Source organism: Nocardiopsis kunsanensis DSM 44524 (assembly GCF_000340965.1).
GTDB lineage: Bacteria > Actinomycetota > Actinomycetes > Streptosporangiales > Streptosporangiaceae > Nocardiopsis > Nocardiopsis kunsanensis.
Genome location: NZ_ANAY01000007.1, coordinates 1 through 57671, shown reverse-complemented (window position 1 = coordinate 57671; position 57671 = coordinate 1). Strand labels below are relative to the sequence as shown.

The 57671-nt window shown below is 69.9% G+C and carries 44 protein-coding genes and 2 pseudogenes (1 of these 46 running past the window's edge); 25 read left to right on the top strand and 21 right to left on the bottom strand.

What is annotated here, in order from left to right; all coding sequences use genetic code 11:
• The 3 genes from iscB to D456_RS0106200 form a co-directional block, all read right to left on the bottom strand.
• A protein-coding gene (gene iscB, locus D456_RS0106210; RefSeq protein WP_026115621.1) for an RNA-guided endonuclease IscB crosses the window boundary here: on the bottom strand, positions 1–1273 show its 5' portion. Its footprint begins 281 nt before the window's first position; 1273 of the gene's 1554 nt are visible here — the first part of the coding sequence; the start codon lies at positions 1271–1273; its stop codon lies beyond the left edge, outside the window.
• 238 nt (positions 1274–1511) lie between these two features.
• Positions 1512–2624, bottom strand: coding sequence for a PhoH family protein (locus tag D456_RS0106205; protein ID WP_017575298.1), 1113 nt, complete (start codon positions 2622–2624; stop codon positions 1512–1514).
• 149 nt (positions 2625–2773) lie between these two features.
• A complete protein-coding gene (locus D456_RS0106200) occupies positions 2774–3124 on the bottom strand; it encodes a histidine triad nucleotide-binding protein (RefSeq protein WP_017575297.1) in 351 nt (116 codons plus the stop codon).
• 277 nt (positions 3125–3401) lie between these two features.
• On the opposite strand from D456_RS0106200, the gene D456_RS0106195 reads away from it, so the two are divergent.
• Positions 3402–3932, top strand: a complete 531-nt coding sequence (locus D456_RS0106195; protein ID WP_017575296.1) for a SigE family RNA polymerase sigma factor — start codon at positions 3402–3404, stop codon at positions 3930–3932.
• The gene (locus D456_RS0106190; protein WP_017575295.1) at positions 3929–4624 is read left to right on the top strand and encodes a hypothetical protein; all 696 of its coding nucleotides are present in this window, start codon (positions 3929–3931) and stop codon (positions 4622–4624) included. The genes D456_RS0106195 and D456_RS0106190 overlap by 4 nt, the downstream gene beginning before the upstream one ends.
• Before the next feature lie 61 nt (positions 4625–4685).
• Here the strand turns inward: D456_RS0106190 and D456_RS0106185 are convergent, their stop codons facing one another.
• The 3 genes from D456_RS0106185 to hrcA are packed head-to-tail and all read right to left on the bottom strand — an operon-like array spanning position 4686 to position 7595.
• Positions 4686–5432 carry a 16S rRNA (uracil(1498)-N(3))-methyltransferase gene (locus D456_RS0106185; protein WP_017575294.1) on the bottom strand — a complete coding sequence of 249 codons (747 nt, stop codon included), beginning with the start codon at positions 5430–5432 and terminating at the stop codon, positions 4686–4688.
• Entirely contained in the window at positions 5429–6577 is a 1149-nt protein-coding gene (gene dnaJ / locus D456_RS0106180; RefSeq protein WP_017575293.1) for a molecular chaperone DnaJ, read from the bottom strand. The genes D456_RS0106185 and dnaJ overlap by 4 nt, the downstream gene beginning before the upstream one ends.
• A 4-nt stretch (positions 6578–6581) precedes the next feature.
• A complete protein-coding gene (hrcA, locus tag D456_RS0106175; protein ID WP_017575292.1) occupies positions 6582–7595 on the bottom strand; it encodes a heat-inducible transcriptional repressor HrcA in 1014 nt (337 codons plus the stop codon).
• A 173-nt stretch (positions 7596–7768) separates the two neighbouring features.
• Here hrcA and D456_RS0106170 point away from each other — a divergent pair, with 173 nt between their 5' ends.
• Positions 7769–8611 carry a DUF3097 domain-containing protein gene (locus tag D456_RS0106170; RefSeq protein WP_017575291.1) on the top strand — a complete coding sequence of 281 codons (843 nt, stop codon included), beginning with the start codon at positions 7769–7771 and terminating at the stop codon, positions 8609–8611.
• 194 nt (positions 8612–8805) lie between these two features.
• On the opposite strand, the gene D456_RS26820 is transcribed toward D456_RS0106170, so the two are convergent.
• A complete protein-coding gene (locus D456_RS26820) occupies positions 8806–9405 on the bottom strand; it encodes a hypothetical protein (RefSeq protein WP_160166718.1) in 600 nt (199 codons plus the stop codon).
• On the opposite strand from D456_RS26820, the gene D456_RS0106160 reads away from it, so the two are divergent.
• Both D456_RS0106160 and D456_RS23750 read left to right on the top strand, forming a co-directional pair.
• On the top strand, positions 9394–9723 hold the full coding sequence (locus D456_RS0106160) for a DUF4870 domain-containing protein (protein WP_026115619.1): 330 nt from the start codon (positions 9394–9396) through the stop codon (positions 9721–9723). The two genes, D456_RS26820 and D456_RS0106160, sit on opposite strands and share 12 nt — an antisense overlap.
• Positions 9724–9794: 71 nt before the next feature.
• Positions 9795–10490 carry a DUF4870 domain-containing protein gene (locus tag D456_RS23750; RefSeq protein ID WP_040698794.1) on the top strand — a complete coding sequence of 232 codons (696 nt, stop codon included), beginning with the start codon at positions 9795–9797 and terminating at the stop codon, positions 10488–10490.
• 60 nt (positions 10491–10550) lie between these two features.
• On the opposite strand, the gene hemW is transcribed toward D456_RS23750, so the two are convergent.
• The 3 genes from hemW to D456_RS0106140 form a co-directional block, all read right to left on the bottom strand.
• On the bottom strand, positions 10551–11783 hold the full coding sequence (gene hemW / locus D456_RS0106150; protein ID WP_017575287.1) for a radical SAM family heme chaperone HemW: 1233 nt from the start codon (positions 11781–11783) through the stop codon (positions 10551–10553).
• Positions 11784–11959: 176 nt separating this feature from the next.
• The gene (locus D456_RS0106145; RefSeq protein ID WP_017575286.1) at positions 11960–12643 is read right to left on the bottom strand and encodes an MOSC domain-containing protein; all 684 of its coding nucleotides are present in this window, start codon (positions 12641–12643) and stop codon (positions 11960–11962) included.
• Between the two features lie 116 nt (positions 12644–12759).
• Positions 12760–13803 (bottom strand): LacI family DNA-binding transcriptional regulator, encoded by a 1044-nt coding sequence (locus D456_RS0106140; RefSeq protein ID WP_026115618.1) that lies wholly within the window; start codon positions 13801–13803, stop codon positions 12760–12762.
• A 91-nt stretch (positions 13804–13894) separates the two neighbouring features.
• Here D456_RS0106140 and D456_RS0106135 point away from each other — a divergent pair, with 91 nt between their 5' ends.
• The 5 genes from D456_RS0106135 to D456_RS0106115 all read left to right on the top strand — a co-directional run bounded on the left by D456_RS0106135 (position 13895) and on the right by D456_RS0106115 (position 20988).
• A complete protein-coding gene (locus D456_RS0106135; protein WP_017575284.1) occupies positions 13895–15487 on the top strand; it encodes a glycoside hydrolase family 13 protein in 1593 nt (530 codons plus the stop codon).
• A gap of 184 nt (positions 15488–15671) precedes the next feature.
• Complete coding sequence (locus tag D456_RS0106130) at positions 15672–16901, top strand: sugar ABC transporter substrate-binding protein (protein ID WP_026115617.1); 1230 nt, start codon at positions 15672–15674, stop codon at positions 16899–16901.
• A 318-nt stretch (positions 16902–17219) separates the two neighbouring features.
• Positions 17220–18461 carry a sugar ABC transporter substrate-binding protein gene (locus tag D456_RS0106125; protein ID WP_017575282.1) on the top strand — a complete coding sequence of 414 codons (1242 nt, stop codon included), beginning with the start codon at positions 17220–17222 and terminating at the stop codon, positions 18459–18461.
• Positions 18462–18463: 2 nt separating this feature from the next.
• Entirely contained in the window at positions 18464–20083 is a 1620-nt protein-coding gene (locus tag D456_RS0106120) for an ABC transporter permease subunit (protein WP_026115616.1), read from the top strand.
• Positions 20080–20988 (top strand): sugar ABC transporter permease, encoded by a 909-nt coding sequence (locus D456_RS0106115; RefSeq protein WP_017575280.1) that lies wholly within the window; start codon positions 20080–20082, stop codon positions 20986–20988. The genes D456_RS0106120 and D456_RS0106115 overlap by 4 nt, the downstream gene beginning before the upstream one ends.
• Before the next feature lie 106 nt (positions 20989–21094).
• Here the strand turns inward: D456_RS0106115 and lepA are convergent, their stop codons facing one another.
• Positions 21095–22945, bottom strand: coding sequence for a translation elongation factor 4 (gene lepA / locus D456_RS0106110; protein ID WP_026115615.1), 1851 nt, complete (start codon positions 22943–22945; stop codon positions 21095–21097).
• A 245-nt stretch (positions 22946–23190) separates the two neighbouring features.
• Here lepA and D456_RS0106105 point away from each other — a divergent pair, with 245 nt between their 5' ends.
• From D456_RS0106105 to holA, 5 genes are all read left to right on the top strand, one after another.
• Entirely contained in the window at positions 23191–24168 is a 978-nt protein-coding gene (locus D456_RS0106105; RefSeq protein WP_017575278.1) for a hypothetical protein, read from the top strand.
• Positions 24169–24507: 339 nt separating this feature from the next.
• Complete coding sequence (gene rpsT, locus D456_RS0106100; protein WP_017575277.1) at positions 24508–24777, top strand: 30S ribosomal protein S20; 270 nt, start codon at positions 24508–24510, stop codon at positions 24775–24777.
• A gap of 726 nt (positions 24778–25503) precedes the next feature.
• Positions 25504–26907, top strand: a complete 1404-nt coding sequence (locus tag D456_RS0106095) for a ComEA family DNA-binding protein (protein WP_017575276.1) — start codon at positions 25504–25506, stop codon at positions 26905–26907.
• A 138-nt stretch (positions 26908–27045) separates the two neighbouring features.
• The gene (locus tag D456_RS0106090; protein WP_017575275.1) at positions 27046–29415 is read left to right on the top strand and encodes a ComEC/Rec2 family competence protein; all 2370 of its coding nucleotides are present in this window, start codon (positions 27046–27048) and stop codon (positions 29413–29415) included.
• Positions 29416–29546: 131 nt separating this feature from the next.
• Positions 29547–30515 (top strand): DNA polymerase III subunit delta, encoded by a 969-nt coding sequence (holA, locus tag D456_RS0106085; RefSeq protein WP_017575274.1) that lies wholly within the window; start codon positions 29547–29549, stop codon positions 30513–30515.
• Positions 30516–30602: 87 nt separating this feature from the next.
• Here the strand turns inward: holA and D456_RS0106080 are convergent, their stop codons facing one another.
• Complete coding sequence (locus D456_RS0106080; RefSeq protein ID WP_017575273.1) at positions 30603–31811, bottom strand: amidohydrolase family protein; 1209 nt, start codon at positions 31809–31811, stop codon at positions 30603–30605.
• Between the two features lie 341 nt (positions 31812–32152).
• Positions 32153–33688, bottom strand: coding sequence for a GTPase HflX (gene hflX / locus D456_RS0106075; RefSeq protein WP_017575272.1), 1536 nt, complete (start codon positions 33686–33688; stop codon positions 32153–32155).
• A gap of 338 nt (positions 33689–34026) precedes the next feature.
• On the opposite strand from hflX, the gene aceB reads away from it, so the two are divergent.
• The 4 genes from aceB to D456_RS0106055 all read left to right on the top strand — a co-directional run bounded on the left by aceB (position 34027) and on the right by D456_RS0106055 (position 39924).
• Positions 34027–35631 carry a malate synthase A gene (aceB, locus tag D456_RS0106070; protein WP_017575271.1) on the top strand — a complete coding sequence of 535 codons (1605 nt, stop codon included), beginning with the start codon at positions 34027–34029 and terminating at the stop codon, positions 35629–35631.
• A 231-nt stretch (positions 35632–35862) separates the two neighbouring features.
• On the top strand, positions 35863–37347 hold the full coding sequence (locus D456_RS0106065; RefSeq protein ID WP_017575270.1) for an FAD-linked oxidase C-terminal domain-containing protein: 1485 nt from the start codon (positions 35863–35865) through the stop codon (positions 37345–37347).
• A gap of 37 nt (positions 37348–37384) precedes the next feature.
• Positions 37385–38578, top strand: a complete 1194-nt coding sequence (locus tag D456_RS0106060) for an FAD-binding oxidoreductase (RefSeq protein WP_026115612.1) — start codon at positions 37385–37387, stop codon at positions 38576–38578.
• Between the two features lie 26 nt (positions 38579–38604).
• Positions 38605–39924, top strand: a complete 1320-nt coding sequence (locus D456_RS0106055; RefSeq protein WP_017575268.1) for a (Fe-S)-binding protein — start codon at positions 38605–38607, stop codon at positions 39922–39924.
• Between the two features lie 86 nt (positions 39925–40010).
• Here the strand turns inward: D456_RS0106055 and dapF are convergent, their stop codons facing one another.
• On the bottom strand, positions 40011–40826 hold the full coding sequence (gene dapF, locus D456_RS0106050; protein ID WP_017575267.1) for a diaminopimelate epimerase: 816 nt from the start codon (positions 40824–40826) through the stop codon (positions 40011–40013).
• Positions 40827–41088: 262 nt separating this feature from the next.
• Between dapF and miaA the strand changes: the two genes are divergently transcribed.
• From miaA to D456_RS23745, 3 genes and pseudogenes are all read left to right on the top strand, one after another.
• A complete protein-coding gene (miaA, locus tag D456_RS0106045) occupies positions 41089–42093 on the top strand; it encodes a tRNA (adenosine(37)-N6)-dimethylallyltransferase MiaA (RefSeq protein ID WP_017575266.1) in 1005 nt (334 codons plus the stop codon).
• A gap of 250 nt (positions 42094–42343) precedes the next feature.
• Entirely contained in the window at positions 42344–43087 is a 744-nt protein-coding gene (locus D456_RS0106040; protein WP_017575265.1) for a TetR/AcrR family transcriptional regulator, read from the top strand.
• A 13-nt stretch (positions 43088–43100) separates the two neighbouring features.
• A pseudogene (locus tag D456_RS23745) lies at positions 43101–44378 on the top strand (cytochrome P450 family protein).
• Between the two features lie 121 nt (positions 44379–44499).
• Here D456_RS23745 and miaB read toward each other — a convergent pair.
• The 3 genes from miaB to D456_RS0106020 form a co-directional block, all read right to left on the bottom strand.
• Positions 44500–45972, bottom strand: a complete 1473-nt coding sequence (gene miaB, locus D456_RS0106030; protein ID WP_272979951.1) for a tRNA (N6-isopentenyl adenosine(37)-C2)-methylthiotransferase MiaB — start codon at positions 45970–45972, stop codon at positions 44500–44502.
• Positions 45973–46194: 222 nt separating this feature from the next.
• Positions 46195–49218 (bottom strand): TRAP transporter permease, encoded by a 3024-nt coding sequence (locus tag D456_RS0106025; RefSeq protein WP_017575261.1) that lies wholly within the window; start codon positions 49216–49218, stop codon positions 46195–46197.
• A 230-nt stretch (positions 49219–49448) separates the two neighbouring features.
• Positions 49449–50483 carry a TAXI family TRAP transporter solute-binding subunit gene (locus D456_RS0106020; RefSeq protein ID WP_017575260.1) on the bottom strand — a complete coding sequence of 345 codons (1035 nt, stop codon included), beginning with the start codon at positions 50481–50483 and terminating at the stop codon, positions 49449–49451.
• Between the two features lie 305 nt (positions 50484–50788).
• Between D456_RS0106020 and D456_RS0106015 the strand changes: the two genes are divergently transcribed.
• Positions 50789–53002, top strand: a complete 2214-nt coding sequence (locus tag D456_RS0106015) for a S9 family peptidase (protein WP_017575259.1) — start codon at positions 50789–50791, stop codon at positions 53000–53002.
• A 55-nt stretch (positions 53003–53057) separates the two neighbouring features.
• Here the strand turns inward: D456_RS0106015 and D456_RS0106010 are convergent, their stop codons facing one another.
• The 4 genes and pseudogenes from D456_RS0106010 to D456_RS0106000 form a co-directional block, all read right to left on the bottom strand.
• A complete protein-coding gene (locus tag D456_RS0106010) occupies positions 53058–53630 on the bottom strand; it encodes a regulatory protein RecX (RefSeq protein ID WP_017575258.1) in 573 nt (190 codons plus the stop codon).
• Complete coding sequence (recA, locus tag D456_RS28010) at positions 53623–55869, bottom strand: recombinase RecA (protein ID WP_394297272.1); 2247 nt, start codon at positions 55867–55869, stop codon at positions 53623–53625. The genes D456_RS0106010 and recA overlap by 8 nt, the downstream gene beginning before the upstream one ends.
• Positions 55846–56094, bottom strand: a pseudogene (locus D456_RS28005) (recombinase RecA); the annotation flags it as partial. The gene recA and the pseudogene D456_RS28005, both read right to left, overlap by 24 nt.
• A gap of 142 nt (positions 56095–56236) precedes the next feature.
• Positions 56237–56431: a DUF3046 domain-containing protein gene (locus D456_RS0106000; RefSeq protein ID WP_017575256.1), complete on the bottom strand. Its 195-nt coding sequence runs from the start codon at positions 56429–56431 to the stop codon at positions 56237–56239.
• Positions 56432–56469: 38 nt separating this feature from the next.
• Between D456_RS0106000 and D456_RS25500 the strand changes: the two genes are divergently transcribed.
• Together D456_RS25500 and D456_RS0105990 are read left to right on the top strand one after the other, a co-directional pair.
• Entirely contained in the window at positions 56470–56778 is a 309-nt protein-coding gene (locus D456_RS25500) for a hypothetical protein (protein ID WP_193373809.1), read from the top strand.
• Positions 56779–56923: 145 nt separating this feature from the next.
• The gene (locus D456_RS0105990) at positions 56924–57433 is read left to right on the top strand and encodes a GNAT family N-acetyltransferase (RefSeq protein WP_017575254.1); all 510 of its coding nucleotides are present in this window, start codon (positions 56924–56926) and stop codon (positions 57431–57433) included.
• Positions 57434–57671: the final 238 nt, after the last annotated feature.

Below are 57671 nucleotides of genomic sequence, written 5' to 3'. Positions count from 1 at the left end.
GGGCGTAGGAACCCCGACCCGTGCGCCCGGCCACCAACACCCGTCCCACAGTCTCGGTGACCGTGTCGGCCTCGCCGGCCACGAGCGCGTCCAGAGTGTGGGTCTTGGGCAGCTGGTTGCACATGCGGTTCCACTTCGTGCGCCCGCCCGAACCCACACGCGGGGGCGTACGCTCCTGAAGAGTGCGCCACAGGGCCCACCGGGTGGACTGGGCCGCCGTCGCATCCCGTAGCGGAGCCTTCGCCCGGGACAGGATCCTCGCCGCACGATCGGGCGCGAACTCGGCCACCGGTCTGTGACCCTTGGCCTGGTTGCAGGGCACGCACGCCAGTACCAGGTTCGACACCCGATCCGAACCACCTTTGGAGCGGGGGTGGACGCGGTCGAGGTTGAGCGGGGTCTTCGCCGCGCCGCAATACACACAAGCGCGGCCGAATTTGGCCAAGAGACATCCACGGACCTCATAGCCATGCAAGGTGCCCTGCTGGTACTCGATCCCCTCCAACGGTTGACCGGGGGACAGAGCGTGGGTGTCGAAGGCGACCCGTTCCATGTGCACCGCCCGCACCGGAGCCCACCGGGCCGACCGGTCCACCCGACTGGTGGTGGTATCCACCCGGTGACGCAAGCTCGGAGTCAACCACCCGCGGGGTCGGGTGCGGTTGGAAAAGCGCGGCGGGCGGTACCGCAGGTTCGCCGACCGGCGTCGGCGCCGGTAAGCGGCCCGTTGGCCCATGTTCTTGCGGATCCGGGCGTCGCTGTGGTTGAGCTGGATGCTGTAGCGGCCCCGGCGTTGGCCCGCTCGGTGGGTGAACACGGCGATGCCGGTGTGCTGGGAACCGGGGTCGACCCCGACCTGCACACCGCCCACCTTGGACTCTGCAACCGTGCGGTCCCTCAACCGGATAGTGCAGGGGGTGCGCCGGTGCACCACCGCCCTGCCCTTGCCCAGGAGCTTGCGTGCCCGGGCGGGCGCGCAGGGCTGGAGCGGGTTCTGGTTCTTGTCCGGGACAAAAACATACGGTTCGGATCGTTCGGTGTGGGCCTCACGGCCCTGCTCCCCGACCCCGGCGGGGTCGGGGGTGACGCCGGAACCGCCAGGTGAGGCAGGTCCGGTCTCCCCTCGCACATGTTCCGTACCGGGTACCGCGTCACGGTGTTCGGGTCCCGTTTCGTCCCTGATCCCGGGGTTGTCTGCTGGCCCGAATTCCAGAGCCCGGCGCTGAGGAAGCACGCCGGGGTGGGTCTGCTCTCCTGTACGGAACGTAGCCATCGAGGTCACCTCCTTCTCGGTGATGGCTGGTGCTGGTAAAGGCGGGCTCGACCACGCGGGCCGAAAGCCCGGGTCCTCAGACTCGAGCTTCCTTTTCGGTTTTTGACTGCCTTACTCGGACGTGGTCGTGATCGAGTGGCGCTGGCAGAGCGCTGCGCGAGCCGGTGACCGCTGGTGCGGCCACCGGCTCGCGGCGCCGTGTCTCAGGGGAGGCCCCCGTCTGCCCGGGAGACCCTGCCTAGTCTGCCCGGTCCCCGGGCTCGTCCGGCTCGTCGTCGGCGGGCTCGGGGGTGTCGGCCGGGCCACGGCTCGGTGACCGGCCCCGCCCGCGCAGTCCGCCGCGGCCCCGGTTCTCGCCCTGACCCGCGGCCTGTTCGGCGTCGTAGCGTCCGTAGGCGTCGACGATCTGCCCGACCAGCTTGTGCCGGACGACGTCCTCGCTGCCCAGTCGGCAGAACGCGATGTCGTCGATGTCACCCAGGATGCGCTCGATGGTGCGCAGGCCGCTGGTCTGCCCGCCGGGCAGGTCGACCTGGGTGACGTCACCGGTGACCACGATCTTTGATCCGAAACCCAGCCGTGTCAGGAACATCTTCATCTGCTCCGGCGAGGTGTTCTGCGCCTCGTCCAGGATGATGAAGGAGTCGTTAATGGTTCTACCGCGCATGTATGCCAGGGGCGCGACCTCGATCGTCCCGGCCGACATCAGCTTGGGGATGGACTCGGGGTCGAGCATCTCGTGCAGGGCGTCGTAGAGCGGGCGCAGGTACGGGTCGATCTTGTCGTACAGGCTGCCCGGCAGGTACCCGAGGCGTTCACCGGCCTCGACCGCGGGGCGGGTCAGGATGATCCGGTTGACCTCTTTTTCCTGCAGCGCCTTGACCGCCTTGGCCATCGCCAGGTAGGTCTTACCGGTTCCCGCGGGGCCGATCCCGAAGACCACCGTGTTCCGGTCGATGACATCGACGTAACGCTTCTGGTTGACGGTCTTGGGACGGATCGTCTTGCCGCGGTTGGACAGGATGTTGGTGGTCAGCACGTCCACGGGGCGTTCGCTGCCGGCACCGAGCATGTGGATCATGCGCTCGATGGTGTCGGGGGTGACGTGGGTGCCGCTCTTGGCGAGCTCGATCAGCTCCTCGACGAGGCGGACCACGACCGCGGTCTCCTCGGGGGTGCCACTGATCGTGAACTCGTTGCCACGCACGTGGATGTCGCTGTCGAAGGAGCGCTCCAGGGTGCGCAGGAGCTCGTCGCCCGAGCCCAGCAGACTGACCATCGTGTGCTCGTCGGGCACCACGACCTTGACCTGAGTCTCGTGCCGCGGCTGCGTGTCGGTTGTCTCGGCCATGGTGAGGCCTTGCGGCCGCTGTCCCTACCCTTCGGTCCGACCCACCGCGGTTCGGGTGGGTACGTGTGTGCGTGGCCCGGTGTCCTCGATTCTACCAAGGGCACCCGGGCCGATTCGATCCTCCGAGTCCGGCTGTGGACCGCGCCGTTCTACCCGGGGGGCCAGTTGAGGCCACGGCCGCCCAGGACGTGGGCGTGCAGGTGGAAGACGGTCTGTCCCGCGCCGCTTCCGGTGTTGAACACCAGACGGTAACCGGTACCGTCCACACCCTCGGCCTTGGCCACCTCGTGCGCCTCCCGCGTCACCTCGTCGACCAGGCCGGTCCCGGCCGCAGCCGCCGAGGCCGCGTCCGGATGGTGTTCGCGCGGGATCACCAACACATGAGTGGGCGCCTGCGGATTGATGTCGCGGAAAGCAACGGTGCGCTCGCCCTCGCGTACGATCTCCGCGGGCACCTCACCCTGGACGATCTTGCAGAAGAGACAATCGTTCTCGGACATGGGGAACCTCCGTTTCCTCAGGGGTGTTCCGGCCCCATCATGCCGCAGCCCGGCCCGGTTCGCCCCGAGCGGTCCGGTCCCCGGGGTCGTGGGTGTACCGGTTTTCGGCGCGATAGGCTTCTCGTCCGTGCGCATCGGGCCCGTGTTCCCCTGCCCCTTCCACGCGTGTTCGGATGTCAACGGATGCAATCGCACGACGACTTGGGAAAGAAGAGGTATGCCCTTTCGTAAACCCCGCGACAAGGGTGTGCGTCGAACCGATGTGACGACAGAAACCATGGTGGCCGGAGCCACCACGGCCCCGCTCTCGGTGGAGTGGGACGCCGATCACGCGGTGACGGAGCTCTACCGGGAGCACTATCGGCCACTCGTGCGGCTCGCCTCACTCCTTGTGCGCGACCACGCGACCGCGGAAGAGGTCGTACAGGACGCGTTCGTGGCCATGCACGGCGCCTGGCGACGCCTGCGGGACCCGAACAAGGCCCTGTCCTACCTGCGCCAGGCGGTCGTGAACAAGGCCCGGTCGGTCCTGCGCCACAGGGCGGTCGTGGAGAAGCACGCCCCCAAGGCCCTGCCCGATGCCCCCAGCGCCGAGATCGGCGCCATGAACATGCTGGAGCGCGAGGCCGTGATCCGTGCTCTGCGCAAGCTCCCCACCCGTCAGCGCGAAGCGATCGCGCTGCGTTACTACGGCGACCTGTCGGAGGCGCAGATCGCGGACGCTATGGGTATCAGTCGAGGTGCGGTCAAGAGCCACACCTCACGCGGCATCACCGCACTCCGCTCTGTTCTGGAGCAGACGACATGACCAGCCCACACCACAACGAAGACGAGTTCGAGGCGCAGCTGCGTCAGCTCCTCAAGGCCGAGGCCGACTCCGTCCAGCCTTCCGCCGAGGGGCTCGACCTGATCCGGGAGAGAACCGAGAAAGGGCGCGCGGCGGCCTGGTTCGGTCTGCCATGGCTGCGTCCCGCGCTCGCGGTCGCCGGTGCGGCCCTGATCGCCACATCGGTGATCATGTCCAGCCCGCAGGTGCGCGACCAGGTCCTGGACATCGTCCCGGCCGGCGCGGACCGCGACGGCACACCGCCCCTGGGCAGCGACGGAACCGACAACGACGGTGGGGCTGCCGCACCGGACACCTCCACGAGCACCGACGACGGCACCACCCAGCCGGAGAGCGATCCCCCCGGGACGCCCGCACCCGAGCCCTCACCGGAGCAGAGTCCGACCGCCTCCGAGGAGGAGGACTACGAGACCGCGGCGTCCTGCCCTCCCGAGGACGGGCCCAGCTCCGAGCCCACCCGGAGCCCGGACGGGGACCGACCGGACACCGGCGAGTCCGGGCAGGACTGCGAACCCTCCGGCGAGCCCAGCGAGCCGGAGGAGACCGACGAGCCCGCCCCGGACGACGGTGACGAGGACGGGACCGAGGACGGCGAGAGCGGCCAGGAGGACCCCGGGGCCCCCGAGACCGAGGCCCCCGACAGCACCAGCTGAGCCCGTACGGCGGGGCGGGGCGAAGCAGCCTCCCGCCCCGCCCTGGGCACGGGGCCGGTGTTCACCAACGGCCGGTACGCGCCTGCAGGACCGACAACGCGGCCACCCCGGCGGTGGAGGTGCGCAGGACCGAGGGCCCCAGGAGCGCACGTACGGCGCCGACCTCGTCGAAGGCCTCCAGTTCGGTCCGGGAGAAACCACCTTCCGGCCCGACCACGAGCACGATGTGGGCCCCGGTGTCCTCGGGCAGTTCCATGGTGGCCAGGGTCCGGTCCGCGTCCTCGTGCAGGACCACCGCGAGGGTGGCGTCGCCGAGGAGGTCGGCCACGGTTCTCCGGTCGGCCGGATCGGCGACCTCGGGCACCCTCGACCGACGGGCCTGCTTGGCGGCCTCACGGGCGGTGTTGCGCCACTTGTCGAGCGACTTCTGTGTGCGCGGTCCCTTCCACCGGGTCACGCAGCGTTCGGCCGCCCAAGGGACGACGGTCTCCACTCCGGCCTCGGTCATCATCTCCACCGCCAGTTCACCGCGGTCGCCCTTGGGCAGTGCCTGGACGACGGTCAACCGGGGCCGGGGCTCGGGTTCGGTGTGCACCTCGCCGAGACGGCAGTCGATGCTGTCCTTGCCCGCGCCCACGACGGTGGCGCGGGCCCGCAGGCCCGCGCCGTCGGAGAGATCGACGACCTCACCTTCACGGATGCGCCGCACCATGGCCGCGTGACGGCCCTCGGGCCCGGCCACGGTGACCGTGGTGTCCGGGCCCGGGGTGAGGTCGGCGGTACCGACGAGGAAGACCGGCGGTGTCACTTCGCGCCGAAGGCGTCGCGGATCTTGGAGAAGAACCCGCCGTGCCCCGGACTGAACTTGCCGGGTGTCTTGTCCTCACCGCGCAGTTCGGCGAACTTGCGCAGCATGGACTCCTGTTCCTCGTCCAGCTTGCTCGGCGTCTCGACGTCCACGCGGATGCGCAGGTCGCCGCGGCCGCTGCCCTCCAGGCGGGTGACGCCCTTGCCCGGCAGGGTGATGACGTGCCCGGAGTTGGTCCCCGGGCGCAGGTCGATGTTCTCGGTCCCGTCGAGCGTGTCGAAGTCGAAGGAGGCACCGAGCGCTGCGGCCGTCATGGGGACGGTGATGGTGCAGTGCAGGTCGTCGCCGCGCCGTTCGAAGGTGGGGTGCGGCTTCTGGACGATCTCCACGATCACGTCACCGCGCGGTCCGCCGTTGGGACCGACCTCGCCCTCGCCGGCGAGCTGGATGCGCACGCCGTCGTCGACACCGGCGGGGATCTTGACCTTCCGGGTGACCTTCTCGCGCACCCGGCCCTCGCCCGTGCAGTCGGCGCAGGGGTCGGTGATGACCGTTCCCTGGCCGGAGCACTGCGGGCAGGGACGGGAGGTCATGACCTGGCCCAGGAAGGACCGGGTGACCTGCGAGACCTCGCCCTGGCCGTGGCACATCTCGCACGTGGTGCGGTGTGAGCCGGCCGCGGTCCCCTCGCCCTGGCAGGTGTCGCACAGGATCGCTGTGGGGAAGGTGATCTCCTTGGTGACGCCGAAGGCGGTCTCGACCAGGTCGAGCTCGACGCGGATCTTGATGCTGCGGCCGCGGCGCACGCGCTCGCGCGGACCGCGTCCGCCTCCGGGCTGCCCCCCGCCGAAGAACGCGTTCATGATGTCGTCGAACGCGAAACCGCCGGCGCCACCGAAGCCCCCGGCACCGCCGCCGCCACCGGCGGCCGCGAAGGGGTCCTGACCCATGTCGAACATCCGACGCTTGCTCTCGTCGGAGAGGACCTCGTAGGCCTGGGTCACTTCCTTGAAGCGCTCCTGCGTGGCAGGGTCCGGGTTGATGTCTGGGTGCAGCTCTCGGGCGAGCCGTCGGTAAGCCTTCTTGATCTCGTCCTTGGACGCGTCTCGACGCACCCCGAGAGTCTGGTAATAATCTCTGGCCACTGGGTTACTGTCCTGCCAAAATCTGTCCGACATACCGAGCCACCGCGCGGACCGCCCCCATCGTCCCGGGGTAGTCCATACGGGTGGGTCCCACCACACCGATCTTGGCCAGCGACTGGTTTCCCACACCGTAGTCGGCCGACACGACGGAGGTGGATCGAAGACCCTTGTGGAAATTCTCCTCGCCGATACTCACGGTGAGCATCGAGGGATCCTTCTCCTCACCCAACAAACGGATGAGGACCATGTTCTCTTCCAAGGCCTCGAGGACGTCCCTGAAACTGGCGGCGAAGTCGACCGCGGCGAGGTTGGCGGTACCAGCCAGCACGATCTTCTCCTCGTGCCGCTCGACCAGGCTCTCCAGCAGGACGGAGAGAACCGACACCGCGATTCCGCGGTGCTCGGGCGGGACCTGCGCGGGCAGGTCGTCGACCGTCTCCGGGACGTCGCTGAGGTAGCACCCTGCGATGGCTCTGTTGAGCATGGCACGCAGGTCGCTGACCGCATGCTCGCTGACGGCCTCCAGACCGTCGATGACACGTTGTTCGACCCGGCCCGTGTCGGTGATGACGACCATCATGATCCGCTGGCCCCCGAGGGGCACCAGTTCCACGTGCTGGACCGACGAACGTGTCAGCGAAGGATACTGCACGATCGCCACCTGGCGGGTGAGCTGTGCGAGCAGGCGCACGGTGCGGGCGACGATCTCGTCCAGGTCGACGGCACCGCCGAGGAAGGACTCGATCGCGCGGCGTTCCGGCGCGGAGAGCGGTTTGACCGAGGAGAGCCGGTCGACGAAGAGGCGGTAGCCCTTGTCCGTGGGTACCCGGCCGGCACTGGTGTGCGGCTGGGCGATGTACCCGTCCTCCTCCAAGGCCACCATGTCGTTGCGGATGGTCGCTGGTGAGACACCGAGCGGGTGCCGGTCGGCCAGAGCCCTGGACCCGACCGGTTCGTTGGTGTTGACGAAATCCTCGACGACGGCACGCAGGACTGCGAGCTTGCGCTCGTTCAGCAACTCGCCACCTCCTGGCACTCCTTGGTCCACAGTGCCAATTCTATGCCCGATCGCAAACCCGAGCAGTGACTCGGGGGTGAGATTGCCCGGACCCGGTCCTCGCAGGGCTTCTCGGGGCAGGCCGGAGCCTGTGCGGAGAGGGAGGGAACGGCCACCCGTTAGACTGCACCACCGTGGCAAGCGAGGGAACCGGCCGCTACGGCCGTGACGTGCTGGCGGGCGACTGGCGTAGGCCGCGCAAGGGCGCGGTCCGCGAGGTCGAGATGGAACGCGGACTCGTGGTGGAGGACGCCGACGAGGCCTTCTGCGGCGCGGTGGTGTCCTGGGACAAGGCCACGGTCACCCTCGAGGACCGCAAGGGCAGACTCCGGGTCTTCGACCTGGGGCCGGCGGCCTTCCTGCTGGAGGGGCGCCCGGTGACTCTGGTGCGTCCGGCGCCGAAAGCATCGGGCGGGCCGCTGCGCAGCGCCTCGGGGTCGGTGGCGGTCACCGGTGCCCGTGCGCGCGTGGCGCGCGAGAGCCGTATCTACGTCGAGGGCGCGCACGACGCGGAGCTGGTGGAGAAGGTCTGGGGCCACGACCTGCGTGTGGAGGGCGTGGCGGTGGAGTTCCTGGAGGGTGTGGATGCCCTTCCGGAGATCGTCGCGGAGTTCTCCCCCGGTCCGGGCCGACGACTGGGTGTGCTCGTCGACCATCTGGTCCCCGGTTCCAAGGAGAGCCGGATCGCCGAACGGGTCACGGGTGAGGACGTCCTGGTCGCCGGACACCCCTACGTCGACGTGTGGCAGGCCGTGCGGCCCGGCGCGGTCGGTATCGGGGCGTGGCCGCAGGTCCCGAGGGGCCTGCCCTGGAAGGAAGGGGTGGTGGACGCCCTGGGGTGGCAGTGCGGCACAGGCGAGGCCTGGGGGCGGATCCTCGGGTCGGTCCGTACCTATGCTGATCTGGAACCCGCCCTGCTGGGGCGGGTCGAAGAACTCATCGACTTCGTGACGGGACCCCACCCGGAGGAACCATAGGATTTCAGGCAGCGTCACAGGACTGGTGCGCCGTCCGTGTCCTCCGGCCCCGCGGCCCCTCGGTCGTCGGTACTGCCCGGTAGGACCATCAGCGCCCCCAACCAGCGGAGTCAAGGAACAGCATGAGCGAGACCCCGACGAACCCCCCTTCCCCGGACGAGGGTCCCCAGGAGGGGCAGCAGTCCGGCGCGCAGTCACCGTACGCGCCGCAGTCCTCGGGTGAACAGCAGCCGGTCGAGGGCGCGCACCCCGGTCATGCTCCCCAGCAGCCGGCCCCCGGACAGCCCTCGGGAGCTCAGTCCCCGTACGCGCCCGAGCACGGTCAGCCGGACCGGGCTCAGCAGCCGCCCTCCGGCGGACAGCCCGGGTACGGGCCGCCGTCCCAGGGCCGGCCCTCGGGCGGTCTGCCGGGCCACGGCGCCCCGCAGCAGCCCCAGCAGCACGGGTACGGACCGCCCGGACAGCCTCCGCAGCCCGGCCAGCCTCCACAGCCGGGACAGCCCGGCATGCCCCCGCAGCCGGGGTACGGCCAGCAGCCACCGCAGCCCGGCCCCTACGGCGCCCCGCAGCAGCCCCAGAAGCACGGGTACGGACCGCCCGGACAGCCTCCGCAGCCCGGCCAGCCTCCACAGCCGGGACAGCCCGGCATGCCCCCGCAGCCGGGGTACGGCCAGCAGCCTCCACAGCCCGGCCCCTACGGCGGACCCGATCAGGGGATCCACGGTCAGCCCGGCGCCCCGGCCCAGCAGGCTCCGGGCAGCGGCAACGACGTGCTCGTGGGCATGCTGGCGCACCTTTCCGGTTTCATCCTGGCCTGTGTTGGGTGGTTGCCCCCGCTGGCGATCCACCTCGCCAAGCGCAAACAGTCGGCGTTCGTACGCCACCACTCCTCCGAGGCGGCCAACTTCCAGTTCACGTTGCTCATCCCCTACATCATCGCGTTGGCGACCTTCATCTCACTGGGGATCTTCTTCCCGACGCTGTCCTGGATCGGTTCGGCTCTGTTCGCGCTGATCTGGATCGTCGCGATCGTCTTCGGCGTGCTGGCCGCCACCAGCGCGAACAAGGGGCATTGGTACCGCTACCCGCTGAGTATCCGCCTTCTCAAATGACCCTGCCCCCGGTGCCCTGCGCCTGCCCGGGGACACGTTGCACCCACAATCAGGACGACCGAGGTATTCACATGTCCTATCCGCACCCTCCCCCGGGCCACGGTGGTCAGGGATGGCAGCACAACGGCGGCATGCCTCCCCAGGGCGGCACCGGCGGTTACCCGCCACCGCCCGCCCAGGCACCCGGTGGCTACCCGCCCCCGCCCGCCCAGGCACCCGGTGGTTACCCGCCCCCGCACTCGGGGGGACAACAGCCGCAGAGCGGCGGCTACGGTCCGCCGCCCGCGGCCGGCGACCACCCCGGGGGCCAGGGCATGCCTCCTGCCGGCTACCAGCAGGGCAACATGCCGGTCCCCTACGGCCAGGGCCCCGGTATGCCCTCGCCCCACCAGGGCCAGGCGTGGGGTGCTCCCTACGGCCAGGGCGGCGACATGTACGGCTACGGCCATCCGACCCCGCCCGAGTGCGACTCGGCGAAGGTCGCGCACATCGGTGCGATCTTCGGATGGCTCGTCGCGCTCATCATGTACCTGCTGAAGAAGGACGAGTCGCCCTACGTGCGGTACCACACCGCACAAGCGCTCAACTTCCAGCTGCTGATGCTGATCGGCTACTTCATCAGCGGTGTGCTGATGTTCGTGCTCATCGGATACCTGACGTGGATGGCGCTGTTCATCACCTCGATCGTGCTGCAGATCAAGGCCGCCGGCGCGGCAGGGCGCGGTGAGTGGTACCGCTTCCCGTTCAACGTCAACTGGGTCAGCTGAGGGACGGGCAACACACATACCGGAGGGGGCCCGTAGCGGTCCCCTCCGTTCCTGTCCGGGTCAGGTGAGTTCGCGGACGACTGCATCGGCCAGCAGGCGGCCGCGTCGGGTCAGGACAGCACGGCCGCTACGGTACGCGTCGGCCCCGAGCAGGCCCTTGGCGACAGCGTGTTCGGCGGCGGCACGGCCGTGCGCGTCGAGGAGGTCGAGCGGGCAGCCCTCGGCCACACGCAGTTCCAGGAGGATGCGTTCGAAGCGGCGTTCCTCCGCGGTGAGCACTTCCCGTGCGTGGCCGGGGCTCTCTCCGGCGGCCAGACGCTGGGCGTAGGCGGCCGGGTGTTTGACGTTCCACCAGCGGGTGCCGCCGACATGGCTGTGGGCGCCCGGCCCCACCCCCCACCAGTGACCGCCGGTCCAGTACAGGTGGTTGTGCTCGCTGCGCCCGTGCGGGCCACGGGCCCAGTTGGAGACCTCGTAGGAGCGGTACCCGGCTGCGGTGAGGGTGTCGTCGGCCATGAGGTAGCGGTCGGCCATGGTGTCCTCGTCCGGTTCGGAGAGTTCACCGCGGCGGACACGTACGGCCAGGCGGGTGCCTTCCTCGACGATGAGGGAATAGGCCGAGACGTGGTCGGGACCCGCGGCGATCGCTGCTTCCAGGGACGCGGCCCAGTCCTCGTCGGTCTCTCCCGGGGTCCCGTAGATGAGGTCGAGGTTGACGTGGTCGAAGCCGGCCTCACGGGCCCAGGCCACGCACTGCTCGGGCCTGCCGGGGGTGTGCCCCCGTTCCAGGACCTTCAGGACGTGTTCGCGTGCGCTCTGCATGCCGAAGGAGACCCGGGTGAACCCTGCCTCGCGCAAACGGGCGAGATAGTCGGGGTCGACCGTCTCCGGGTTGGCCTCGGTGGTGAGTTCGGCGTCGGGATGCAGGCCGAAGCGGTCGCGGATCCGGGTGACGATGCGTCCGAGGTCCTCGGCCGGCAGGAGTGTGGGTGTTCCCCCGCCCACGAAGACCGTGCTGACCCGGGGACGCTCGCCGGTCAGGATCCGGTCGGCCAGATCGATCTCGGCGAGGGCCTGGTCCGCGTAGGTCTCCCGCGAGGACGTGGCGGTGCCGTCGCGGGAGACGAGCTCCTCGGCGGTGTAGGTGTTGAAGTCGCAGTACCCGCAACGGGTGACGCAGAACGGTACGTGGACGTAGAACCCGAGGGGACGCCGGCCGAGCTCGGCCAGTGCCTCCTCGGGCAGGGCACCGGTGGACGGTACGGCTTCGCCGTCGAGGGCTACGGAAGGCATGTCCCCAGTGTCGCCGACGCGGCGGCGTGCCCCGTCCCACTCCCCGGCCCCACAAGAAACCCGGAGACCGACCCCGACACAGGTCCACGCCCCGAACCGGCCCACCCCACACCCGTCAGCAGGCGCCGAGCACGAGGGCGCCGCACCGAATCGGGTCCCGAGGAGCCCCGGACCGGCTATGTTCGGCCGGGGGTCTTGCTGCTCCCGGACAGGTTCTGGGCGCGGGTGGCGGCGCGTTCGGCCCAGACGCCCCACTCTTCGGGCGCGCCCGGTAGCTCGGCCAGCCTGCGCAGGGTGTCGAGGTCGCCGACGCGGCCGGCACGGAACCCGGCCAGGACGGTGATCCCGTGGTCGGGGCGGTGCTCGACGGTGACCGGGGCTCCGGGGGCGATGTGGCCCTGTTCGAGCACGCGCAGGTAGACACCGGTGCGGCCTTCCTCAATGAAACGGCGCACCCACTGCCGTTCCTGGAGCCATCCCTGGAACACCCCGCACGGGGTCCTGGGCAGGGCCGCCTCGAGCAGGACGGGACCGACCCGCCAGCGCTCACCGACGACACTGGTGAGGAGGTCGATCCCGATGGTGGTGAGGTTCTCGCCGAAACTCCCGTTCCCGAGTGTGCGTCCCAGACGGCTCTCCCACAGGTCCAGGTCCTCACGGGCATAGGCGTAGACGGCCTTGTCGCGGCCACCGTGGTGCTCGGTGTCGGCCTGCTCGTCACCGTCGAGGCCGAGGGGGCCGGCGCGGGCTCCGCCCTCCCTCGGGGTCTTGTCGATGGCGGTGCGTTTCATACGCCCGGCCCAGCCGGCGTCGAACGCGCGGCCGGTCTGTACGGAGAGGATGTGGGCCTCGATGTCCATGCGGGAATCCTAGAGCGGCCCCTGCGGCCCACTGCAAAGGGTTTTACGCGGCGGGCCGCAGCGGGGGATCCTCGGGCGGGCGTACGTTCCGGCACGCGGCACCCGTCCTGGTGCGCTCAGACGGGGCGGGGCACGGCCTCGACCGCGGGACCCGTGCGGGAGGGGGAGGCTGCAGTGGAGCCGCGCACGACGAGCTCGGGGGCGAACATGTACTCCGTGCGAGAAGCGGCGTGGCCGGCGATCTCGTCGCAGAGGGTGCGTACGGAGGCCAGTGCCATGGCGCTGACGGGTTGGCGGACGGTGGTCAGCGGGGGATCGGTGAAAGCGATGAGCTGGGAGTCGTCGTAGCCGACCACGGAGAATTCCTGGGGCACACGCAGCCTGCGCCTGCGGGCCGCACGGATCGCGCCGAGGGCCATCATGTCGGAGCCGCAGACCATGGCGGTCACGCCGCGTTCGATGAGGGAGCTCGCGGCCGCGTCTCCTCCTTCGACCCCGAACAGGGAGAGTTCGACGAGGCCGTCGCCGTCCAGCCCGTGTGCGGCCAGGGCCTGGTGGTAGCCCTCGAGCTTGCGGCGTACGGGGACGTAGCGTTCGGGGCCGCTGGTGAAGCCGATACGGGTGTGTCCCATGGCAACGAGGTGGTCGACGGCCTGGCGGCCGGCCTCGCGGTCGTCACAGGAGACGAACGCCGCGGGCAGGTCCTCGGAGTAGCCGTTGACCAGGACGATGGGCAGGCGCCGGGAGACGAGAGCCTCGTAGCGTTCGCGCGAAGCGGTGGTGTCTGCGTGGCGGCCGGAGACGAAGATGATGCCCGAGACGTTGCGCTCGAGCAACAGTTCGACGTATTCGTCCTCGGTTATACCGCCGGGGGTCTGGGTGCACAGCACAGGGGTGAAGCCGCGCTGAGCCAGGGCGCTCTCGGCGGCCTGGGCGAACATCGGGAAGACGGGGTTGCCGAGTTCGGGCACGACCATGCCGACCAGCCCGGCCGACCTCTGCCGAAGCCGTGCAGGACGTTCGTATCCGAGCACGTCGAGCGCCGTGAGGACGGCCTTCCGTGTCTCGCCGCCGACCCCTGGTTTGTCGTTGAGCACCCGCGAGACGGTCGCCTCGCTGACGCCTGCGTGCCGCGCGATGTCGGCCAATCTTGGACCCATGGGCCCGACTTTAGTCGAGATGACTGTCACACGACAGAAAGTTGACGGTAATCTTGCGCAAGAACTTGCACGGATCTCAGGAAGGACCTCAATGGAGTCGCACTGGTGGCGCGAGGCGGCCATCTACCAGATTTACGTCCGCAGCTTCGCCGACTCAGACGGCGACGGCGAGGGCGACCTCGCCGGCATCCGCCAGAAGCTGCCGTACTTGGCTGAACTGGGGGTCGACGCGGTCTGGTTGACCCCCTTCTACGTCTCCCCTCTGGCCGACGGGGGCTACGACGTCGCCGACTACCGCGACGTCGACCCGCGTTTCGGGACCCTGGAGGACTTCGACGCTCTCCTCGCGGCCGCCCACGAGCTCGGCATCCGCATGATCATCGACGTGGTGCCCAACCACACCTCCTCGGCCCACCGGTGGTTCCGGGAAGCGGTGGCGGCCGAACCGGGCAGCCCCGAGCGGGCGCGGTACCTCTTCCGGGACGGCCGCGGCCCGAACGGGGACGAGCCGCCCAACAACTGGACCTCGATCTTCGGCGGCCCGGCCTGGACGCGGCTCAAGCGGGCCGACGGCACCCCGGAGCAGTGGTACCTGCACCTGTTCGACCCCGAGCAGCCCGACCTGGACTGGACCAACCCCGAGGTCCACGACGAGTTCGAGGACGTCCTGCGGTTCTGGCTGGACCGGGGCGTGGACGGGTTCCGCATCGACGTCGCGCACGGCATGGTCAAGGACCAGGATCTGCCCGACGTGGCAGAGGGCACCGAGGCGGGCATGCTCGACGGCCAGCACGTACTGCCCTACTTCGACCAGGACGGGGTGCACGAGATCTACCGGCGCTGGCGCCGGATCACCGACTCCTACGAGGGCGACCGGGCCCTGGTGGCCGAGGCCTGGGTGGAGGACGTCGACCGGATCGCGCGGTACCTGCGTCCGGACGAGCTGCACCAGGCGTTCAACTTCGAGTACTTGACCGCTCCGTGGGACGCCGCTCGCCTGCGGGAGGTCGTGGACACCTCGTTGGCGGCCAACGGTGCGGTCGGAGCGGCCACGACCTGGGTGCTGTCCAACCACGACGTGGTGCGGCACGTGACCCGTTTCGGCGGGGGCGAGCAGGGCCTGCGCCGGGCGCGTGCGGGCACGCTGTTCATGCTGGCGCTGCCGGGTTCGGCCTACCTGTACCAGGGTGAGGAGCTGGGCCTTCCGGAGGTGACCGACCTTCCGGAGGAGGCGCTGCAGGACCCCACGTGGGAGCGTTCGGGCCGTACCGACCGCGGTCGTGACGGATGCCGGGTGCCACTGCCGTGGGAGGCCGGCAGCGCCCCGTTCGGTTTCGGTCCGGAGGGGAGCGCCCCGTGGCTGCCGATACCCGAGTCCTACGGTCCGCTCTCGCGCGACTCCCAGCGCGGTGTGGAGGGCTCGACGCTGGAGATGTACACGCGTGCTCTGCAGCTGCGGAGCGAGCTGGCGTCTCTGGGCGACGGGACCATGGAGTGGTTGGAGGCCCCCGAGGGGGTCCTGTACTTCGACCGCGGGGCGGGGATCCGCTGTGCGGTGAACATGACCGGGGCGGCGGTGGAGCTGCCGGAGAGCGGTGAGGTCCTGGTGGCCAGTGGCCCGGGTGTCTCCACGGGTGAGCGGCTGACGCTGCCTGGGGAGACGGCCGTCTGGCTGCGCGTCTGACCCGTCCGTGTTCGGTGGGGCCGGGGCCACGGTTCCGGCCCCAGGAACCCTCCCTGTGCGGGGCCGGGACCACTCGGCTCCGCCCCTTCCCCTTCTTGCCCCTGCCCCCCCTTTTCTTTCCCCTACTCATGCGGCGCCCGCGCCCCGCCCCCTCACGGGCACCGCTCGTACCTCAGGAGGCTCCGTGAGGTTCCGATCCCCTTTGTTGGCCGGCGCACTCGCTCTGGCCCTGACCGCTTGCTCCGGCGGCGGAGACGACCCCGAACCCTTCGACGGCACGTTGATCATGTGGGCCGACGAGGACCGGTACCAGGCGATGCGTACCTTCGCCGAGGCCTACGCGCGCCACACCCGTGCCCGGATCGAGGTCGTGGTCGTCGAGCACGAGGAGTTGCGGGACAGTTTCCTCAGTGCCCACGAAGGAGGCCTGGGGCCCGACCTCCTGGCGGGCCCGCACGACTGGACCGGTGAGTTGGTGGAGGCCGGCGCCGTGGTCCCGGTCGGTATCGATCCCCAGGAGGACGCCGATCTGTTCACCCCGGGTGCACTGGAAGCGGTCACCTACGACGGGCAGGTCCACGGCGTCCCCTACGCCACCGAGAACCTGGCGTTGATCCGCAACACCGACCTGGCACCGCAGGAGCCCTCCTCGATCGAGGAGATGGTGGCCACGGGCGAGGGGCTGGTGGAGAGCGGAAACGCCGAACAGGTGCTGAGCGTGCAGCAGGGCCAGGAAGGTGATGCCTACCACCTCCATCCGTTCTTCACCTCGGCCGGCGGCTACCTGTTCGGTGAGGACGCCTCGGGTGACCCCGACCCCTCGGAGCTGGGGGTGGCTTCCCCCGAGTCGGTGTCGGCTTTCGAGAGCCTGGCGGAGCTGGGCGAGGACGGCTCCGGTGTGCTCGAGCGGTCTACCGATGCCGACAACACCGCGGACCTGTTCATCTCGGCTGCGGCGCCGTTCCTGCTCACCGGGCCCTGGAACGTGCCGGCCATCCAGGAGGCGGGTACCCCCTACGAGGTCGGCCCGATCCCGGGTTTCGAGGACGGCGGCCCGTCCCGCTCCCTGGTGGGTGTGCAGACCTTCTTCGTCTCCTCCGGGGCCGCCGACCCGGAGCTGGCCGAGCACCTGGCGAAGACCTTCCTGACCGAGCCGGAACTGTCGGTGATCCTGCACGACGCCGATCCGCGCATGCCCGCGTTGGACGAGGCCCTGGAAACGGTTTCCGAGAAGGACCCGGACCTGGAGGGTTTCGAGCGTGCGGGCGAGAACGGGATACCTATGCCGGCCATCCCGGAGATGGACGCTGTGTGGACACCGTTCGGGCAGGCGGGTGCTGACGTGATCGGCGGAGCGGACCCGTCCACGGTGCTGTCGGAGGCCGAGCAGGCCATCGTGTCCGAGTTCGACTGAGCAGTCGGTGTGCGGCGCGTCCGTGGGGATCCGGGGGCGCGCCTTGCTACCCCGCTCATCCGCTGAGCGATGATGTGACCTCTCGACGGTTCGGTCACAGATTTTCCCGACCGAGTGTCACGCAGGCACTACCCAGGGGTGAACATCACGGAGTTGTTTCCGTCATGTTTCCACATTTTTACCCAAGTACCCTGCAAAGCATTTCAAACACTGCAAATTATTGCTAACGTCACATCACTACGCATGCCCCGACGGTCCCGCTTCACCGGCGAACCGCATGCGCCCCTCTGCAGGACCCCGGAAGGAAGACACATGAGAATGCGAAGCGTCCCGGCTCTGGCCGGTATCGCCGCCCTCAGCCTGATGGCCACCGCGTGCGGCGGTGGGGACGGCAGCGAGGAGGGCGACGGAAGCCAGGAGGGTTCCCTCGTCATCTGGTCCGACCCCGAGCGTTCCGAGGCCATCCAGGCGGCGGCCGAGGAGTTCGCCGAGACCAACGGCATCGAGGTCGACGTCCAGAACGTCTCCTTCGACGACATCCAGGGCGACGTCGTCAACGCCCACCAGGCAGGAAACGCACCGGACCTGTTCCTCGGTGCCCACGACTGGGTCGGCAACCTCATGCGCAACGGGGCCGTGCAGCCGATCGAGCTGCCCTCCGACCGTGCCGAGCAGCTGGACGAGACCGCGGTCGAGGCCATGTCCCTGGACGGACAGCTGCTGGGCGTGCCCTACGCGCAGGAGAACATCTTCCTCATGCGCAACACCGAGATGGCCCCGGACGCCCCCGAGACCTTCGAGGAGCTCGTCGAGACCGGCACCGAGCTCAAGGACGAGGGCGAGGTCGACGAGGTGCTGGCCATGGCCGTCGACCAGGAGGGCGACCCCTTCCGTATGAACCCCTTCATGCGTTCGGCCGGCGGTTACCTCTTCGGGCAGAACGACGAGGGCGAGTGGAACCCCGACGACCTCGGCGTGGGCTCCGACGAGACCATCGAGGCCATGGAGCGGATCGCCGAGTACGGCGAGGAGGGCGAGGGGGTGCTGCGCCGCAGCATCGACGTCGAGAACGACGCGCCCCTCTTCTTCGAGGGTGACACCGCCTTCTTCGTGGCCGGCCCCTGGAACCTGGCCGACGCCAACGCCTCCGACGTCGACTTCGAGATCAGCGCGATCCCCGGCTTCGAGGACGGCGAACCCGCCAGCCCCTACCTGGGCTACCAGTCCTTCTACGTCTCCGAGGGCGGTGCCAACAGCGCGCTGGCAGAGGAGTTCGTGGTCAACCACGTCACCGACCCCGAGTTCGTCCTCGACCTGTACGAGGCCGACCCGCGCACTCCCGTGCAGTCCGAGGCCCTGGAATCGGTCTCCGAGGAGGACCCGAACATCGCCGCGATCGCCGATGCCGCCGAGCACGGCGTCGCCATGCCCAACATCCCCGAGATGGGCGAGACGTGGGAGCCCCTCGGTGTGGCCCAGGCCCAGATCATCAGCGGCGAGGACGCGCGTGAGGCCATGGAGAACGCCCACGAGCAGATCGCCGAGCGGATCGGCCAGTAAGAGTGGCCACCGACAACACCAGGCCCGCGGGCACTCCCAGCGATGGGAGGCCCGCGCGCCCGCCCCTGCCCGGAGGACGTTTCGCCGCACGCGGGTCACTCACCGGCACATTGGTCAAGCTCACCCTCCTCGGGCTGTTCACCGCCCTGGGTATCTGGGCCGTCCTGCCGCTGTACGTGGCGGGCAACTGGTGGGGCATCGCCCTGACCGTGGCCGTGGTCGCCCTCGTCTACTGGGTCTACCTGTCCGGGCGCACGGTCCCGGCCAAGTACCTGGTGCCGGGTGTGGCCCTGCTGATGGCTTTCCAGATCCTCCCGGTCCTGTACACGATGAGTACGTCGCTGACCAACATGAGCGACGGCCACCGCGGTACCAAGGAGCAGGCGATCGCCTCCATCGAGGCCTTCTCCGTGGTGCGCACCGACGACTCCGAGGAGTACACCCTCACCGTCGCCACCACGGGCGACCCCGAGACCGGTGAACTCGTCTTCCTCCTCACCGACGAGGAAGGGCAGGCCTACGCCGGTGACGCCGACGGACTCGAGGAGCTCACCGGCGCCACCGTCGACAGCACGGGCAAGGTCTCCGAGGCCTTCGGCTACACACTGCTGTCACCCAACGAGATCAACGCCCGAAGCGACGAGCTCCAAGAGTTCGCCGTACCCACCGGCGAAGGCAGCGGGATCCGATCCAGCGGACTCAGCAGCGCCTTCGAGGGCACCGCGTTGCGGACCTACGACGCCGACTGCGACTGCGTGGAGGACAACGAGACCGGCACGGTCTACACCGCCGACGACGACCGCGGCGCCTTCTACGACGAGGACGGCGAGCGGCTGGCGCAGGGCTGGCAGGTCGGTGTCGGGTTCGACAACTTCCTGCGGTTCCTGGTCAACCCGACCTTCGCCACGGCCTTCTTCGGGACGCTGGTGTGGAACATCGCCTTCGCCGCATCGGTCACCTTCCTGGTGTTCGTGCTGGGCCTGGCAGTGGCCATGGCCCTGCACACCCCGCGCATGCGGGGCAAGGTCGCCTACCGGATCCTCGTGGTGCTGCCCTACGCCATGAGTTCCCTGGCGATGTACCTGCTGTGGCGGGACATGTTCAACACCGACTTCGGGCTGTTCAACCGCATGCTCGGGTTGGAGGTGGACTGGCTCGGCGACCCGTGGGCCGCACGGGCCGCCGTGATCCTGGCCAACGTGTGGCTGGGGTACCCCTACATGTTCCTGGTGGCCACCGGCGCGCTCCAGGCGATCCCGCGCGAACTCTCCCAGGCGGCCCACCTGGACGGGGCCGGCCCCTGGCAGGCCTTCCGGCACGTGACCCTGCCATTGCTGATGGTGGCGATGACCCCGATCCTCATTTCCACCTTCGCCTTCAACTTCAACAACTTCAACGCGGTGTGGCTGCTGACCCAAGGCGGACCGTTCACCTCCGAAGGGACCATGGCCGGTGGCGCCACCGACCTGCTCATCACCTACACCTACCGCCTGGCCTTCAGCGAGGCCACGGCCCAGTACGGGTACGCGGCGGCGATGTCGGTGATGATCTTCGTCATCGTCTCGGTGATGTCGGTGGTCAGCCTGCGCCGCAGCAAGGCACTGCAGGAGGTGGACCGATGACGGCCGACACCCTCGACACGGTCGCTCGGCCCGTGCACCGCCGCACGACCGGGACCCGGTTCGCCCTGTGGGCACGCCGGCTGGGCTGGCGCCACGCCGTCATGCTGGTCGTCGTGGCGTTCGCGGTCTTCCCCGTGCTGTTCGTGGTCTCGGCAGCCCTCAACCCGCTCGGGACACTCAGTAGCTCGCAACTGTGGCCGACCGGAGCGAGCTTCGACAACGCCCGCGCCCTGTTCGACAGCACACCGTTCGCGACCTGGTACACGAACTCGCTGTTCTTCGCAGTCACCAACGCCGCCGTGACGGTACTGCTGTCGGCGCTGGCCGCGTACGCCTTCAGCCGGATGCGGTTCAAGGGACGGCGCGTGGGACTCATCGGGCTCCTGGTGATCCAGATGTTCCCGCAGTTCTTGGCGATCGTGGCGATCTACCTGATGTTCTCCGATCTCGGGGAGCTCTACCCGGCGATCGGTTTCGACACCCGGTGGGGGCTGCTGCTGGTGTACCTGGGCGGTGCGCTGAGCATCAACACCTGGCTCATGAAGGGGTTCTTCGACACCGTCCCCAAGGAGCTCGACGAGTCGGCGCAGATGGACGGGGCCACCCACGCACAGGTGTTCTTCCGCATCATGCTGCCGCTGGTGACCCCGGTTCTGGCGATCGTGGCACTGCTGGTGTTCATCAACACCATCAACGAGTTCCTGCTGGCGAGTGTGTTCCTGCGTGACACCGACGCCCAGACGCTGGGTCTGGGGCTGCACCAACTCGTGGACTCGCAGCGCAACGCCAACTTCGGGATGTTCGCGGTCGGGGCGATCATGCTGTCGCTGCCCACACTCGCGGTCTTCTGGTTCCTGCAGCGCTACATCTCCGAAGGCCTGACCTCCGGAGCGGTCAAGGGCTGAGGTCCGTCCTGCCCCGCACACGACGAAGGGGGAAGGTCCCCGCGGGGACCTTCCCCCTTCGTCGTGTGTCCTGCGGGCCGGCCGGGTGGGACCGGCCCGCGGCGCACTACTTCTTTTTCTTCTTCTCGTCCTTCTCGTCGCCGCCGCTCTCGGTGGACAGCGCGGAGATGAAGGCCTCCTGGGGCACCTCGACCCGGCCGACCATCTTCATGCGCTTCTTGCCCTCCTTCTGCTTCTCCAGCAGCTTGCGCTTACGGCTGATGTCACCGCCGTAGCACTTGGAGAGCACGTCCTTGCGGATCGCGCGGATGTTCTCACGGGCGATGATCCGGGAACCGATCGCGGCCTGGATGGGCACCTCGAACTGCTGCCGCGGGATGAGCTCGCGCAGCTTCTTGGTCATCTCCACCCCGTAGGCGTAGGCCTTGTCCTTGTGCACGATCGCGGAGAAGGCGTCCACGGCCTCGCCCTGCAGAAGGATGTCGACCTTGACCAGGTCGGACTCGACCTCGTCGGTGGGCTCGTAGTCCAAGGAGGCGTACCCCTTGGTGCGGGACTTGAGCTGGTCGAAGAAGTCGAACACGATCTCGGCCAGCGGCAGGGTGTAACGCATCTCCACACGGTCCTCGGACAGGTAGTCCATACCGTGCAGCGTGCCCCGCCGGTCCTGGCACAGCTCCATGATGGGGCCGATGAACTCCGACGGGGTGAGCATCGTGCCCTTGACGACCGGCTCGTAGATCTTGTCGATCTTGCCGCCGGGGAACTCGCTGGGGTTGGTGACGATGTGCTCCTCACCGTCCTCCATGTCCACCCGGTAGACCACGTTGGGCGCGGTGGAGATGAGGTCGAGGTCGTACTCGCGCTCCAGGCGGGCACGGGTGATCTCCAGGTGGAGCAGGCCCAGGAAACCGCAACGGAAACCGAACCCCAGGGCAGCGGAGGTCTCCGGTTCGAACTCCAGCGAGGCGTCGTTGAGCTGGAGCTTCTCGAGGGCGTCGCGCAGGACCGGGTAATCGGTCCCGTCGATCGGGTACAGGCCCGAGAACACCATCGGCTTGGGCTCCCGGTAACCCTCGAGCATCTTCTCGGCGGGCTTGTTGAAGGAGGTGATGGTGTCACCGACCTTCGACTGGCGTACGTCCTTCACCCCGGTGATGATGTAGCCGACCTCGCCCACACCCAGACCGTCGGCCTTGCGCGGCTCGGGTGAGCTCACCCCGATCTCCAGGATCTCGTGGGAGGCCCTGGTCGACATCATCTGGATACGCTCGCGGGCGCGCAGACGCCCGTCGACCACACGCACATAGGTGACCACACCGCGGTAGGTGTCGTAGACCGAGTCGAAGATCATCGCGCGTGCCGGGGCCTCGGCCTCACCGACCGGGGGCGGGAACTGGGTGACGATCTCGTTGAGGAGGTCCTCCACGCCGTCACCGGTCTTGGCGCTGACCTTGAGCACGTCGGAGGGGTCGCAGCCGATGATACCGGCGAGCTCCTCGGCGTACTTCTGCGGCTGGGCGGCCGGCAGGTCGATCTTGTTGAGCACCGGGATGATGACGAGATCGTTCTCCAGCGCCATGTACAGGTTGGCCAGGGTCTGGGCCTCGATGCCCTGCGCGGCGTCCACGAGCAGGATCGCGCCCTCGCAGGCGGCCAGTGAACGGGAGACCTCGTAGGTGAAGTCGACGTGCCCGGGGGTGTCGATGAGGTCGAGCGTGTACTCCTGGTCGTCCAGGGCGGTGAACGGGATACGTACCGCTTGCGACTTGATGGTGATGCCGCGCTCACGTTCGATGTCCATGCGGTCCAGGTACTGGGCGCGCATCTGGCGTTCCTTGACGACCCCGGTCATCTGGAGCATCCGGTCGGCCAGCGTCGACTTGCCATGGTCGATGTGCGCGATGATGCAGAAGTTGCGGATCCGCGCAGGATCGGTCCAGTTCGGCTGTGCCACCGTGCTCCGTTCAACAGGTTGGTTGCTGGTCGTGCGCGCGGGCATCGACCCGCCGCGGTCGGCGGCGTCTGACATCATCCCACGGCGACGGCCGGCGACCGGTCGACAGAGCGGTCGGGCCCGTGGGCGCGGGAGGTACTGTCCAGATTATGTCAGCTTCCGGCCCCTCACGCCGGTGCGGTCGACGATCCCGGGTACGGACGGGGCAGGCAGGGGCCCGAACGGGCCGTGGAAGGAGCGATCGGGTGAAGTGGGTGTTGACACGGTTGCTCGCCGGAGTGGCCGCAGTGGCCGTCCTGGCGGTGGCGGCGAGCGCGCTCCTGGCCCACCAGTACTCGGGCGAACCGGACTCGTCGGTGGGCGGCAGCGGCTCGGACGCGGCCTGGGTGGGTTCCTGGGAGGACACCGGCGCTCTCTCGGCCCTGTTGGGCACCGGCGGGATCGACACCCTGTACGTGCACGCCGGACGGATCTCCGGGGACGGTTCGGTCACGCCTGTGGAGGAGACCGCCTCCCTGCTGTCCTGGCTCGATGAGCACCACCCCGACGTGCGGGCCCTGGCCTGGCTGCGGCACACCGCGGACGGCTCCTCCCTGGTGGAGGACCGGTTCGGGGCCGAGGAACGCGCGGAGCTGGTGCCGGCCGCCGCGGAGCTGGCCGGCGACGGGTTCGACGGCGTGCACCTGGACGTGAGCCCGGTGACGGTCAACGACCCCTCCTACCCTGCGCTGGTGGAGGAAGTGCGCGAGGAACTCGGTGAGGACCCCGTGCTGTCGGTGCGCGCACACCACGTGGAGCTGGTGCCCGGCGGGCGGGTGCCCTCGTTCGTGTTCGGCGGCGGGGAGAAGTACTGGTCCAAGGGTTACCTGGAGCGTGTCGTCGCACAGGCCGACGACGTCGTGTTGCCCGGTGTCGACGCGGCGATGCCCACGGGGTCGATGTACGGCGGCTTCATGGCCCGCCAGGTCACGCAGTCGCTGGATGCTCTGAACCGGCAGGAGGGGCTCACCGTGCGCTTCGGTGTCCCCGTCCACACGAGCCGCACGTGGGCGCCGGTGCACGAGAACGAAGAGGCGGAGACGGCCCTGCGGGCGGTACGCCTGGGGCTGGGCGAGGCCGGTCCCGGTGCGGACACCACGGTCGGTGTGGCGCTGTACGTGGCCGACGAGGCCGACCGGGAGGACCTGGACGCCTACACCTCGGGATGGCTCGGCAACGGCTGATCCCGGTGCGTACCCGGCCGGGTGCGGGGTCGGCCGGCCCACGGGTCCTACGCCCGGGAACGGCCCGTGGACGGGAACCGTGTGTTGCCGGCGCGCGGGGAACATGCGCCCAGGAAGAGGAAATGTGGGGGAAGCCGCCCGCACCGAGTGCACGAACCAGTGCGCGCATGTTGCATACTGGAAGTCCGTGTCTCGGATTTCCACACTCGGCTTCGAGCCCTGTGGACTCACACACCCCGCGCCGACGCCCACGCACGCCACTCACGGAACGGCTGCACGTGAGTAGGACGGCCTGTTCGATCGGCGCACAGCAACAGAGCAACTGGAGCACGTTTTCGCATGGCGAACATCAAGTCGCAGAAGAAGCGCATTCTGCAGAACGAGAAGGCGCGTGTCCGCAACCAGGCGGTGCGCTCTTCCCTGAAGACCGCCATCCGCCGGTTCCGTGAGGCCGCCGAGGCCGGGAACGTCGAGCAGGCCACCGTCGCCCAGCGCAGCGCCGCCCGCTCGCTGGACAAGGCCGTCAGCAAGGGCGTCATCCACAAGAACCAGGCCGCGAACCGCAAGAGCGCGATCGCCAAGCGTCTGGACAAGCTGCAGGCCGCCTGAGCCCCCGGTTCTTCGGAGCCCGGTCCCGGTCACCCCGGGGCCGGGCTTTTCTGTGCAGGGGTCGTCCACAACTCGGAATCACCCGATGACACACGGCTACCCCTTCTCTAGCGTTGAGGTATGAGTCCTCGCTCCCCCCGGCACGAACGCCACCACGCGCCGGGACCGCCCCCTGACGGCGGCCCGCGTCCGCTGCACGAGTCCCCTGCGGCCCAGCGGCTGCGCTCCCGGATCCCGCGCCCGCCGTTGGCCGGCTCCCCCGTGCCGGCCGCTCCCTACGCGGTGCGGCACCACCCCGGTCCCGGGTCCCCGCGCACGGACGCGGAGGGACGTACCGGTCCCGGGAACACACGCACTCGGCCGGGCAGGGGTACCACGCCCGGACGGCCACGCACGGGCACGGAGGGGCGCGCGTCTCCCCCGTGCCCGTCGGCGGGCACGGGCAGACGCTCCGGCACCGACGCCCCTCCACCATGGCCCGGACCCCGCCGGGAGCAGGGTCTCCGTTCCGGGGAGGCCGCTGTTTCCGGCCCTCGCCCCGGGGAGGAGCACACACCGCTGACCGCGCTGCTGGAGGAGTCCGAGACCGAGCGCCTGCCGCCACCCTCCGGAGCGCGCCGGGCAGACACCGGTTCCGGCGGTCCCCGGGACACGGACCGTACACACCCCCGCGGCCGCACGCACACGTCCGTACGACCGTGCCCTCAGGGACGTCCGGCGGCGCCCGTGGAAGCACGGTCCCCCGCCGGGGCGGACACGGGAGACGAGCTCTCCCCGTCCGCCACCGACCCCGACGACGACCTGCTCGACGGTACGGTCACCACCCGCCTGCGTCCACGTCGCGCCCCGAGCCCGCACACCCCGGACCCCACGGGGACAGCCCACGGTCCGGGACCGAGCGGCAGGACCCGCGGCGCGAGGGCGAACGGCCAGGCCCCCTCCACCTCCGAGCACACCGCCGCCGAGGACCCACCGATCAGCACCGAGGTCCTACGTGATCACCGGCCCCGCATTCCCACAGGGCCATCCTCCGCCACAGCGGAGAGCGCTCGCCCCTCCCCTCCCTCCCACGTCGAGAGGGAGCTTCCCGACGACGGGACCGTGCGCCTGCGCCCGCGCTCCCCGGCCCCCGCCCACCCGGGGTCCGGCACCGCCCCACGCCCTCCCACAGCGCGCAAATGGGTGGGGCACCGGCCCTTGGGGGAACAACCGCGCGAGTACCGCCGGCCGTCCTGGCCCGTGCATCCCCCGTCCGGAAAGCAGCGCAGCACCGCCTCCGCCGACTGGCCCGACCGCGACCCCGAGGACACGGTGGCCGTCGCCGCCCCCGTACCGGGCACCGCACCGGGGAGGCGCTCCCGGGAACCGGAAGGGTCCCCGTGGCTGGACCCCTGCGACGAGGAGGTCCTCAAGGAACGCAGGCCGCCGTCCGGCTACGTGGAGTTCGACACCGACGACGCTGCCGACGGCCCGATGAACCGCCTGGCCCGATGGTGGGGCCCGAACGCGGCCCTGTCCAAACGGGCGGTCGTCGCGCTCTTCGTCCTGGGCGCGGCAGCGGTCCTGGCCGCGCTGCTGTTCCTGCGCCGGGAACCGGAGGAGGTCGACCTCCCCGAAATGGCGCCCCAGGCCGCCCCCGAGAGCGGCGGCAGCGGGGACGGCGCCACGGAGGACGGCACCGCGGGGGACGGCGCCGGACCGGGAGCCGACGAGGACGTGGTCGTGCACGTCGGGGGTGCTGTCGAGGAACCTGGCCTGTACACGCTCCCGTCCGGGGCACGGGTCCTGGACGCGGTCGAGGAGGCCGGAGGCGCACTGCCCGACGCCGACCTGGACCTGGTCAACCTGGCCCGCCCCGTGGCCGACGGCGAACGGATCCTGCTCGGTTCGGAGGTCGCCGCCGAAGACGCGGAGGACGAGGGCGGCCAGGACGGCGGACGGATCAGTCTCAACCAGGCCGACGGGGCCGCGTTGGAGGCCTTGCCGGGGATCGGCGAGGCCAAGGCCGAAGCGATCCTGGAGCACCGCGACTCCCTCGGTGGATCCTTCTCCGACGTCGAGGAGCTGATGGAGGTCAGCGGGATCGGGCAGAGCACCTTCGATGGTCTGGAGGACCGGGTGATGCTCTGACCCCGCCCACTTGCCTGCCCCTCGAACCCGCGTACGCACACCGCGCTCCGGCACGGGCGCTCCGCCCGGCGCCCACCACCCACGCGTACCGGCCGCCCCAGGGTCCGAACGGACGTGCACGGAAAGGATCGGAACGCGGTGGTGAGCTGGCTGGGCACCGACGGTTTCTCCGTGGGGCGCCCTCCCGACCTGCGTCTGGCGGCCCCCGCGGTGGCGACCTGGCTGACCGTTCTCGGCGCGCTCGCGGTCGCTCCGTGGATCTCCTGGGTCTTCGCCGCGCTCGTGGCCGGGCTCGCACTCGGTGTGCTCGTCGTGGCCCGCCCACCCGTGGAGGCGGTTGCGCTCGGGCTGGCAGCGACCTTGGGGTGCTCGGCGACGGCAGCAGCGGTGACCGGCCTCCACCTGTACCGGGTGGAGCACAGTTCCGCGACCGCCGCCGCCGGACGCCCGGGGGAGGTCGAGTTCGTTGCCCAGGTGCGCACCGACCCCCGGGCCCGGGCCGGGCAGCCCCGCCCGGGCCGGGCCGAGTGGGTGATCACCGCTCGGAACCTGGAGACCCGTGGGAGCGCCCCCGTGGTCCTGTTGGCCTCCGGCCCGGAGTGGGGCACCCTGCTGCCGGGCCAGCGGGTCCGGGCGCGGGGGGCGTTCCTGCAGGAGGAGGACCCGATGACGGCGGCGCTCGTGGCGGTGCGCGGCCCTCCGGAGGGGATCGGGCCGGTCTCCCGGACACAGGCTTTCGCCGACGGGGTGCGTGAGCGCCTCCGGGAGGCGGCCGAGGTCCTGGACCGGCCGGAACGCGGGCTCCTGCCGGCACTGATCGTGGGTGATGTCTCGGAGATCGGTGCGCAGACCACCGAGGACTTCCGCGCCACGGGCATGTCGCACCTGCTGACCGTAAGTGGGGCCAACCTGGCTGTCCTGACCGGGTTCGTGCTGGCCGTGGCCAAGTTGGCGCGCGCACCGACCTGGTGCTCGGTGGCGGGCGGTGCGGTGATGATCTGGCTGTTCGTGCTGGTGTGCCGTCCGGAACCGAGCGTGGTCCGCGCGGCGTTCATGGGGTCGATCGCTCTGCTGGCGCTGGCGACCGGGCGTGCGCACGCCGGGCTCGGGGCGTTGAGCGCGACCGTGGTGGGGGTGTTGTTCGCCGCCCCGGGCCTGGCCTCCTCCTACGGGTTCGCGCTCTCGGTGTTGGCCACCGCGGGGATCCTGCTGTGGGTCCCGGCGTGGTCGCGGACGTGGTCCCGGCGCGTACCGCGCCCTCTGGCGGAGGCGTGTGCGGTGGCGTTGGCCGCCCAGCTGGCGGTCTCGCCCGTGCTCGTGCTGCTGTCGGGAGAGGTCTCGTGGGTGGCGGTCCCCGCGAACGTGCTCGCCGCTCCGGTGGTGGCGACGGTGACCGTGCTCGGTGCGCTCGTGGCCGCGCTCGCCTCGCTGGGTGCGGCGCCGTTCGTCGCGGGTACGCCCTGGCTCACGGGGGTGTGGGACCCGGCCGTGGGTGCCCTGGTGCGGGTGCCGGGACTCGGGGTCTCGTGGATCGCCGGTGTGGCCGAGTACGGGGCCCGTGTGCCCCACGGGGCGTTCCCGTGGCGTGGGGACGTGGTCGGCGCCCTGGTGTTGGCGGTGCTGTTGGCGCTCCTGTTGGCGGCGCGGTCCCGGCGTTGGCTACGGGTGGTGGCCGCCGGGGTGGTCGCTGTGCTGGTGCTGGCCCTGGCGTCGCGGTGCCTGCCGGGCGGGTGGCCGCCGGCGGGGTGGGCGGTGGTGGCGTGCGACGTGGGTCAGGGTGACGCGTTCGTGCTGTCGGTCGGGGACGGTTCGGCGGTGGTCTTCGACACCGGCATGCAGCCGGAGGCGGTCGACGGCTGCCTGAGCGACCTCGGTGTCTCGACGGTGCCCCTGTTGGTACTCAGCCACGACCATGCCGACCACGTGGACGGGACGCCCGGGGTGTTGAGGCACCGGACGGTCCCCGCCGCGCTGGTGCCCTCGGACTTCACGGGCTCGCCCGTGGGCGATGAGCTCGCGGAGGGGGGCGTGCGCACGTGGGTCGGTGAACGCGGCTCGCGGGTGCGCGTGGGTCCCTGGACCCTGCGGGTGCTGTGGCCCGATCCGGACTTCGACGGGTCGTCCAACGACCGTTCCCTGGTGGTGCGGGCCGACGGTCCCGTGTCGGTGCTCCTGACCGGCGATGTCGAGGAGGAGGCACAGGAACGGCTGCTCTCGCTCCCCGGGGCCGACCTGCTCTCGGTGGGTGTGCTGAACACACCGCACCACGGGGGCGGGACGCAGGTTCCGGAGTTCTTGGCCGCGACGTCCCCGGAGATGACGCTCACGTCGGTGGGTGAGGACAACCCCTACGGCCATCCGGCGCCGTTCACGTTACGGCTGTTGGAGGGGATCTCGCCGGTGAACCTGCGCACCGACCGCGACGGGCCGATCGCGGTGCTTCCCGGTGGCGGCACCGGTCCGCCCCGCGGCGTGGTCCGCGGCCCCGCACCCGACCGCGGTACCTGAGGTCCCTGCCCCGGTCCGGGCGGTGCTCCCCGTGTCCGAAGGCCCCGCTGCACCGCGCGCCCCAGGGGCCGGACGCGGGAAGGAGGCCTGCGACGGACGGAACCGTCCGTGGTCCGTGGCATGCTCGGGGTATGCCTGCACCGCCCCTGCTCACGGTCATCGTCGGTGACGAGGAGCTCCTCGTGGACCGCGCCGTCGCCTCCGTCGTGGCCTCCGCCCGCGAGGCCGAACCCGACGTGGACGTCCACGATCTCGTCCCCTCCCAGGTGGGGCCGGGCACCCTGGTGGAGGTCACGTCCCCCTCCCTGTTCGGCGACAGCCGGGTGGTGGTGCTGCGTTCCTCGCAGGACCTCACCAAGGACCTCGCCACGACGGTGACCGACTACCTCGCGAACCCCGCGGACGACGTCACGATGGTCCTCACCCACGCGGGCGGCAACAAGGGCAAGGCGTTGCTGCAGGCCGCGTTGAAGGCGGGCGCGCAGCGGGTCGACTGCAAGGGTCCCTCCAAGCCGGCCGAGCGCGTGGCCTTCGTCAAGAAGGAGTTCTCCTCGGCGGGGCGCCAGATCACCGCGGACGCAGCGCAGGCGCTGGTGGACTCGGTCGGCAGCGAGCTGCGCGAGATCGCGGCGGCCTGCACCCAGCTGGTGGCCGACACCGAGGGCCGGGTCGACGCCGGGACGGTGGCCCGGTACCACTCCGGCAAGGCCGAGGCGTCGGGGTTCACCGTCGCCGACCGCGCGGTGGAGGGGCGTCTTCCCGAGGCTCTGGAGCAGTTGCGCTGGTCCCTGGCGGTGGGCACGGCGCCGGTGCTGATCAACAGTGCGTTGGCGGGTGCGGTGCGGGGCATCGCGGTCGTCGCGCAGTCTTCGCGCGGGGTGGGTGAGGCGGAGTTGGCCAAACGGGCCAAGGTCCCGCCGTGGAAGCTGCGTACGCTCCGCCAGCAGGCTCGCGGGTGGAACGTGGCCGGTGTGGCACGGGCCATGGAGGTCGTGGCTGAGACGGACGCGCTCATCAAGGGTGCGGGCCGGGACCCCGAGTACGCGTTGGAGCGCGCGGTGGTCGAGATCGCGCACGCCCGTGGCGGAGCCCGCCACTGAGCCCTGCCCTGTTCCTGGGCGGTTTCCGGCCGCGGTCCGCGGCACGGCTCCGGTCGTCCGTCCCGGTTCCGAGGGCCGGTCCGGCGCTCACCGGATCGTGCGGCCGCCCTGCCACACACGCAGTGTCTGCAGGCCCATCGACCATCCGAACGCGCCTTCGTGGTCGGCGTCCCACTGCACGAGGTCGGCCAGGCACCCGGGCGCCAGCACACCCCGGTCGGTGAGGCCCAGGGCGTGCGCGCTCCCGAGGGTGGCGGCGGTGAGCGCTTCCTGGACGGTCATCTCGAACATGGAGATCGCCAGCGACATCACGAGCGGCATCGACGTCGCCCCGCTCTGCCCGGGGTTGTGGTCGGTGCCCAGGCCGACGGGCACCCCGTGGTCGAGCAGGGTGCGCACCGGTGGCCTCCGGTGTTCGCTCAACGACGTGGTGGGGCAGGCGACGACGGGGGTGCGGGTACTGGTGAGGGCGAGGATGTCCTCGTCGTCGGTCTCGTGGAGCAGGTCGACGGAGGAACATCCCATTTCCGCGGCCATGCGCACAGCGCCGTGCCGGGGGCGGGAGCAGGCGTGCAGCGTGGTGCGCAGACCCACCGACTGTCCGACCCCGAGGAGCATGTGTGCGTCCTCGGTGGTGAACTGCTGGTTATCGCAGTAGATGTCGACACCGTCGGCTCCGGCCGTGGATGCGTCGGAGAGCCAGGAGGCGGCCGTGGCGACGTACTCCTTGGGCCGGCCGAAGAACTCGGGCGGCACCCCGTGCGCGGGGAAGAAGGTCACGTTGATGCGCGGCATCCCCGGTTCCTCCTCCAGGGAGCGCAGCAGGCGCACGTCGGCGAGTTCACCGTCGCGGGTCAGGTGGTACCCGGTCTTGGCCTCCACCGTGGTGGCCCCGCCCAGCACCCAGTGGCGCAGGCGTTCCCGGACGGCGTTGCACAAGGTCCAGGGGTCGGTGCCCCGGGTGATGGTGACGGTCGTGGACACTCCGCCTCCCGCGGCGAAGATGTCGCCGTGGGAGGCTCCGTTGGCCCGCATGCTCACTTCGGCGTACCGGTCGCCGGCGTAGACGGGGTGGCAGTGGGCGTCGATGAGCCCGGGGGTGACGAGGCCGCCCCCGATGTTGACGACCTCGTCGACGTCGGTGAGGTCCTCGACGACGCCGGGCACCTGCTGCGGGAGTTCGGCGGCGGGGCCGACCCAGGCGATGCGGTCCTCGTTGAGCAGGATCGCCGCCTTGGTGAGCATCTCCGTTCCGGTCCAGAGCCGCCCGATATTGGTGAGCAGGGAGATCGACATGTGTTCTCCGCGCTCAGACCCGGGCACCGGTGATCCGGCGGGCTACGGGCAGGGCGCGGGCGGGCATGGCGACCTCGTATCTGGGAAATGGTCCGGCGATCCGGTGTCGGCGGTCCTCGACTCGGGGGTCTCATCGGGCCACTGCCGACCGGTGCCAAAACCGTAGTCCATTCTCCGAGCCCGTGTACACCTTCCTGTAGCCCGAAAAGCGAGTGTTCCGGGACATCCCTCGCACAAAATCATGGGGACCGAGGAGGCATACAGACCCGTTGGCCTGGACCGAACACACGAACGGGTCCGGGGAGATGCTCCTCCCCGGACCCGTGCACGTGCATTCCGCCTCAGGCGGTGCTGGGTGTGTACTCGCCGAGCTTGGCGGCCAGGAGTTCGGGCACGAACGCGTGGATGTCCGTACCGTCCTGGGTGTGCTCCTCCTTGAGGACCCGGCCCTCCTCGTAGGCCTTGGCCACGAGGTCGCCCCGCGAGTAGGGCACGAGCGCCCGGACCTCGTGGGCGAGCTCGGGCAGCGACTCGGCCAGCCGCGTGATCAGTTCGGACACGCCCTGGCCGGTGCGCGCGGAGACCTCGATGACGCCGGGGTAGCGCGTACGCAGGGCCTTGAGCGTGTCGGGGTCGGCGGCGTCGACCTTGTTGACCACGACGAGCTCGGGCACGTCGGTCGCATCGATGTCGGCGAAGACCTCGTGCACGGCCCGGACCTGCTCCTCGGGGTCGGGGTGCGAACCGTCGACCACGTGGATGACCAGGTCGGAGTCGGAGACCTCCTCCAGTGTGGAGCGGAACGCCTCCACGAGCTGGTGCGGCAGGTGTCGGACGAACCCGACGGTGTCGCTCAGGGTGAAGGCCCGGCCGTCCGGAGTGCGTGCCTGGCGCACGGTGGGGTCGAGGGTGGCGAACAACGCGTTCTCCACCAGGACCCCCGCCCCGGTGAGCCGGTTGAGCAGGCTGGATTTTCCGGCGTTGGTGTAGCCGGCGATGGCTACCGAGGGCACCTGGCGGCTACGGCGCACATCGCGCTTGACGTCACGGGTGGTGCGCATGTGAGCGAGCCGGCGGCGCAACTTGGCGATCTTGTCGTTGATGCGTCGACGGTCGGTCTCGATCTTGGTCTCACCGGGACCGCGCAGACCCACACCGCCGTTGCCGCCACCGCCGGCACCGCCGGCCTGGCGGGACAGTGTGTGGCCCCAGCCGCGGAGTCTGGGCAGCAGGTAGTTGAGCTGGGCCAGTTCGATCTGGGCCTTGCCCTCGCTGCTGCGGGCGTGCTGGGCGAAGATGTCGAGGATCAGTGCGGTGCGGTCGATGACCTTGACCTGGATGACGTCCTCGAGCTGAGTGAGCTGGCCGGGGGTGAGTTCACCGTCGCAGATGACGGTGTCGGCCCCGGTCGAGGCGACGACATCGGCGAGCTCGGCCGCCTTGCCCTTACCGATGTAGGTGGCGGGGTCGGGTTTGGAACGGCGTTGGGTGAGAGCTTCGAGAACGGTGGCGCCGGCGGTCTCCGCCAGGGCCGCGAGCTCGGCGAGTGAGGTGTCGGCCTCGGCCTGGGTCCCGTTCCCGCTGGCCCAGACACCGATGAGAACGACACGTTCCAGGCGCAGACTGCGGTTCTCGACCTCGGTGACGTCGGTGAGTTCGGTCGACAGTCCCTGGACGCGGCGGAGCGCGTTGCGCTCGGCCAGTTCCATCTCGCCCTGGCCGGGAACGGCAGTGTGGCCGTCGTGGCGTGCGCCGGCCTGCGTGGCCGGCGCCTCTGTCGCGTCGACCCCGTCCCCGACGGTGATCGCCTCGCGGACGGCGTCCCGGTCGGCCCCGTGGCCGGTGAGAGCGCTTCCGCGGGTGTGAGTTGTATTCATATCCCTCCAGCTGGGTCAACGTCACCACCGCCGGGTTTCTTCCGGTCACCGAACCGTGCGGCGGCACCCCGATGATCTCACCCCTTCCCCCTCGAAGCACACAGTTTTTCGCGGGGCGGGTGACGTGGAACACTTTCTCCGCTGCGGCGCGTGAGACGATCGGTCCACGCCGATAACCGAAGAACCCGAAAAATTTCCCGGAGAAGTTCTGCCGGGCTTCCCGTTCCCGGAAACTTCGCCCTCTTCCGGCCCATGCGCGGCGTTGACCGGGCGGGGCGCACCCGGATATCTTGACTTCCACATATCAAAAGTTTCTTTCGTATCGTGGAAGGTTTGTCATGGGCGCCACGCACGGGGTCGAGATCACCGGCCCCCGCAACGACCGGTACGACGAGATCCTCACCGAGGACGCTCTGGCCCTGGTCGCCGAACTCCACCGTTCCTTCGAACCGCGCCGCCAGGAGCTGCTGCGGGCCCGCAAGGAGCGCCAGGACCGCGTCTCGGCGGGAGAGGACCTCGACTTCCTCCCCGAGACCGCGCACATTCGCGAGGACGACAGCTGGAAGGTCGCCGACCCCGCCCCGGGCATCACCGACCGCCGCGTGGAGATCACCGGTCCGACCGACCGCAAGATGACGATCAACGCGCTCAACTCCGGCGCGAAGGTGTGGCTGGCCGACCTCGAGGACGCCAACACCCCGATGTGGGAAAACATGATCGAGGGCCACCTCAACCTGCGGGACGCCCTCGACCGCGAGGTCGACTTCACCTCGCCCCAGGGCAAGACCTACGCGCTCAAGGGCGACGACGAGCTCGCCACCATCGTCGTGCGCCCGCGCGGCTGGCACCTGGACGAGAAGCACATCCTGGTCGACGGCGAGCGCGTCAGCGGCGGCATCGTCGACTTCGCGCTCTACTTCTTCCACTGCGCCGAGCGCCAGATCGCCAAGGGCAAGGGCCCCTACTTCTACCTGCCGAAGATGGAGAGCCACCTGGAGGCCCGCCTCTGGAACGACATCTTCGTCCTGGCCCAGGAGCGCCTCGGCATCCCGCGCGGCACCATCCGTGCCACCTGTCTGATCGAGACCATCCCGGCCGCGTTCGAGATGGAGGAGATCCTCTACGAGCTGCGCGAGCACTCCTCCGGGCTCAACGCGGGCCGCTGGGACTACCTGTTCAGCCTCATCAAGGTGCACCGCACGCGCGGCCGCAAGTTCCTGCTTCCCGAGCGCAACTCCGTGGGCATGACCGCGCCGATGATGCGCGCCTACACCGAGCTGCTGGTCAAGACCTGCCACAAGCGCGGCGCGCACGCCATCGGCGGCATGGCGGCCTTCATCCCCTCCCGCAGGGACGAGGAGGTCAACAAGAACGCCTTCGCCAAGGTGCGCGACGACAAGTCCCGCGAGTCGAACGACGGCTTCGACGGCTCCTGGGTCGCCCATCCGGACCTGGTCCCGGTCGCCGAGGAGATCTTCGACGGTGTTCTCGGCCAGAACCCCAACCAGATCTCCAAGCAGCGCCCGGACGTGAACGTCACCGCCGAGGACCTGCTCGCGGTCGACCGGACCCCGGGCGGCATCAGCGCCGCCGGCCTGCGCGCCAACATCAACGTCGCCCTGCAGTACCTGGCGGCGTGGATGGGCGGCAACGGCGCGGTGGCCATCCACAACCTCATGGAGGACGCCGCGACCGCCGAGATCTCGCGTTCGCAGATCTGGCAGTGGCTGCACAACGACGTCACCCTCGAGGACGGCCCGAAGGTCACCGCCGACCTGGTGCGCACGATCATCGACGAGGAGCTCGAGACGATCCGCGGAATGCTGGGCGATGCCTTCGACGAGAAGCGCTACCAGCAGGCCAAGGAACTCTTCTCCGAGGTCGCACTGGCCGACGAGTACGTCGACTTCCTGACCCTGCCCGCCTACGAGCGCATGCCGTAGGCAGCCGCCACGGCCCCGGTGTGCCCTGCCGGCCCCGCCGGCAGGGCACACACGCCCCCGGGCGCTCACGCGAGCCCGGAAAACCCCGACGATGTTTCCAAGGGACGGAAAGTTCTTTCCGTGGAAACAGTGGCCCTCTTGCCCCGAGGGGTCCCCGCGACCTACGGTCCACACAGACCTCATGCCGGGTGAGCCAACTCACCCGCGCCTGACCGACGCGGGAGGCTCCCCATGTCCCTGGCAGAGAACGAGACCGCCACCGCTCCGGCCGCCCTCGTACCCGAGTTGCGCGCGATCTGCGGCGAGGACGGGGTCCTGACCGACCACTCGCAGCGACGCACCTACGAGAACGACGGCCTCGCCCACCACCGCGAGGTCCCCGGTGTCGTGGTCCTGCCGACCTCCGCCGAGCAAGTGGCCGCGGTAGTACGCCTGTGCCACGAACGCGGCGTCCCCTTCGTCCCACGCGGAGCGGGCACCGGCCTGTCCGCGGGCGCCCTGCCCCACGCCGAGGGGGTCCTGCTCGTGACCTCCCGTATGCGTCGCATCCTCGAGATCGACGTCGCCAACGAGTGCGCGGTCGTCGAACCGGGCGTGGCCAACCTCGACATCACCCGCGCGGCCGCTCCCCACGGCTACTACTACGCGCCCGACCCCTCGAGCCAGCAGGTGTGCTCGGTGGGCGGCAACGTCGCCGAGAACTCCGGCGGCGCCCACTGCCTCAAGTACGGGTTCACCGTCAACCACGTACGCGGCCTCGACGTGGTCACCCCCTCCGGCGAACTGGTCCGCCTCGGGGGCAAGGCCGCCGACGCCCCCGGTTACGACCTCATCGGCGCGTTCGTGGGCTCGGAGGGCACCCTGGGCGTGGCCACCCGGGTCGTGGTGAACCTGACCCGCACCCCCGAGAAAACGGTGACGCTGCTGTCGGCCTTCGAGAGCATGGACGCGGGCGGAGGCGCGGTCAGTTCGATCATCGGCGAGGGTGTGCTCCCCTCAGCGATCGAGATGATGGACGCGCTCGCCATCGAGGCGGCCGAGGCTGCGGTCGCATGCGACTACCCCGCTGGCGCGGCCGCCGTGCTCATCGTGGAGCTGGACGGCCCCGCAGCGGAGGTCGACGCCCAGGTCGAGCAGGTCGAGGCACTGTGCGCGGCGGCCGGCTCCTTCGAGACCCGCACCGCCAGCGGCGCCGAGGAACGCGCCCTCGTCTGGAAGGGACGCAAGTCCGCGTTCGCGGCGGTGGGCCGCATCAGCCCCGCCTACATCGTCCAGGACGGTGTCGTTCCGCGCACGGCCCTCTCCGAGGTCCTGCGCCGCATCACCGAGCTGTCGGCCGACTCGGGCATCCGGGTCGCCAACGTCTTCCACGCCGGGGACGGCAACCTGCACCCCCTCGTGCTCTTCGACGACACCGAACCGGGCGCGTGGGACCGGGCCGAGGAGGTCTCCGCGAAGATCCTGGACCTGTGCGTCGAACACGGCGGTTCCATCACCGGCGAGCACGGGGTCGGCGTGGACAAGGCCTGCAAGATGCCGCGCATGTACGGCCCCGACGACCTGGAGACCTTCGATCTCTTCCGCCGGTCCCTCGATCCGGAGGGTACCGCCAACCCCGACAAACTCCTGCCCACCCCGCGCCTGTGCGGTGAGCAACCGGGGGTGCGCCGCGACGTGCACCCGCTGGTGGCCTCCGGGCAGGCCACCCAGTTCTGACCTCTCCGGACGGACGACCACGGAACGGAACGTGACCATGGCTGGATCTTCCCGGGCCCCGACACCGGCCGTGCGGGCCGCGACCCCCGGGGACGCGGTCGGTGACCTGGTGCCCGCGCAGGTCGCCGAACCCTCGGACACCGAGGAGCTCTCCCTCGTCCTGGCCGAGGCCGCACGCGAGGGCAGCACCGTGGCCGTGCGCGGCGGTGGAACCGCCCAGGACTGGGGCCCCGCCCCACGCGCCCTCGACCTGCTGGTCGACACCGGGAAGTTGTCCTGGATCGACCACGACCCCGGCGACCTGGTCGTGGAGGCCGGCGCGGGCACCCCCGTGGCGGAGCTGTACACCCACCTGGCCGGGAAGGGCCAGCGGCTGTCCTACGACCCCGTCCGTGCCGGCGGCACCATCGGCGGGGCGGTCGCCACCGGCGCGAGCGGACCGCGCCGCCTGCTCCACGGGGCCCTGCGGGACCTGGTCATCGGGATGACGGTCGTGCGCCCGGACGGTGTCCAGGCCCGTAGCGGGGGCCGGGTCGTCAAGAACGTGGCCGGTTACGACCTGGCCAAACTCCACACCGGCGGGTACGGGACGCTCGGCGCCATCGCCTCGGTGGCTTTCCGGCTCCAGCCCGAACCGCCCGCCCTGCGCCTGGTGGAGGCCGAGTACGGGTCCCGTGCCGAAGCCGAACGGGCCCTGGCGGCCGTCCGGGAGAGCACGGTCGTGCCCTCGGCGGTGGAGGTCTCCGCCGGCCCCGACTCCGCCCTGTGCCTGCAGGTCGTCGTCGAGGGGACGCACGACGGGCTGCGTCCCCGGACCGAGCAGGCCGCCCAGGCCCTGGGCGCACACGCACGCGTGCTCGGGGAACTGCCGTCCCAGTGGGGACACCGGCCCTCGGAAGGGCCCCTGGCGTGGCTGTCGCTGCCGCCCGCGGAGTCGGTCGAGGCAGCCGCACGGCTGGGCCGCCGTGTCCGGGTGGGCGGGTGTGCTCCGCGGGGCGCGCTCCACCTGTCCTGGCCGCAGGGGACCCCGCTCGAGGAGATCGCCTCCGTACTGGAGGAGGCCCGGGCCCGGCCCGAATGGTCGGTCCAACTGGTGCGCGCTCACCCCGAGCCGGTCCCGGCAGTGGACCGGTGGGGCCGGATCCCCGGCCTGCCGTTGATGCGTGCCGTCAAGGACGCCTTCGACCCCGACCACCGGTTCGCCCCCGGACGCGGTACCGGCGGGATCTGAACCCCAGAGCGAGCAGGGAGCCCTCATTGACCGAGCCGATCACCGGTGACAGCCACCAACGTTTCAGCGAGCTCCTCGACGACTGCGTGCACTGCGGGTTCTGCCTGCCCACGTGCCCCACCCACGTGCTGTGGGGGCAGGAGATGGACTCCCCACGAGGACGCATCCACCTCATGGAGCAGATGCACTCCGAGGACGTGCTCAGCGAGGCGGCGGTCAGCCACTTCGACAACTGCCTGGGCTGTTTGGCGTGTGTGTCCGCGTGCCCGTCCGGGGTGGCCTACGACGCGCTCATCGACCACACGCGCCACCGGGTGGAGGAACAGTACGAACGCCCGCTCGGCGAGCGGGCGCTGCGGGGCGCCCTCTTCTCCGTGTTCCCCCACCGCGACCGGTTGCGCCTGATGCGCGGTCCGCTGCGCGCCTACCAGGCCACACGCGCCGGACGGCTGCTGCGCAGGAGCGGGGTGCTGGACCGCATCTCCCCCACACTCGCCACCATGGAGCGCATCGCCCCGCCGCTGTCGTCGCCGCCCCCGCCCCTGCCGGAGTTCGTGCCCGCGGTCGGCCGGCGCCGCGCCCGCGTGGGCATGCTCGTGGGGTGTGTACAGGGAGCGTTCTTCCCGGAGGTCAACACCGCCACCGCCCGGGTCCTGGCCCTGGAGGGCTGTGACGTGGTGATCCCCCGCTCCCAGGGCTGCTGCGGGGCGTTGTCCGGCCACTCGGGGCGCCTGGAGGAGTCGGCCGGCTTCACACGCGCCCTCGTGGAGGTCTTCGAACGGGCCGACGTGGAGCGGATCGTGGTGAACTCGGCCGGGTGCGGGTCGAGCATGAAACACATGGACCGCACCCTGGAGGAGGCCGGTGCGGCCCCCGAGTGGGTACGCCGGGCCCGGGCCGCGTCGGAGAAGGTCGTCGACCTCACCGAGTTCCTGGCCGAGCTGGGCCCACAGGCCGAACGCCACCCGGTGCCGGTGCACGTGGCCTACCAGGACGCCTGCCACCTCTCCCACGGCCAAGGGGTCACCTCGGCGCCGCGGGAACTGCTGGCCCGGATCCCGCAGATGAGGGTCTCCGATCTGCCCAACAAGGAGATCTGCTGCGGCTCGGCGGGGGTCTACAACGTGCTCAACCCCGAACCGGCGACCGAACTGGGCGACCGCAAGGGCCAGGACGCGGCCTCCACCGGCGCCGAACTGTTGGTCTCGGGCAACCCGGGATGCTCCATGCAGATCGGTTCGGCCCTGGAACGGGCCGGGACCCCGATGCCGGTGACCCACACCGCGCGGGTGCTGGACGTGTCCCTGCGCGGCCTGGACCCCGGTGTGCTCCTGGGCCGGTCCTAGGAACGGGCCCGGGGCCCGGTTCCGCCCTCCGAAGGCACCGGGGTGCGGCAGCGGGCCCTGCGCAGGGTCTCTCGGTCCGGGACCGGTCAGGCCAGGCAGGTCTCGCCCTCGGCGACGATGACGGCGGGACCGCGCAGTCGGGCGCCGGAGGCGTCGAGCAGCACGGTGCACTCGCCACCGGGCACACGCACCTTCCAGGTCGCGCCCTCGCCGGCGGGTGTGGCGGCGGACGCGGCGGCCACTATGCCGGTCCCGCACGAGCGGGTCTCGCCGGAGCCGCGTTCGAAGACACGCATCTGCAGTGTCCCGGGGCCGACATGGCCGTAGACCTCGACGTTGGCGCCCTCGGGGAAGGCCTCGGGGTCCAGTACGGGCGGTTCGCTCAGGTCCACCCCGGAGATCGGACCGGACACCTCGCACGCCAGGTGCGGGTTGCCGACCGAGATCTGCGCGCCGTGCACCACCTGGCGGGCCAGCTTCGCCGACGAGGAGCCCTGCATCTCGACACGTCCCATGTCTATGGTGATCTGGCCGTCCTCCTCGACCGTGACCTGCTTGGCCCCGTCCCGGGTGCCGATCTCGAACCGGTCGCCGGAGACGAGGCCGGCGTGCAGCAGGTACCGGGCGAAGACCCGTATCCCGTTACCGCACATCTCGGCCACCGAACCGTCGGCGTTGCGATAGTCCATGAACCACTCCGGACGCTCACCCGTGCGTGCCGCAGGCAGCAGTGCCTCGCCCCGGGCGCTGGTGCGCACCACGCGCAGAATGCCGTCCCCGCCCAGGCCCGCGCGTCGGTCGCACAGCAGCCGGACGGTCTCCTCCGTGAGTTCCAGCTCCCCGTCCGGATCGGGGAGGATCACGAAGTCGTTCTCAGTTCCGTGGCCCTTGGCGAATCGCATACCCCCAATACTAGGGCGCGCTCCGAGGGCCCGTGCCCTGCTGCACGACCTCTTCCGGCCTTGCCGCCGGAGCCGGGGCCGGGGCGTTGCCGGCACTCCGGTGAGCACCACAGGCAGGTGTCGGCGCCCGCAAAAGCGCCGCCGACGGGGATCGGGCCCTCCCGCGGCCCGGGCACGTCCCCAGGTGCCGGTACCGGGCCCAGCCGCACGGGTGCGTGCGGACGAGCATCGAGGAGGGGGACGGCACGGCTACGCTGGGGCCATGATCAAGGTGATCGCGGTCGTCGGGCCGACCGCTGTGGGCAAATCGGATCTGGCCGTCGAGCTGGCGCTGCGGCTGGAGGAACGCGTCGGTCGGCGCGGCGAGGTGATCAACGCCGACTCCATGCAGCTCTACCGGGGCATGGACATCGGGACCGCCAAGGTCTCCGAGAAGGAACGGCGCGGGGTGGCCCACCATCTCCTGGACGTGTGGGAGGTCGACGAGCCCGCCGATGTGGCCAGCTACCAGGACATGGCACGCGAACGCGTCGATGAGCTCACCGACCAGGACATCCTGCCGATCCTGGTGGGCGGCTCGGGCCTGTACGTGCGCGCGGTGCTGGACCACCTGAACTTCCCGGGCACCGATCCGGACGTGCGTGACCGGTTGGAGACGGAACTGTCCGAGGTCGGCCCCGGGGTGCTGCACGCGCGCCTGGCCGACGTGGACCCGGCCGCGGCGAAGGCGATCCTGCCGGGCAACGGACGCCGTATCGTGCGCGCTCTGGAGGTCGTGGAGCTGACCGGGGAACCGTTCACCGCGAACCTGCCCGACCACTCCTCCTACTACCCGTGCCTGCAACTGGGGGTCACGGCCCCGCGCGAGCAGCTGGACCAGCGCATCGACCTGCGTGTGGACCGCATGTGGGAGAAGGGGCTGGTGGAGGAGGTCCGGCAGCTCGACAAGATCGGCCTGCGCGAGGGGCGGACCGCTTCGAGAGCGCTGGGTTACTCCCAGGCCCTGGCCCAGTTGGACGGGCAGATGTCGGAGTCCGAGGCCCGGGCTGCCACCGCCCAGGCCACCCGTAAGTTCGCCCGGCGCCAGGAGTCCTGGTTCCGCCGCGATCCACGGGTGACGTGGCTGCCGCACGATGCCGAGGACCTCGTCGAGCGGGCCCTGCACCGCGTGGAGAAAGCACTTTCGGGTGCGGAGGACAGATCCTCGGGCGAGGCACTGGTGGACGTGTCCACGTGGCTGCCGACCGGACGGCTCGGGGAGGACTGAGGCCTCCGTCCTCCCCACGGCCCCGGAGCGCCGTGCCCCGCGGGGCACGGCGCTCCGTCGTGTCCGGTCCCGGCCACGCTCTTCCCACTCCCTTGTCCCGGGGTACGGCGCAGTCCTACTATGACTTTGTGACTAAATAAGAAACTTGGTCACACAGTCACGGAAGTGGGAGGCGGGGATATGGTCGTCACGATCGCCCACGACGGTGGCCGCAGGGCCTCCGTACGTCCCCGAGCCACAGGAGCACCACGTGGTCCAGTCCGCCCGTTCCCGACGTTCACCGCAGGCCCGTGCCGAACGCGCCGACCGCATCCTCGACGCCGCAGCCGACCTCATGGTCGTACTGGGACCGGGCAAGACCACCATCGAGGACGTCGCACGCCGGGCCGGGGTCGGCAAGGGGACGGTCTACCTGCACTTCCCCACGAAGGAAGTGCTGTTCCTGGTGGTGCTCATGCGCGCCCAGTCCGGAGTCACGGCGCGGATCATGGAGCGCATGAAGGCCGACCCCGTCGAGACCCTGCCGAGCCGGGTGGGAGTCTCTGCCCTCGAAGGCCTGGCGAACTCCCCTCTCCTGCGGGAGGTGTACATGAACAACGCCGGGATGATCGACACCATCACCGAGACCGCGCTCTCCGAGAGCGGGGACCTGATCGACCAGCGCATCCACGACTTCGAGACCTACTTCCAGCTGCTGCGCGAGCACGGGCTGGTGCGCACCGACCTGTCCTCGGACGAGCTCTTCCACATCTTCGGCACGACCCTGACCGGGTTCCTGGTCCATCCGCCCCTGCTCGAGCACCAGGAGCGCCGGGTGCCCGGACAGGAGCGCCGCACACGGTTGGCCGCCGACGCCCTGCACCGTTCCCTGGGCGAGAACGAGGACCCCGACACCCTGCGTGCCGCCTGGCCCCGGGTCGTGGCCGTGTTCGACCACACGGACCAACAGGTCCGTGCCGAGATCGACCGTTACCGAACCGTCCGACGCGAATGACCCTGGAGAGGCCATGACCACCACCCGGCCACAGGCCGCACACGAGCCCATCGACCTGCGCGGCCCCGAGTTCGCCGAGGACCCGTTCCGCACCATCGAACGCATCCGTTCGGCGGGCCGGGTCGTCCGGGGCCGTTTCCTCGACAACTCAGAAGTACTGCTCGTCGCCGGGGACGAGGACGTGCGTTCGATCCTCAGCGACCGCCGTTTCGTCACCGATCCCGCGAACGTCCCGGGAGGGGACCCCGGCAACAGGCGCTCGGAGATGCTTCGCGTGCTGGGAGTACGTTCGGACCTGGTCTCCTACCTGACCGACACCATCCTCGACAAGGACGGTGTCGACCACGTGCGTCTGCGCAAGCTCGTCTCGCGCACCTTCACCGTCCGCAGGGTCAACGAGCTGCGCCCACGGATCCGCCGCGCCGCCGAGGAGCTGCTGGCGGCCCTCCCCGAGCACGCCGACGACGACGGCACCGTCGACCTGCTCAAGCACTTCGCCTAACCGCTCCCGATCACGGTCATCGGCGACCTGGTGGGGGTCCCGATCGAGGACCGGGCACGTTGGAAGGGCTGGAGCGACCAGCTCGTCGGCTTCGACCGGGCCGATCCCGCACAGCTCAACGACGCCTTGGCCGGCGCCGTCGACCACGCCCGGCACATGATCGCCGAGCGCCGCGCGGCCGAACACGGCGACCTGCTGGGCGCCCTGGTCCACACCCGCGACGAGGACGGCGACCGCCTCACAGAGAGCGAACTCATCACCCTGGTCTTCACACTGATCATCGCCGGCTACGAGACCACGGCCCACCTCATCGGCAACGGTACCCGGGCCCTGCTCGACCACCCCGAACAGTGGGAGATGCTCCGCTCGGACCGCGACCTCGTGCCCGCCGCGATCCACGAGATGCTGCGTCACGGGGGCACGGCGCTGATCACCCGTCCGCGCTACGCCACCGAGACGATCGAACTCGGCGACCGGGAGATCACCGCCGGTTCCGCCGTCATCGCCGTCATCGGCGGAGCCAACCACGACCAGGACATACACGAGGACCCCTACCGCTTCGACATCACCAGGCACCACGGCAGGCCCGGCGAAGCACACCAGGCATTCAGCCACGGCATGCACTACTGCCTGGGCGCGGCCCTGGCACGCACGGAAGGGGAGGTGGCCTTCGACGCCCTGCTGTCGACCTATCCGGACCTGTCCCTGGTCCCCGGGCGTCCACCGCAACAGCAGGCCGTTCCGGGAGCACTGCGCCTGACGGAACTGCCCGTGCGCCTGGGGACCTGACCTCCACGACCCGGGCCCACCGGGAGGGACACATGCGACCGGGGCCGGCCCCGCGGAAGGGACCGGCCCCGGCCATCGCGGTCCGCGGACGATGTCGTCCCCCACGGACCGGACACGAACGCTAGATCTCGCAGCAACCGCCGACGGACGCGGCGGGTTCCTCCTCCGGTTTGCCGATCGAAGGCATGCCCAGCAGTACGTCCGGTGCGTTCTGCTGCACCGGACGGCCGTTCCGGGCGTCCCAGGCGTCGCCCGCGCGAGTACGGCGGAGCCCCCGGACACCGGAATCGGCGATCAGGTGGTGGGGAGCGGCATAGGTGACCTCGACCGTGACGGTGTCACCCGGACGCGGCTCCTCGTCGCCCTCGTCCAAGGAGAAGTGGACGAGGCGGTTGTCAGGGGCACGGCCCGACAGGCGGCGGCGCTCATCGCTCTTGCGGCCCTCGGCCTCGGAGACCAGCAGCTCGACCTCACGCCCGACGATCTTCCGGTTCTCCTCCAAGGAGATCTGGTCCTGCAGGTCCACCAGGCGCTGGTAACGTTCCTTGACCACCTCGGCGGGGACCTCGCCGTCCATGGAAGCGGCAGGGGTACCCGGACGCTTGGAGTACTGGAAGGTGAAGGCCTGCGAGAACCGCGCCTGCCGCACCACGTGCAGGGTCTCCTCGAAGTCCTCCTCGGTCTCGCCCGGAAAGCCCACGATGATGTCGGTGCTGATCGCGGCGTGCGGCATCGCCGTGCGCACCTTCTCCACGATGTTCAGGAAACGCTCCTGGCGGTAGGAGCGCCGCATGTCCTTGAGCACCTTGCTGGAACCCGACTGCAGCGGCATGTGCAACTGCGGCATGACATTGGGGGTCTCGGCCATGGCCTCGATGACGTCGTCGGTGAAGTCACGCGGGTGCGGAGAGGTGAAACGCACCCGCTCCAGCCCCTCGATCTCCCCGCAGGCGCGCAGGAGCTTGGAGAAGGCCTGGCGGTCACCGAAAGCAATCCCGTAGGCGTTGACGTTCTGGCCCAGGAGCGTCACCTCGGTGACGCCCTCCTCGACCAGGGCACGCACCTCGGCGAGGATGTCACCGGGGCGGCGGTCCTGCTCCTTGCCGCGCAGCGAAGGCACGATGCAGAACGTGCAGGTGTTGTTGCAGCCCACCGAGATCGACACCCACGCCGCGTAAGCGGACTCGCGGCGGCTGGGCAGCGTCGAGGGGAAATGCTCCAACGACTCCGCGATCTCGACCTTCGCCTCCTTCTCGATGCGGGAACGCTCGAGAAGCGTCGGCAGGGAACCGATGTTGTGCGTGCCGAAGACCACGTCCACCCAAGGGGCGCGGCGCACGATCTCACCGCGGTCCTTCTGCGCCAGACAGCCGCCCACGGCGATCTGCATCCCGGGGTTGCGGTCCTTGACCGGACGCAAGTGCCCGAGATTGCCGTAGAGGCGGTTGTCGGCGTTCTCACGGACCGCGCAGGTGTTGAAGACGACGATGTCGGCGGTGGTGTCCTCGGCTGCGCGCGCGAACCCCGCGTCCTCCAGCAGACCGGAGAGGCGCTCGGAGTCGTGGACGTTCATCTGGCAGCCGTAGGTCCGCACTTGGTAGGTACGACTCTGGCTCACGGCCCCAGGATAACGTGTTCGGCCCGGTGCTCCCGCTGGGTCCGGTTCGCCCGACGGCCGGACCCGCCCGCCCGCTCGGCGATCCGGGCGAGGTCCGGGGGAGACTCCCACGGGCCGGGGCCGTGGAGCTCGGGGGTGAGCTCCCACGGCCCCCGGGGAGGTCCGAGGTAGGAGACGACGTGCCCTATCGGTGGCCCCCTATCCGTCCACTCCGGCGAAGCGGCTCCTGTTCTGGCCCATCGGCCGCATCCCGGCGGGGTTGACCACGAAGTCGGGCAGGTCACGGGTACGCCACCGCTCCAGTGCGTAGACGCCACCGCCCAGGAGCAGCCCCAGGACGCTCACCAGGATGCCGGGAGAGACCACCATCAGACCGGCGATGATGAGCGCGGCCCGGAACAGCCACGGCACGTTGCGCTTGATGAACCCGGCCAGCCCCAGCGACACCAGGACCGCACCCGCGACCCCGGAGAACACCGAGAAGACACCTTCCAGGAACGTCACGTCCTGCAGCAGCAGCGCCGGGTTGAACACGAACATGAACGGCATGATGAAAGCCGCGTTGGCGATACGCACCGCGTACACGCCGGTCTGGACCGCATTCCCCCCGGAGATGCCCGAGGCCGCGTAGGCCGCCAGACAGACCGGCGGGGTGATGTCGGCCAGCACGCCGTAGTAGTACACGAACAGGTGCGCCATCAGCAGCATGGACAGCTGCGGAACGTCGAACTCCCCGTTGAGCACCGCAACGATCGCCGGGGCCGCCAGCGTGGCGGTGATGACGTAGTTCGCGGTGGTCGGCAGACCGATACCCAGGACCAGGCAGGCCAGCATCGACATGACCAGGATCAGCGCCAGGTCCAGACGCAGATCCTGCACGAGCTGGGGACCGAAGTCCGCACCCAGGTCCGCCCAGGACAGCAGCGCGGAGGACGCGAGCCCGTTCAGACCGGAAGCGATACCGTCGGAGATGCGCTCGGCCACCCCGAGCAGACCCGACGAGAGCTTGAGCCCCAGGTCGGTGGTGGTGATGACACCGGCGATGATGCCCGCCGTGGCACAGGCCACGATGATCGGCACCGCCAGACGGGCCGCACCGACCAAGCCGTCCAGGATCGAGTTGAGGTCCAGACGGTCGGGATCGTGAGCGGCCCACTTGCGGAAGGCACTCACCACGGCCACGGCCACCACCGCGATCACCGCCGAGGCGATCAGGGCCGTCACACCCCGGTTGATGTCCGCGGCGAACATCTGCACCAACCACACCAGGGCGGCGGCCGCGACACCGGCGAGGGCGATCGGCAGGGTCAGCCGCACGAGGTTGCCGGCGATCTCACCCACCGCACGCAGCCGCCACGTCCCGTCGATCCGGGTCCACGGGATCGTGATGAGCTGAACGAGCAGATTGATGGCCACGACCGCCCCGACGGCACCCATGGCCGAGAACATCGGCGAGTAACCCATCGAGAGCAGACCGAAGATCGCGATGATGGGGATGAGCAGGTAACCCCGTGTCAGGAGTACCTGGCGCACGTTCGGCAGCATCTCCTTGGGCAGACCGCCGACACCGAAACGCTTCGAGTCGTAGTGCACGACCACGTACTGGGCGACGAAGAACATGATCGCGGGGATCGCGGCAGCCGTCAGGATCTGTTGGTAACTGGCCCCGGTGAACTCGATCATGATGAAGGCACCCGCGCCCATGATGGGCGGCAGGACCTGGCCGCCGGTGGATGAGGAGGCCTCGACCGCACCCGCGTACTCGGAGTTGTAGCCCGACTTCTTCATCATCGGGATCGTGAACGCGCCGTTGGAGACCGTCCCGGCCACCGAACTACCGGTGATGGTCCCGGTGAAGGCGCTGGTGACGATACCGACCTTGGAGGTCCCGCCGATCGCCGAACCGGTCGCGCCCAGAGCCAGATCGGTGAAGAACTTCTCCATGCCCGTGCGCTGCAGCATCGCGGCGAAGATCATGAACAGGAAGATGAAGGTCGCCGAGATCCCCAGCGGGGTCCCGAAAACGCCCTCGGTACTCACCCAGAGGTTGGTCACGATCTGGTCGACACTCGCCCCGCGGTGCCGCAGGAAACCGGGCATGTACTGCCCGAGGTAGGCGAAGACCAGCATGGCCGAGGCCAACACGACCAGCGCCTGGCCCAACACCCGTGCGGCCGCGACGAGGACGAGCAGGATACCGACCGTGCCGATGGCCACGTAGGTCGGGTTGAGGATGCCGACGGTGCTCTGGATCTCCTGGTAGTTGAAGAACATGTAGAGACCGGCGACCAGGCCCATCACCGACAGGACCACGTCCGCGAACGGCAGCCCCAGGACCTTGAACGGAAGGTAGCGGGACCCCTGCACCATGGCCAGGACCAACAGGGCCGGGACGAGCACGTTCCAACCGGCCGCACCGGACACGGCCATGTAGACGAGAACCAGCACACCGGCCGCGCTCATGCCCCAACGGCTCACGGCCGGCCACAGCCAGACCGGGACCGCCTGCGGGTAACGCAGCAGCACCACCGTCACCAGCAGGCTCAGCGCCACCAGCACCAGGCCCAGGATCGGCAAGAAGAAGAACCCGCCGGCCGCGTCACTGAACACCAGGTCCAAGGAGATCAGAGCGGTCAGGACCAGCAGGGTCACACCGGCGCCCTTCTGCGCCTCGGAAGCGGTCCCCCGGCCGTCGGGCTGCCACTTGAAGATCCACCACCAGGCCCCGGCGAGCGCCGCGGCCGCCAACAGCCCGAACACCCACTGCGGCAGGTACAGGTACAGGGCCGTGTTGCCACCACTGACGACACCGATCGTGAGATAGGCCAGCAGCATCAGGCCGACCGTCATCACTGCCCCGGAGAGGGCACTCCTGGGCCCGGAGGCCCGGGGTTTGGTCGGGTACAGCAGGAAGACCAGCCCCAGCCCCAGTCCCAGGTGCAGGGAACGCTGCTGCAGCGGCGGCAGCGTCTGGGTCACGGCCGTCCACAGGTGGAAGACGGCCAGGAGCACGGCTCCGAAGAACACCGTCCAGCGCCACAGGGTCCGCAGGTCCTGACGACTGCCCATCCCGGCGTCGTCGATCACCTGGTCCTGCTTCTCGAGCCCGGTGATGTCCTTCTCGATGCTCTCGAGCGTGGAGTCGTCGAACCCACCCTCAGCAGTGGCCGCTCCCGTGCCGGACTCGTCGTAGCCGTCCGGCGGTCGGGAATCCGTTGTCATCGCCCCATCCTTCACTCGGCGGGGATCACCCGCCACTCACCACGGGAGAGGAACCGTGTCGCCCCCTCCGGATCCAGACAAAATTCCCATCCCGGGCCACTGCGGTTCTTCACGAGTCAGGGCCGCCCGATCACCACGGACGGCCCTGAAGATCATCCCCTGGCCCAGGGTCGGACGCGGTCCCCGGACACACGCCCAGAGGCGTCATCCGCACGCCCTCGAGGACCGTTCTAGAGAAGGCCCTCTTCCTCGTAGAAACGCTCCGCACCGGGGTGCAGCTCCATCGGGCCCTGCCCGTCCAGAGCGCTGTCCAGCTGGACCTGGTCGCCCACGGCGTGGCCCAGCTCGTCGGCGTGCTCGTACATCACACGGGTCAGCTCGTAGGCGGTGTCCTCGTCCAGCGAGCCCGTGGTGTAGAGCGAGGCCCACTGGGTCAGGGTGGTCACGTCCTCGTCCTGACCGTTGTAGGTGCCGCCCTCGATGTCCATGAGGCTGTAGCTCTCGTCGGTCTCCTGGAGCTCCTCGGCCTCCTCGCCCTCGATCGGGAGGATCCTGACGTCGTTGGTGGCCGAGGTCTCCTCGATCCCGGCGGCCGGGACCGAGAGGATGCCGAACGCGGCGTCGACCTGGCCGTCGCCGAGCGCGGTGGCCGCGTCGCCGAAGGCGCTGTCGAAGGCGTTGATGTCCTCGCTCGGATCGATCCCGTAGGCGTTGAGGATGTCCCGGGCGGCGACCTCGGTACCGCTGCCGGCCGGGCCGATCTCGACGTTGGCGCCGTCCAGGTCGGCGATCGACTCGATGTCGGAGTCGGCCAGCGTCACGACCTGCATGACCTCGGGATAGATGTTGCCGAGGAAAGCGATGTCGTCGGGGTTCTCGAGCGGCTGGTCCTCGAACGGACCACTGCCCTCCTGGGCCTGCATCGCCACGCCGTTGACCGCCATGATCAACTCGACCTGGTCGATCTGGCCCTCTTCCTCGTCCTCGGTCTCGCCCTCCAGAGCACGCAGGTTCTGCACCGACGCACCGGTGGGGAACGAGTCGACACTCACACCGTCGACGTGGTCGCTCCAGAGCTGGGCGATCTCACCACCGAGCGGGTAGTAGGTTCCGCCCGTGGAGCCGGTGGCGAGCCGGAGGAACTGTGTGTCATCGGCTTCGTCTCCGGGACCGTTCGCCTCCTCAGGAGGTGTACAGGCGGACAACGCGAGCGCACCCGCCGCGGCGACGGCCACGGAGGCGCGGATCCTGCGTCCCTTGCTCATCGCTGGCATCCTCTCTAGCAGTGAGGTGACAACGGCCACCGGCACGTGATCCGGATCGCGGAACGTGCCTGGCCGACGGTCACCAACGTGACATCCGCGAAAGCATAGAACGCAGCCCGCGCCCTGGCTGCGTCGTCGGCGTCACGAATCGGGAACGATACCCGACGTGTACACACGTGGACCCTCGTGTCACCTGCGGGGAGGGCCTCCCACCCACGGAGGGTCGCTACTGCGCACAGCGGGCCACGGCTGGTTATGGTCGACATGTCACCAGAAATGAATCCACGACCGATCCTGAGCGGGACATGTCTGAACTACCCCACCCCCACGGCTCCTGGCCGTCACCCATCAGCGCCGGTGACGTCGCACGGGGGGTCCGCCGGATGGCGTTCCCCAGCGTCGAGGGCGACGAGGTCTGGTGGGAGGAGAACCGCCCCGACGAGGGCGGACGCACCACCCTGATGCACCGGAACGGCGACGGCACCGTCACCGAACTCCTGCCCTCGACCTGGAGCGTGGGCACCCGCGTACACGAGTACGGAGGACGCTCCCACCTGCCCGTCCCCCGGCGCGACGACAAAGCCCTCGTACGGATGGCCGTGGTCTTCGCCAACAGCCACGACCAACGCCTGTACATGCTCGACCGGGGCTCACAGACCCCGACCCCGCTCACACCCGAACCCGACTCCGGACAGAGCCTGCGCTACGCCGACCCCGCCCTGGGCGCTGACGGCAAGAGCGTCGTGTGCGTAAGCGAGGAACACCGGGCCGACGGTGGCTCACCCCGCCGGTCGATCGTGAGCGTGCCCCTGTCCGGCCGCGGCAGCCACGACCCCTCAGCGGTCGTCGAGCTCACCTCCGGCGCGGACTTCTACGCCTCCCCCACCCCCTCACCCGACGGCACCCACCTGGCATACGTGCGCTGGAACCACCCGCGCATGCCCTGGGACGGCACCGAACTGCGCGTAGGCACCCTCACCGGGGGCGTGCTCAACGACGAGTACACGATCAAGGGCGGCGTGGAAGAGTCGGTCGTCTCCCCCCTCTGGGCAGACACCAACACCCTGTACCTGGCCTCGGACTGGCCCGGGTTCTGGAACCTGTACCAAGCCGGACTGACGGGACAGGCGATCGCCCTGTACCCCGCCGAGGAGGAGTTCCACACCCCGCCGGGCCGACTGGGACACCGCTCGTTCCAGGTGCTGGACTCGGGCCGTGTGGTGGCCCTGCACGGGGAGAGCGACCTGACCCCGAGCGTCTACGACCCCGACACCCTGGACCTGAAGCCGATACGCACCGACCTGACGACGTGGTCACAGCTGCACTCGGACGGACGCACTGCGGTGGCGGTGGCCTCTTCCCCCACCACTCCCCCGTGCCTGGTGCGCATCGACCCCGAAACCGCGACCGTGGAGGTGCTGCGCCGTTCGATGCAGGATCCCCCGGAAGCCGGGCTGCTGCCCGAACCGCGGGAGGAGTCACTGCCCGGCCGGTACGGCGCTCCGGTGCACGTGCGTGTGTACCCGCCGACCAACCCCGAGGTGGAGGCATCGGGCCCCGCGCCGTTCGTGGTGTGGGCGCACGGCGGCCCGGTCTCGCACTCCACCTCCGAGTTCGACCTGGTCAAGGCCTACTTCACCAGTCGCGGCATCGGTGTGGCCGATGTCGACTACGGCGGGTCGACGGGTCACGGGCGTTCCTACCGCAAACGCATCCACAAGCAGTGGGGCGCGATCGACGTGGAGGACTGCGCAACCGTGGCCCGTTCCCTGGCCGAACGCGGCGAGGCCGATCCGGAACGGCTGGCGATCCGCGGCCCGAGCGCCGGCGGGTTCACCGCGCTGCTGGCACTGACCGGCGACACCTTCGCATGCGGGGTCTCCCTCTTCGGGGTGACCGACCTGCTGGGGTTCGGCGAGACCACCCACGACTTCGAGTCCCGATTCCTGGACACCCTGGTGGGACCGCTGCCCGGGTTCGAGGAGACCTACCGCGAGCGCTCCCCCCTGAACCGCGTCGAGGACATTGACGTGCCGGTCCTGCTACTGCAAGGCCTGGAGGACACGGTCGTCACACCCGACCAGGCCCTCGGTATGGCCCGGGGACTGGGCGAACGTGGCGTGGAGCACGCACTGTTGGAGTTCGAGGGCGAAGGGCACGGGTTCGCTGGAGCCGCGGCCCGCACGCGCTCGCTGGAGGCGGAGCTGGGGTTCTACGCCACGGTCTTCGGTTTCACCGCGGACGTGCCGTCCCTGGAACTGTCCACGGCCCCGCCGGAGCCGCGCCCGGAGGTGGAGGAGACACGGGACGGGGCCGGGGGCGAGGAGCCCGAGGCCGCTACCGGGGACGGGGAACCCGAGACCGCGACCGGGCACGAGAACTCCGGTTCGGCGAAGGAGGCACCCGAGCAGAACACAGGCCCCGGCGCCCCCACGGACACGGAGCCGGCCGGAGACAGCACGAACGCGGAAGAGGACCGGAACCCCGAGCCCCCGGAAACCGGACCGACCCCCACGTGAGCCTGTGGGCCCGGGCACGGGCCCACCCGGCACCGTTCCTGTACGGGCCCGCGGCTCACAGGTCGGGGTCGGGAAGCTCCACGTCCACACCCTCGGCCTCCAGTTCCTCCCGCACCACCCGGTAGGACAGGCCCGAGGTGTACCCGCGCCGGGCCAGCACACTCAGGGCCCGCCGTACACGGGTCTGCTCGTCCTTGCGGCGGGACCCGGCCAGGCTGCGGCGGGCCAGGTCGCGGGCGGCCTGCTCCTCGTCCTCGTCGGTGAGACCGTCCACGGCCTCGCGGACGGTCTCCTCCTCGATCCCCCGGGTGCGCAGCTCCCGCGCCAGGACCTTGCGGGACAGGCGCCGACCGTGGTGGCGCGAGGAGACCCATGCCTCGGCGAAGAGGCGGTCGTCGATGAGCCCGGCCTCGCTGAAGGTACCCAGGACCGAGAAGACGACCTCTTCCTCGAACCCTCGGCGCAGCAGACCGCGTTCGAGCTGGGCTCGGGTGCGCGGGCTGTGGGTGAGCATGCGCAGGCACAACCCCCGGGCCTTGGCCTCGGGGTCCTCGCCGGGCGGGCCGCTGCGCCCGCCCGGCGGATCCGGTTCGGGGGCCTCCTGATGGATGCCGCCCGCATCACTCATCGGTGGAGGACGCCTTGGTGGACTTCGTGGTGCGCTTGGCGGTGGACTTGGCCGGGGCCGGCTTGGCCTCCGCCTCGCCCCCGGCTTCCTTCGGGGACTCCGACGGCTTCGGGGTGTCCGACGAACTGTCCTCGCCGGTGGGCACGCCCATCTTCTCCTTGATCTTCTTCTCGATCTCGTTGGCCATGTCGACGTTCTCCCGCAGGAAGTTGCGGGAATTCTCCTTGCCCTGGCCCAGCTGCGTACCCTCGTAGGTGTACCAGGCACCGGACTTGCGCACGATCCCGTGCTCCACGCCCAGGTCGATGAGGCTGCCCTCGCGGGAAATGCCCACACCGTAGAGAATATCGAATTCCGCCTGCTTGAAGGGCGGCGCCACCTTGTTCTTCACGACCTTGACCCGAGTACGGTTCCCGACCGCGTCGGTGCCGTCCTTGAGGGTTTCGATCCTGCGGACGTCCAAACGTACCGAAGAATAGAATTTCAGCGCACGCCCACCTGTGGTGGTCTCAGGACTTCCGAACATGACACCGACTTTTTCCCGCAATTGGTTGATAAAAATTGCGGTGGTTCCCGTGGAACTCAATGCACCGGCGATCTTGCGCAATGCCTGCGACATGAGGCGGGCCTGCAGGCCCACGTGGCTGTCGCCCATCTCCCCCTCGATCTCGGCGCGGGGCACCAGGGCCGCCACGGAGTCGATGACGATGATGGAGATCGCGCCGGAGCGGATCAGCATGTCGACGATCTCCAGCGCCTGCTCACCGGTGTCGGGCTGGGAGAGCAGCAGGTCGTCGGTGTTGACCCCGATCTTGGCCGCGTAGACGGGGTCCAGGGCGTGCTCGGCGTCGACGAACGCGGCGATACCGCCCTGCTTCTGGGCGCTGGCCACCGCGTGCAGGGCGACGGTCGTGTTGTGCGAGAGCACGCCGTTGGCCACGAAGCTGTGTGTCTCGGGCAGCATCAGGTCGAACGTGGGCTGCTCGCCCGCGTCCTCGATCGAGGTGATCGCCTCGTAGGTGTACGGGGCGGTGAGGAGCTCGCGCAGGTGCGCCAGGATGGTCTCGGCCGAGGCCGACGGCTTCTGCTCCCGGCTGTCGGCCCAGTCGAGGATCTCCACCAGGCGGTTGCGGCTGCAGGGAAGAGCGCCGTCCTCGCTGAAGAGGTCGCCGGCGACACGGTCGAAGTCGCGGTCGCCGCCGAAGCTGTCACGCAGACTTCGGAGCAGCCCGCCGAGGTTCGGGATGTTCTCGAACTGCGGGCTCCGCGAGGAGAGCCGGAAGTTCTCCTCCACCTGCGCCGCGCGGCGCTGCGAACGGAACCCGATCTCGTCGAGGAAGCGGTGGGCCAGCGACGGATTGACCGTGACGGTCCAGTAGTCGCGCTCGTAGGCGGGGTTGTATTTGCTGTAGAGCGAGGCGGGGATGCCCAGGCCGTAGAGCAGCAGCTGGACGTCACGGGCCAGCTGCTCGGAGGCGCTGGCGAGACCGATGGTGGAAGAAGCGTCGATCCATCCGTCGCCCTCGAAGAGTGCGGTCAGGAAGGCGCGTTGGATCTTGTCCCCGCCTGTGCGGATCACGGAGGGAACGCTCTTGCCGGCCGAGCCCACCGGGTCGAGCCCGTAGCGTTCGGCGAAGTGCTCGCGCAGCTCCTTGCCGGGCAGGACGTATTCGGTGCAGTTGTTGCCCCGGTAGGTCTTGACCTCGGTGTCGAAGAGCCAGGTGGCGATGGAGGTGAACTCGCGGCCGACCTCGTCGTCACCGTTGGTGAAGCGCAGGGAGGTCTCGGAACCGAGGGTGCCTTCGGCAACGAGGTAGCCGAGGAAGACGGCTTCGTCCTCGCTGAGCCCGGAACCCAGGGCGGCTTCGTTGGCGCCGAAACGGGCGGAGACGAGCGTGTCGCCCTCGTTCAGCGCCCCGGCCTTGCGCCAGACGACGAAACCCTCGTCGTTCATCACGCGCAGGGGATGGTTGTGGGTCACGCTGACCTGGCGCCCGGATGCGCTGGTCAGGCGCAGGACGGGCTTGCGGTTGTTGTGGGTCAGGGCTGCGACGGTCTCCAGTTCTCCGCGCTCGTTGACCACCCGGACGCCCTGGTCGCGGATGTCGGTGACCCGGCTGGTGCAGGTGGCGGGCTGCCCGGCGCGCTCGAAGAGCTCGGCGACGGTTTCCATGCCCCGGTCGGTCCACACGTGGGTGTCGGCTGTCAGGCACTTTCCGCTCGACTCGGGGCCGTACACCTCGACGACCCGGCCCTTGGGGATGCCACCGATACCGAGCGCGACGTCGAGCGCGATCGCCCCCGTGGGGATCGACTCGATCGGCGGGCGGTCGTCGTCTCCCAGGCGCATGACGGAGCCCTTGCCGAACTGTCGCTCGATCTGTGCGAGCGCTGTGTCGAGAGCCTTGTCTCGGTCTCCAGTAGCCACGGGATTCCCCTGTTGGGTCGGTGCCTTCTTCTTCATGATGGGCCTGACGCTACGCGCTCGGTACGACATTCTCGACGCTCAGCGCCTGCCTGTGGACAACCCACACTACCCGAACCTGTGTTCGATTCGGTTGCGAACACCCGTCGGTCCGGGGCAGCGGGCACACGTGCCGGTTCCGTCAGCGCGCCGAGGCCGGAAGGTCGAACGCGTCACACACCGCCCTCCAGACCTCCTTGGCCGAGATACCGTCCGCCAGGGCCTGTTCGACCGTGCGCGAGCCGAGCTGTTCGAGGACGTAGTCCTTGGCGAGGCTCTCGGCGTAGGCCTCACCGAACTGTGCGTGCATGTTGTTCCAGAAGAGCGTGAGTCGCATCGGCCCCAGTATCGGTGATCGGCGCGTCCGGCCCGTCCTTGCGGGGAATCGTCCGAGCGGCGCGGCGGCGCACGTCCTCGCCGGGGCGGGCGCTGGTGGTGCTGGACGGTGGTGAACCGACGCTGTACCTGCGGTTGTCCTCGGGGACAGCTGCCGCATTCGGTGCGGGACCGGCGTTGTCGGGGCGCGCGGCGGAGGCGTTGGTGGCCGAGGTGCGTGAGCGGGGGCCGGACACGGTCACGGTGGACCGCGCCGACGGGGGCGAGGTCTTCGGTACCCCGTTGGTCTCCGCGTTGGTGGCGGCGGGGTACCACGTGATCCCCGAGGGCCTGCGTCTCCGGCGCTGACTCTGCCGCCCGGAGAAGTCCCGGAAGGCGCCGGTCCCGGAGGGGCGGCCCTGGCCCCCTGGTGCCCGGAAAAGTGCTGGCCCCCGGCCCTGGGACGCGGTACGAAGGGGCACCGGAGCGGTCGGGACACGGGAAGGTCGGCGGGATGCGGGTACGGGTGCGGGACATGCGGGCCGAGGACGAGGAGGCCGTGGCCGCGGTGAACCTGGCCGCGGGCCGGATGTTCGACGAGGCCGGGGTGGAGCTGCCCCCGGACGATCCGGCGGAGACACTCGCGCGCGCCGGGGCGGTGTTGGTCGCCGAGGACCCCGGGTCCGGCCGCGTCGTGGGCTCGGCCGCGGTGGGTACGGTCGACGGTGCGCTCCATCTGGAGGAGCTGGCCGTGGACCCGGCGGTGGGGCGCCGCGGTGTGGGCTCGCGCCTGCTCGAGGAGGTCTGCGCACGCGCCCACGGGCAGGGCCGCCCGGCGGTGACGCTGACGACCTTCCGCGACCTGTCCTGGAACGGCCCCTGGTACGCGCGCCGCGGCTTCCGGGAAGTGCACGAAGCCGAGTGGGGCCCGCAGCTGCGGCGTGTGTGGGGAGAAGAGGCGCCGATCCGGGTCGCCCCGCGAGTCGTGATGCGCCGCGAGTTGCGGCGGACCTGGATGTGTTGACGGGACAGGTGTGCCGGGGCGGTGGTGGGTGGAGGCCCGGTGGACCGGTGCAGATCGGCAGGGCCCGGTGGACCGGTAACTGGTGGGTGGTGTTCGTCGGAGCGTCGAGCGTAGCCCGGCCGGGGCTTCCCGCAACCCTCGTCGGCGCCCCGCCACACCTGCTTCATCGCGCTGATGGTGGCGTTGTGCGGGGTTGTTCGCGGCGCCTCGGGGTGTGCGGTCCACCCCTTCCCCGGGC

Excerpts from the sequence above, each read along its gene's own strand:
- D456_RS0106135 (WP_017575284.1), top strand. The coding sequence starts at position 13,895 with ATGGAGTCGCACTGGTGGCGCGAGGCGGCCATCTACCAGATTTACGTC.
- D456_RS0106000 (WP_017575256.1), bottom strand. The coding sequence starts at position 56,431 with ATGCGACTCACGCTCTTCTGGAACAACATGCACGCACAGTTCGGTGAG.
- miaA (WP_017575266.1), top strand. The coding sequence starts at position 41,089 with ATGATCAAGGTGATCGCGGTCGTCGGGCCGACCGCTGTGGGCAAATCG.
- D456_RS0106025 (WP_017575261.1), bottom strand. The coding sequence starts at position 49,218 with ATGACAACGGATTCCCGACCGCCGGACGGCTACGACGAGTCCGGCACG.
- D456_RS0106125 (WP_017575282.1), top strand. The coding sequence starts at position 17,220 with ATGCGAAGCGTCCCGGCTCTGGCCGGTATCGCCGCCCTCAGCCTGATG.
- D456_RS0106080 (WP_017575273.1), bottom strand. The coding sequence starts at position 31,811 with ATGTCGATCTCCCTGCTCACCAATATCGGGCGGCTCTGGACCGGAACG.
- D456_RS0106015 (WP_017575259.1), top strand. The coding sequence starts at position 50,789 with ATGTCTGAACTACCCCACCCCCACGGCTCCTGGCCGTCACCCATCAGC.
- dapF (WP_017575267.1), bottom strand. The coding sequence starts at position 40,826 with ATGCGATTCGCCAAGGGCCACGGAACTGAGAACGACTTCGTGATCCTC.
- D456_RS23750 (WP_040698794.1), top strand. The coding sequence starts at position 9,795 with ATGTCCTATCCGCACCCTCCCCCGGGCCACGGTGGTCAGGGATGGCAG.
- D456_RS0106190 (WP_017575295.1), top strand. The coding sequence starts at position 3,929 with ATGACCAGCCCACACCACAACGAAGACGAGTTCGAGGCGCAGCTGCGT.
- D456_RS0106160 (WP_026115619.1), top strand. The coding sequence starts at position 9,394 with ATGCTGGCGCACCTTTCCGGTTTCATCCTGGCCTGTGTTGGGTGGTTG.
- D456_RS0106010 (WP_017575258.1), bottom strand. The coding sequence starts at position 53,630 with ATGAGTGATGCGGGCGGCATCCATCAGGAGGCCCCCGAACCGGATCCG.
- D456_RS0106205 (WP_017575298.1), bottom strand. The coding sequence starts at position 2,624 with ATGGCCGAGACAACCGACACGCAGCCGCGGCACGAGACTCAGGTCAAG.
- hflX (WP_017575272.1), bottom strand. The coding sequence starts at position 33,688 with ATGAATACAACTCACACCCGCGGAAGCGCTCTCACCGGCCACGGGGCC.
- D456_RS0106195 (WP_017575296.1), top strand. The coding sequence starts at position 3,402 with ATGGTGGCCGGAGCCACCACGGCCCCGCTCTCGGTGGAGTGGGACGCC.
- holA (WP_017575274.1), top strand. The coding sequence starts at position 29,547 with ATGCCTGCACCGCCCCTGCTCACGGTCATCGTCGGTGACGAGGAGCTC.
- D456_RS0106200 (WP_017575297.1), bottom strand. The coding sequence starts at position 3,124 with ATGTCCGAGAACGATTGTCTCTTCTGCAAGATCGTCCAGGGTGAGGTG.
- D456_RS0106065 (WP_017575270.1), top strand. The coding sequence starts at position 35,863 with ATGTCCCTGGCAGAGAACGAGACCGCCACCGCTCCGGCCGCCCTCGTA.
- D456_RS0106060 (WP_026115612.1), top strand. The coding sequence starts at position 37,385 with ATGGCTGGATCTTCCCGGGCCCCGACACCGGCCGTGCGGGCCGCGACC.
- rpsT (WP_017575277.1), top strand. The coding sequence starts at position 24,508 with ATGGCGAACATCAAGTCGCAGAAGAAGCGCATTCTGCAGAACGAGAAG.
- hemW (WP_017575287.1), bottom strand. The coding sequence starts at position 11,783 with ATGCCTTCCGTAGCCCTCGACGGCGAAGCCGTACCGTCCACCGGTGCC.
- D456_RS0106145 (WP_017575286.1), bottom strand. The coding sequence starts at position 12,643 with ATGGACATCGAGGCCCACATCCTCTCCGTACAGACCGGCCGCGCGTTC.
- aceB (WP_017575271.1), top strand. The coding sequence starts at position 34,027 with ATGGGCGCCACGCACGGGGTCGAGATCACCGGCCCCCGCAACGACCGG.
- D456_RS0106020 (WP_017575260.1), bottom strand. The coding sequence starts at position 50,483 with ATGAGCAAGGGACGCAGGATCCGCGCCTCCGTGGCCGTCGCCGCGGCG.
- D456_RS0105990 (WP_017575254.1), top strand. The coding sequence starts at position 56,924 with ATGCGGGTACGGGTGCGGGACATGCGGGCCGAGGACGAGGAGGCCGTG.
- D456_RS0106115 (WP_017575280.1), top strand. The coding sequence starts at position 20,080 with ATGACGGCCGACACCCTCGACACGGTCGCTCGGCCCGTGCACCGCCGC.
- D456_RS0106140 (WP_026115618.1), bottom strand. The coding sequence starts at position 13,803 with ATGGGTCCAAGATTGGCCGACATCGCGCGGCACGCAGGCGTCAGCGAG.